49 protein-coding genes and 2 pseudogenes (1 of these 51 only partly in view) are annotated in these 57,671 nt (G+C 57.3%); 27 read left to right on the top strand and 24 right to left on the bottom strand.

Annotated elements, in window-relative coordinates:
• Window positions 1–472: pseudogene (locus HMPREF0577_RS00825) on the bottom strand (ComEC/Rec2 family competence protein); the annotation flags it as partial.
• 148 nt (window positions 473–620) lie between these two features.
• The gene (locus HMPREF0577_RS00830; RefSeq protein WP_004011747.1) at window positions 621–1,832 is read right to left on the bottom strand and encodes a ComEA family DNA-binding protein; all 1,212 of its coding nucleotides are present in this window, start codon (window positions 1,830–1,832) and stop codon (window positions 621–623) included.
• Between the two features lie 138 nt (window positions 1,833–1,970).
• On the opposite strand from HMPREF0577_RS00830, the gene HMPREF0577_RS00835 reads away from it, so the two are divergent.
• Window positions 1,971–3,686, top strand: coding sequence for a hypothetical protein (locus tag HMPREF0577_RS00835; RefSeq protein WP_036342116.1), 1,716 nt, complete (start codon window positions 1,971–1,973; stop codon window positions 3,684–3,686).
• A gap of 322 nt (window positions 3,687–4,008) precedes the next feature.
• On the opposite strand, the gene HMPREF0577_RS00840 is transcribed toward HMPREF0577_RS00835, so the two are convergent.
• From HMPREF0577_RS00840 to HMPREF0577_RS00850, 3 genes and pseudogenes are all read right to left on the bottom strand, one after another.
• Window positions 4,009–4,902, bottom strand: a complete 894-nt coding sequence (locus tag HMPREF0577_RS00840) for a metal ABC transporter permease (RefSeq protein WP_004011749.1) — start codon at window positions 4,900–4,902, stop codon at window positions 4,009–4,011.
• A pseudogene (locus tag HMPREF0577_RS00845) lies at window positions 4,899–5,710 on the bottom strand (metal ABC transporter ATP-binding protein). The gene HMPREF0577_RS00840 and the pseudogene HMPREF0577_RS00845 overlap by 4 nt, the downstream one beginning before the upstream one ends.
• Entirely contained in the window at window positions 5,707–6,648 is a 942-nt protein-coding gene (locus HMPREF0577_RS00850; protein WP_004011751.1) for a metal ABC transporter substrate-binding protein, read from the bottom strand. Before HMPREF0577_RS00850 ends, HMPREF0577_RS00845 begins: the two are co-directional and overlap by 4 nt.
• Before the next feature lie 305 nt (window positions 6,649–6,953).
• Here HMPREF0577_RS00850 and HMPREF0577_RS00855 point away from each other — a divergent pair, with 305 nt between their 5' ends.
• Window positions 6,954–8,084, top strand: coding sequence for a S1 family peptidase (locus HMPREF0577_RS00855; protein WP_004011752.1), 1,131 nt, complete (start codon window positions 6,954–6,956; stop codon window positions 8,082–8,084).
• Window positions 8,081–8,557, top strand: a complete 477-nt coding sequence (locus HMPREF0577_RS11725; RefSeq protein ID WP_244854271.1) for a hypothetical protein — start codon at window positions 8,081–8,083, stop codon at window positions 8,555–8,557. The genes HMPREF0577_RS00855 and HMPREF0577_RS11725 overlap by 4 nt, the downstream gene beginning before the upstream one ends.
• A gap of 115 nt (window positions 8,558–8,672) precedes the next feature.
• Here HMPREF0577_RS11725 and HMPREF0577_RS00865 read toward each other — a convergent pair whose 3' ends face one another.
• The 3 genes from HMPREF0577_RS00865 to rpsT all read right to left on the bottom strand — a co-directional run bounded on the left by HMPREF0577_RS00865 (window position 8,673) and on the right by rpsT (window position 14,159).
• A complete protein-coding gene (locus HMPREF0577_RS00865) occupies window positions 8,673–11,633 on the bottom strand; it encodes a leucine--tRNA ligase (protein ID WP_036342120.1) in 2,961 nt (986 codons plus the stop codon).
• A 110-nt stretch (window positions 11,634–11,743) separates the two neighbouring features.
• Window positions 11,744–13,693, bottom strand: coding sequence for a C39 family peptidase (locus tag HMPREF0577_RS00870; RefSeq protein WP_112664874.1), 1,950 nt, complete (start codon window positions 13,691–13,693; stop codon window positions 11,744–11,746).
• 202 nt (window positions 13,694–13,895) lie between these two features.
• The gene (gene rpsT, locus HMPREF0577_RS00875) at window positions 13,896–14,159 is read right to left on the bottom strand and encodes a 30S ribosomal protein S20 (RefSeq protein ID WP_004011756.1); all 264 of its coding nucleotides are present in this window, start codon (window positions 14,157–14,159) and stop codon (window positions 13,896–13,898) included.
• A gap of 153 nt (window positions 14,160–14,312) precedes the next feature.
• Between rpsT and lepA the strand changes: the two genes are divergently transcribed.
• From lepA to HMPREF0577_RS00890, 3 genes are all read left to right on the top strand, one after another.
• Complete coding sequence (gene lepA, locus HMPREF0577_RS00880) at window positions 14,313–16,163, top strand: translation elongation factor 4 (protein ID WP_004011757.1); 1,851 nt, start codon at window positions 14,313–14,315, stop codon at window positions 16,161–16,163.
• Entirely contained in the window at window positions 16,160–17,458 is a 1,299-nt protein-coding gene (gene trmB, locus HMPREF0577_RS12030; protein ID WP_004011758.1) for a tRNA (guanine(46)-N(7))-methyltransferase TrmB, read from the top strand. Before lepA ends, trmB begins: the two co-directional genes overlap by 4 nt.
• 77 nt (window positions 17,459–17,535) lie before the next feature.
• Entirely contained in the window at window positions 17,536–19,011 is a 1,476-nt protein-coding gene (locus HMPREF0577_RS00890) for a coproporphyrinogen-III oxidase family protein (RefSeq protein WP_036342123.1), read from the top strand.
• A gap of 168 nt (window positions 19,012–19,179) precedes the next feature.
• Here the strand turns inward: HMPREF0577_RS00890 and HMPREF0577_RS00895 are convergent, their stop codons facing one another.
• From HMPREF0577_RS00895 to HMPREF0577_RS00915, 6 genes are all read right to left on the bottom strand, one after another.
• Window positions 19,180–19,455, bottom strand: a complete 276-nt coding sequence (locus HMPREF0577_RS00895; protein ID WP_004011760.1) for a type II toxin-antitoxin system YafQ family toxin — start codon at window positions 19,453–19,455, stop codon at window positions 19,180–19,182.
• Window positions 19,456–19,461: 6 nt separating this feature from the next.
• On the bottom strand, window positions 19,462–19,740 hold the full coding sequence (locus HMPREF0577_RS00900) for a type II toxin-antitoxin system RelB/DinJ family antitoxin (protein WP_036342125.1): 279 nt from the start codon (window positions 19,738–19,740) through the stop codon (window positions 19,462–19,464).
• 650 nt (window positions 19,741–20,390) lie between these two features.
• Window positions 20,391–20,639, bottom strand: coding sequence for a hypothetical protein (locus HMPREF0577_RS00905; RefSeq protein WP_004011763.1), 249 nt, complete (start codon window positions 20,637–20,639; stop codon window positions 20,391–20,393).
• Between the two features lie 11 nt (window positions 20,640–20,650).
• A complete protein-coding gene (locus tag HMPREF0577_RS00910; RefSeq protein ID WP_004011764.1) occupies window positions 20,651–20,911 on the bottom strand; it encodes a hypothetical protein in 261 nt (86 codons plus the stop codon).
• 54 nt (window positions 20,912–20,965) lie between these two features.
• Window positions 20,966–21,112: a PIN domain-containing protein gene (locus HMPREF0577_RS10665; RefSeq protein ID WP_004011765.1), complete on the bottom strand. Its 147-nt coding sequence runs from the start codon at window positions 21,110–21,112 to the stop codon at window positions 20,966–20,968.
• Window positions 21,099–21,302, bottom strand: a complete 204-nt coding sequence (locus HMPREF0577_RS00915; protein WP_004011766.1) for a type II toxin-antitoxin system VapB family antitoxin — start codon at window positions 21,300–21,302, stop codon at window positions 21,099–21,101. Before HMPREF0577_RS00915 ends, HMPREF0577_RS10665 begins: the two co-directional genes overlap by 14 nt.
• A 471-nt stretch (window positions 21,303–21,773) precedes the next feature.
• Here HMPREF0577_RS00915 and HMPREF0577_RS11625 point away from each other — a divergent pair, with 471 nt between their 5' ends.
• The 5 genes from HMPREF0577_RS11625 to HMPREF0577_RS12035 all read left to right on the top strand — a co-directional run bounded on the left by HMPREF0577_RS11625 (window position 21,774) and on the right by HMPREF0577_RS12035 (window position 23,260).
• Entirely contained in the window at window positions 21,774–22,313 is a 540-nt protein-coding gene (locus tag HMPREF0577_RS11625) for a type II toxin-antitoxin system Phd/YefM family antitoxin (RefSeq protein ID WP_004011768.1), read from the top strand.
• A complete protein-coding gene (locus HMPREF0577_RS00925) occupies window positions 22,300–22,608 on the top strand; it encodes a type II toxin-antitoxin system RelE/ParE family toxin (protein WP_004011769.1) in 309 nt (102 codons plus the stop codon). Before HMPREF0577_RS11625 ends, HMPREF0577_RS00925 begins: the two co-directional genes overlap by 14 nt.
• Window positions 22,609–22,708: 100 nt before the next feature.
• Window positions 22,709–22,999: a type II toxin-antitoxin system RelB/DinJ family antitoxin gene (locus HMPREF0577_RS00930; protein ID WP_004011770.1), complete on the top strand. Its 291-nt coding sequence runs from the start codon at window positions 22,709–22,711 to the stop codon at window positions 22,997–22,999.
• On the top strand, window positions 22,996–23,217 hold the full coding sequence (locus tag HMPREF0577_RS00935; RefSeq protein ID WP_004011771.1) for a type II toxin-antitoxin system YoeB family toxin: 222 nt from the start codon (window positions 22,996–22,998) through the stop codon (window positions 23,215–23,217). Before HMPREF0577_RS00930 ends, HMPREF0577_RS00935 begins: the two co-directional genes overlap by 4 nt.
• Window positions 23,195–23,260, top strand: a complete 66-nt coding sequence (locus HMPREF0577_RS12035) for a hypothetical protein (protein ID WP_428829126.1) — start codon at window positions 23,195–23,197, stop codon at window positions 23,258–23,260. Before HMPREF0577_RS00935 ends, HMPREF0577_RS12035 begins: the two co-directional genes overlap by 23 nt.
• Before the next feature lie 144 nt (window positions 23,261–23,404).
• On the opposite strand, the gene HMPREF0577_RS00940 is transcribed toward HMPREF0577_RS12035, so the two are convergent.
• Both HMPREF0577_RS00940 and HMPREF0577_RS00945 read right to left on the bottom strand, forming a co-directional pair.
• Complete coding sequence (locus HMPREF0577_RS00940; RefSeq protein ID WP_004011772.1) at window positions 23,405–23,668, bottom strand: type II toxin-antitoxin system RelE family toxin; 264 nt, start codon at window positions 23,666–23,668, stop codon at window positions 23,405–23,407.
• On the bottom strand, window positions 23,655–23,888 hold the full coding sequence (locus HMPREF0577_RS00945; RefSeq protein WP_004011773.1) for a ribbon-helix-helix domain-containing protein: 234 nt from the start codon (window positions 23,886–23,888) through the stop codon (window positions 23,655–23,657). The genes HMPREF0577_RS00940 and HMPREF0577_RS00945 overlap by 14 nt, the downstream gene beginning before the upstream one ends.
• Window positions 23,889–24,418: 530 nt before the next feature.
• Here HMPREF0577_RS00945 and HMPREF0577_RS00955 point away from each other — a divergent pair.
• Both HMPREF0577_RS00955 and HMPREF0577_RS00960 read left to right on the top strand, forming a co-directional pair.
• Complete coding sequence (locus tag HMPREF0577_RS00955) at window positions 24,419–28,684, top strand: cell wall-binding repeat-containing protein (protein ID WP_036342128.1); 4,266 nt, start codon at window positions 24,419–24,421, stop codon at window positions 28,682–28,684.
• Between the two features lie 305 nt (window positions 28,685–28,989).
• On the top strand, window positions 28,990–30,051 hold the full coding sequence (locus tag HMPREF0577_RS00960) for a methyl-accepting chemotaxis protein (protein ID WP_004011777.1): 1,062 nt from the start codon (window positions 28,990–28,992) through the stop codon (window positions 30,049–30,051).
• Between the two features lie 113 nt (window positions 30,052–30,164).
• Here HMPREF0577_RS00960 and HMPREF0577_RS00965 read toward each other — a convergent pair whose 3' ends face one another.
• A complete protein-coding gene (locus HMPREF0577_RS00965) occupies window positions 30,165–31,325 on the bottom strand; it encodes a hypothetical protein (RefSeq protein ID WP_004011778.1) in 1,161 nt (386 codons plus the stop codon).
• Window positions 31,325–32,131: a hypothetical protein gene (locus HMPREF0577_RS00970; protein WP_004011779.1), complete on the bottom strand. Its 807-nt coding sequence runs from the start codon at window positions 32,129–32,131 to the stop codon at window positions 31,325–31,327. The genes HMPREF0577_RS00965 and HMPREF0577_RS00970 overlap by 1 nt, the downstream gene beginning before the upstream one ends.
• Before the next feature lie 206 nt (window positions 32,132–32,337).
• On the opposite strand from HMPREF0577_RS00970, the gene HMPREF0577_RS00975 reads away from it, so the two are divergent.
• The 12 genes from HMPREF0577_RS00975 (at window position 32,338) to HMPREF0577_RS01025 (ending at window position 45,406) form a co-directional block, all read left to right on the top strand.
• Window positions 32,338–33,483: an HrcA family transcriptional regulator gene (locus HMPREF0577_RS00975; RefSeq protein ID WP_004011780.1), complete on the top strand. Its 1,146-nt coding sequence runs from the start codon at window positions 32,338–32,340 to the stop codon at window positions 33,481–33,483.
• Between the two features lie 109 nt (window positions 33,484–33,592).
• Entirely contained in the window at window positions 33,593–34,807 is a 1,215-nt protein-coding gene (gene dnaJ / locus HMPREF0577_RS00980) for a molecular chaperone DnaJ (protein ID WP_231282757.1), read from the top strand.
• Entirely contained in the window at window positions 34,808–35,821 is a 1,014-nt protein-coding gene (locus tag HMPREF0577_RS00985; RefSeq protein ID WP_004011782.1) for an RsmE family RNA methyltransferase, read from the top strand. It begins immediately after the preceding gene.
• A 145-nt stretch (window positions 35,822–35,966) separates the two neighbouring features.
• Window positions 35,967–37,181 (top strand): DNA cytosine methyltransferase, encoded by a 1,215-nt coding sequence (locus HMPREF0577_RS00990; protein WP_036342133.1) that lies wholly within the window; start codon window positions 35,967–35,969, stop codon window positions 37,179–37,181.
• A complete protein-coding gene (locus HMPREF0577_RS00995; RefSeq protein WP_004011784.1) occupies window positions 37,178–37,789 on the top strand; it encodes an Eco29kI family restriction endonuclease in 612 nt (203 codons plus the stop codon). The genes HMPREF0577_RS00990 and HMPREF0577_RS00995 overlap by 4 nt, the downstream gene beginning before the upstream one ends.
• Before the next feature lie 46 nt (window positions 37,790–37,835).
• The gene (locus tag HMPREF0577_RS01000; protein WP_004011785.1) at window positions 37,836–38,987 is read left to right on the top strand and encodes a PhoH family protein; all 1,152 of its coding nucleotides are present in this window, start codon (window positions 37,836–37,838) and stop codon (window positions 38,985–38,987) included.
• Window positions 38,988–39,081: 94 nt separating this feature from the next.
• Window positions 39,082–39,534 (top strand): rRNA maturation RNase YbeY, encoded by a 453-nt coding sequence (gene ybeY / locus HMPREF0577_RS01005; RefSeq protein ID WP_004011786.1) that lies wholly within the window; start codon window positions 39,082–39,084, stop codon window positions 39,532–39,534.
• Between the two features lie 8 nt (window positions 39,535–39,542).
• Complete coding sequence (locus HMPREF0577_RS11955) at window positions 39,543–39,677, top strand: hypothetical protein (RefSeq protein WP_256585288.1); 135 nt, start codon at window positions 39,543–39,545, stop codon at window positions 39,675–39,677.
• 4 nt (window positions 39,678–39,681) lie between these two features.
• Window positions 39,682–40,947, top strand: a complete 1,266-nt coding sequence (locus HMPREF0577_RS01010; protein ID WP_004011787.1) for a hemolysin family protein — start codon at window positions 39,682–39,684, stop codon at window positions 40,945–40,947.
• 39 nt (window positions 40,948–40,986) lie between these two features.
• Complete coding sequence (gene era, locus HMPREF0577_RS01015; RefSeq protein WP_004011788.1) at window positions 40,987–41,898, top strand: GTPase Era; 912 nt, start codon at window positions 40,987–40,989, stop codon at window positions 41,896–41,898.
• 183 nt (window positions 41,899–42,081) lie between these two features.
• Complete coding sequence (locus HMPREF0577_RS01020) at window positions 42,082–43,701, top strand: methyl-accepting chemotaxis protein (RefSeq protein ID WP_004011789.1); 1,620 nt, start codon at window positions 42,082–42,084, stop codon at window positions 43,699–43,701.
• Window positions 43,694–45,406, top strand: a complete 1,713-nt coding sequence (locus HMPREF0577_RS01025; RefSeq protein ID WP_004011790.1) for a methyl-accepting chemotaxis protein — start codon at window positions 43,694–43,696, stop codon at window positions 45,404–45,406. The genes HMPREF0577_RS01020 and HMPREF0577_RS01025 overlap by 8 nt, the downstream gene beginning before the upstream one ends.
• A gap of 199 nt (window positions 45,407–45,605) precedes the next feature.
• Here HMPREF0577_RS01025 and HMPREF0577_RS01030 read toward each other — a convergent pair whose 3' ends face one another.
• The gene (locus HMPREF0577_RS01030) at window positions 45,606–46,166 is read right to left on the bottom strand and encodes a ribose-5-phosphate isomerase (RefSeq protein WP_004011792.1); all 561 of its coding nucleotides are present in this window, start codon (window positions 46,164–46,166) and stop codon (window positions 45,606–45,608) included.
• A gap of 124 nt (window positions 46,167–46,290) precedes the next feature.
• Here HMPREF0577_RS01030 and HMPREF0577_RS01035 point away from each other — a divergent pair, with 124 nt between their 5' ends.
• Window positions 46,291–49,683: a DivIVA domain-containing protein gene (locus HMPREF0577_RS01035; RefSeq protein WP_004011793.1), complete on the top strand. Its 3,393-nt coding sequence runs from the start codon at window positions 46,291–46,293 to the stop codon at window positions 49,681–49,683.
• A 14-nt stretch (window positions 49,684–49,697) separates the two neighbouring features.
• Window positions 49,698–51,056: a serine hydrolase gene (locus HMPREF0577_RS01040; protein WP_004011794.1), complete on the top strand. Its 1,359-nt coding sequence runs from the start codon at window positions 49,698–49,700 to the stop codon at window positions 51,054–51,056.
• Between the two features lie 146 nt (window positions 51,057–51,202).
• Here the strand turns inward: HMPREF0577_RS01040 and HMPREF0577_RS01045 are convergent, their stop codons facing one another.
• The 5 genes from HMPREF0577_RS01045 to HMPREF0577_RS01065 form a co-directional block, all read right to left on the bottom strand.
• Complete coding sequence (locus HMPREF0577_RS01045; RefSeq protein WP_004011795.1) at window positions 51,203–53,965, bottom strand: DEAD/DEAH box helicase; 2,763 nt, start codon at window positions 53,963–53,965, stop codon at window positions 51,203–51,205.
• 96 nt (window positions 53,966–54,061) lie between these two features.
• Window positions 54,062–54,841 (bottom strand): fumarylacetoacetate hydrolase family protein, encoded by a 780-nt coding sequence (locus HMPREF0577_RS01050; protein WP_004011796.1) that lies wholly within the window; start codon window positions 54,839–54,841, stop codon window positions 54,062–54,064.
• Window positions 54,842–54,974: 133 nt separating this feature from the next.
• Window positions 54,975–56,036: an NAD(P)H-dependent glycerol-3-phosphate dehydrogenase gene (locus HMPREF0577_RS01055; RefSeq protein WP_004011797.1), complete on the bottom strand. Its 1,062-nt coding sequence runs from the start codon at window positions 56,034–56,036 to the stop codon at window positions 54,975–54,977.
• A 72-nt stretch (window positions 56,037–56,108) separates the two neighbouring features.
• Window positions 56,109–56,825 (bottom strand): L-ribulose-5-phosphate 4-epimerase, encoded by a 717-nt coding sequence (locus HMPREF0577_RS01060; RefSeq protein WP_004011798.1) that lies wholly within the window; start codon window positions 56,823–56,825, stop codon window positions 56,109–56,111.
• Window positions 56,822–57,671, bottom strand: partial view of a ribulokinase gene (locus tag HMPREF0577_RS01065; RefSeq protein ID WP_004011799.1) — the 3' portion only. The gene runs 821 nt beyond the window's last position; the window shows 850 of its 1,671 coding nt (coding positions 822–1,671); its start codon lies off the right edge, out of view — the gene reads right to left on this strand; it ends in the stop codon at window positions 56,822–56,824. Before HMPREF0577_RS01065 ends, HMPREF0577_RS01060 begins: the two co-directional genes overlap by 4 nt.

Raw genomic sequence — 57,671 nt, forward strand, 5'->3', positions numbered from 1 at the left:
GGTTTCGTGTCCGTGTGACCCCGGCCGCGACCAGGGAAATCCCCAGCGCCACCCCGGCAATCCAGCTGCTGGGAACCAAACCCAAAGCCCCACACCATTGCGCTACCAGCAGCGAAACCCACAGGGCACCCGCCGGTATCGCCAGGCGAAAATCTAGCGGCCGGGGAACCCGATCCGTGTCCTGGCGGACGCGCCGCGCTAAATATCCCTGGGCATTTAGTTCGTTCGTGAATTCGTCCGCATTAGCGTTGAGGTGGGTTACAGTCTGGGGCGCTTTGTCCGCATCTGAGTCCAAGCCCGTTAAATGCTTCCAAGCATTTAACGCTGGGGATGGGATTTCCCGATTAGTAAGCCCCCTGGTCGCGGTTTCGCTTGGGTTAGTGACTTCCCATTGAGTATCTGCTAAGTGCCCATGGTTTTCGTCAAGCCCAAAACCCAGGCCATAGTTTCGCCAAAATCCACGCTTAATCACCTCGTTTCCTCCTGATTTCGCCCGCGTATTTTCGCCTTTTCATGAACAGGCCTTGCATGGACTCGTTTCCTCCTGATTTCTCGTGCTTGCTATCTCTCGTGCTTGCCATCCCGGGTGTTCACCATTCCGCGCTCGCCCATTCACAGACTCACAAAATCACGTGGTCACGCAGTCGTTCCATCATGGCCGGCCCAATCCCGCTGACTTCGTCGAGCTGCTCGATGGAATGAAACTGACCGTTCTTTTTCCGATAATCCAAAATCCGTTGCGCCAAAGCCGGCCCGATTCCGCTCAAAGTCTGCAGGTCAGTGGCATCAGCCGTGTTCAAGTTCACCTTGTCGCCTTTTCCTCCTGACCCTCCTGACCCGCCTGAACCTCCTGAACCTCCTGACCCTCCTGAACCACCCGCGCTGCCGCTCCCGCCAGAACTCCCCGCATCCGCCCCCGGTGGGGGAGCCTCGCCCGGCAGAGGCACGTTAATCTGTTCCCCATCCGCCACCAAGCGCGCCAGGTTCAAAGCCCGCAGGTCAGCCCCGGGTTTCGCCCCACCGGCGGCCTCTAAAGCATCCGTTACTCGCGCCGGATCCGCCAAACGCACCACCCCGGGACGCTCGACTTGTCCGGAAACATACACCACCAGTTCCGCGCCATTCGCCCCCGGCAGTAATAATCTGGGGGACTGGCCAGCCACCTTCGGATCCTTGGCATAAGCCCCGCTAGCGCCGTCGCCACCGTCGCCACCGCCACCTCCGTCACCACCGCCAGCCCCGCCCTCACCGTTTGCGCCGGAATTTCCATTGGCACCTCGTGAACCCGTGCCCGCCGCCTGCAAAGCTGAGCCCTGCCCCACGCCCGTTTCCACCGTTCCGGGCACCGGCTGGCTAGGTGGGGCGGACAAAACCTGCCACCCCACCACCAAACCGCCGATAGCCAGCAGGAATACTGCCACCAGCGTCGCCACGCGCGGCGTGGGTGCCAGGCGGGCTCGCTGCGGCGTGCGACCGGGGGGAGAAACCTTCATTCCCCGCGTGACCTTGGCTTTTGCTTCATCAAATGTGTTTTGCAGCCGATCAGTTGCCGGGTTCATGAGTTGCGTGTCGAAATCTGGGTCGTCGTATCCCAATCCACCAGCCGCGGTTTCATATTCCCCGGCCACCGGAGCATCGTAGCCAACCCCTTGGGCACGCGCGCGGGCAAAGACCCCGGCGGTCAGCTTGTCAACCGGGGTGTTGCCCGGATTCCCACCCAGTCTTGACCCGGATCCGACCCTGGAAACCCCCGGGGAGTCGGATTCGTATCCGCTAGGATCCCTGGTTTCCGCGCTGTAATCCAGGCGCTCATTCGGTGTAAAAATCGTCATAGGCTCACCCTAGAACCGGGCTAGCGGTGGAAACCAGACCCAGGTTTTCTCCCTGTGGAAAACCCCAAAAATCCGTGCCTGTGGAAAACTCGCGACGAAGGTGATTTTTCGTTGTCTCGCTCGGGTTAGACTGGGGTAGTGAAGGAAGAAAACCCGGAGCTAACGCCCCTAGGAAGCCGTGCCGAAACAGTAGTGTCTCCCGCGATGCCCGCGCCCATTGCGCCTCATGGAGTCGCGCCTGCCGCGTTTGCTGCGCCTGCCGCCACCGGTGCGCCTCATGGAGCTGCGCCCGCCGCGTTTGCCGCGCCCGCCGCCACCGGTGCGCCGCATGAAGCCGCGCCCAAACCGCCCAAACCAGCCAAACCAACCAAACCGCCCAAACCTGCCCCTCGCGCGGGGCGCAAACCGACGCTGCCGGAACGAATTTTCGGGGTTTTCATCCTCGTTGCGGCGGTTATAGTCCTGGTCACCGCCACCACCCAGTGGCTCAGTGACACCGCCAAAATCCGCCACAAGGCCACAGTAAAAATTGTCAAAACGGTGGCACCGTTGCAAGACGGTTGGCAGCTGGATTTCCCCAAGGAAATCAAGGATCCGCGCCGCCTCCAAGTCTGGGACGCGCGAGCCGCCCAACTTTCGGTGGCCTCCCAGGATGCGGCTAGCGGCTTCACCGGCCAAGTTCTGTCTGAAAACCAAATTCTCACCCTGGTCAAGGGCACGGACGGCACCAAAGAAACCCAGGCCTTAGCCCTGATAGACACCGCCACCGGCCGAGCCGTGTGGGAAAAAACCTACGGCGACCTGCCGCTGGATTACTGTTTGCCCGAAATGTGGCAAAGCCAGGTGGTGTGCGAATCGAAACAGGCCAAGAAAATCGTGAAAATCGACCCGGCCGGCAATATTGTCGTGGGGGATTTGCCCGGGGGAATCTGGGATTTAGCTACCGGCGAACACGTTATTGCTACGGTTTTCGACCGTTTCTTGGTGGTGCCAATCGGCATCTCGCAGGGCGCCGCAGCGGGGGTTGAAGTCCAGTTCATCAACCCGGATTTCACCTATCACACCAGATACCAGGTACTTTCCCCGAATGCCTCGGCCGCAAAGCCCCTGCATGTCCAGTCTCGCGGTTCCATCACCCTGGTGGGATCCTTGACCGCCAACGCTGATGGTTCGAATCGCCAGTACACCTGGGGATTCTCGCAGATGTTGAATATGAAAACCGGGAAGCTTGACCTTGCTAATCTGGGCGAGGCTCCCCAGGCTTCCCTGCTAGAGGCCGGGTTTTTCGCCTCTTCCGACCCGGACGGCGCCGTAGCCGATGCGACCACCGGCAATGCCACCGCCACCGGAACGTGGCGTCTGTACCAGCCCGACGGCAGCCTCAGCGCCGAAGGGCAGGCTCCCGTGGCGGCCTTGCAGGCCATGCACTCCCAGCTGCGCTCCGGGCTGACCTTGGATCTCGCCACTGCGACGACCGCACTGCAATCCGGGAAAGTGCCCGTCATCATGCCGGACAAGACCTATTTATTGGCTCCAACCGGCGAAACCTGTGGGGCGTGGTCGACTTGCGCGGCGACCACCTGGACAACAGGAGACGGCGTTGAAATTAAGCTGAAAACCCCGGGCAAGCCCCTCATGAACCACGCCGCCACCGTCGTATTCACTGTCGCGAACGGGTTGGAAGCCTTTGGCCTGGCCGACGGCAAACAACTGTGGGAGGGCCTCACGCCGCCCATCAAGGACGCGGTTCTAACCGGCGATCCACTCGCGTTTTCCGGCGGTATCGCGCGTCTCGCCCAAATCGGCGATGCCGGTGCCGCTCGCGGCAGCCTCACCTTTTGGCGCCTCCCGTAGTTTTCTTCCGGTTTCCATGAGGTGCCATCTCAAATCCCGCCCATTCTTCCGGTTTCCATGAGTCGCCATCCAACGTACGCCTACATTTCCCTGCCCGGATTCCCCTCCTCGGGTTGCGCTCCGGTCGAGCGAGGGAAGGGGGACGTCGCGTAACGACGAAGCGTTGGGAGCGCGCGTACGCGAGACTGAGGGGGGAGACTTTTGCTATAATTTATAGCAAAAGTCGGGGGGAAACTTCCCCCGTTGTCTCGCGAGCGCGTTCCCCGCGAGTCGTAGCGCCGTGAGGTAGAAACCATGCAGCCGAGCGTTTCAGGCTAGCGCCTCATGAAACCGAGCGCCGCCGCAACAAATCCACACCCCAGACAACCAAAAACAGCACGCCTTCCAAGGCCACCACGGTCGCCCCGGAAGCGGTATCGAACCAATACGAAATATACGCTCCCAAAACAACGCAGCCCACCGACACCAGCGGCGCCACCCACAGCATTCGGTTGAAACTGCTGGTCAGCAGCCGGGCGGTGGCTCCGGGGGTTATCACCAACGCAACAATCAGAATCGCGCCCACGGCCTGCATCGCGACCACTACGGTCAGCGACAGACAGACCAGCAAAATGGCCGCCAAGCGCCGGGTCGACAGGCCGATGGTATGCGCGTGAGTCTTGTCGAAGGCGTATAACACCAGGTCTTGGCGTTTAACCAACAGCACCACCAGCGCTATCGGGCTCAAAATCAGTACTTGCCACATGTCGGCGCGGGTGATTCCCAGCATGTCGCCGAACAGGATGTGATGCAAGTCGATATGCGAGGGGAACAGGCTGATCAGTACCAGCCCGGAGGCGAACATGGTGGTGAACACCACGCCAATCGCGGTGTCTTCTTTCACTCGCCCGCGTCCGCGTACCGCGCCAATCAAGCCCACGACCACCAGCGCGGCTATCAGCGCGCCAATCGCGAAAGGGGCTCCCAACAGGTATGACACCACGATGCCGGGCAGAATCGCGTGGGACAGGGCGTCGCCCAACAGCGACCAGCCGATCAGGATTAGCCAGCAGGACAGCACCGCGCACACGGCCGCTGCGACCCCGGTTACCAGAATGCCGCGTACCATAAATCCTTGGTGCCACATATCGGTTATGGCCTCGAGCCAGTCGGTGGTTTTCGTGGTGGTGGCGGGGTTCATGAGGTGCCACTCGGGAACATATGCTAAAACATTCATTTCTGGCCTCCCTGGGTAACGGGGGTTTCGCCTGGATCAGAGGCGTTTTCCGCTGTGTCCTCGCTGTCGCTTAACCCGAAGGCCTTGGCCAGGTTTTCGGGTCGCAGCGCTCCGTCGACATCCCCGTGGTACACGACCCGGCGATACAGCAACACGGCTTCGTCGCACAGTTTCCCCATCGAGGCTAAATCATGCGTGGACACTACCAGCCCGGTGCCTTGCGCCGCGAGCCGACGCAAGAGTTCCACTATCGCGGCCTCGGAATACTTGTCAACTCCCGCGAAAGGCTCGTCCAGCAGCATCAGGGGGGCGCCTTGGGCAATAGCGCGGGCAATAAATACCCGCTTTTTTTGCCCGCCACTCAGCGCCCCGATTTGCCGGTGGCGCAGGTCAGCCAGTTCCACCAGTTCCAATGCCTTATTCACGGCTTCCCGGTCGGCGGCGCGGGGGCGGCGCAGCGGTCCCATGAAACCGTAGCGTCCCATCATCACGACTTGGTTGACACTGACAGGGAAATCCCAGTCGATTTCTTCGCTTTGCGCCACATAGCCAATCAGGCCGCGTTTCCGGGCGACATTCGCGTCCATCCCGGCGACTTCCACCGTGCCCGCCAGCCGGGGCACACTGTTCATAATGGATTTGAACAAGGTGGATTTTCCAGAACCATTCATTCCCGCCAGCCCGCAATTCGACCCGCAGATACGGCGAGTGTCGCCCCCGTAAGGGCGACATTCGTTCCGTAACTAACATGCAGGTTGGTGACTTGCAGCAGGGGCGGGTTTTTTTCTAACTCCGCCGTATGGTTCACTTGCCTGTCAACCCGTCGGTAATCAGTTTCGCGTCGTATTTCAGCAAATCCAGATAGGTCGGCACGTCACCGTCGGCTTCGGACAGGGAGTCCACATAGAGTTCACCGCCAAATTTCACCCCGGTGGATTCCACAATGGGCTTCATTTTTTCTCCTACGGTGGATTCGCAGAACACGGCCGGGACTTTGCTTTCCTTGACGTAGTTTTCGACTTCCGCCACGCGCGACGGGGTCAGGGCGCCTTCGGCGTTCACACCCCACAGGTATTTTTCGTTCAGGTTATAATCGCGGGTCAGATACGAGAACGCGCCTTCGCAGCTGACTAGGGTGCGCTGTTTGGGATCCAGGCTGGACAGAGTGGTGTTGATGTCTTCACCGACTTTTTCGATGTCGGCGGCGTACTTGTCGGCATTAGCCTTGTAGTCGTTGCAGTTCGTGGCGTCGAGGTCACAAAAGGCCTTGGCTATATTGTGTACATAGAGGGCGCCGTTCTTGGGGCTCATCCAGGCGTGTGGGTTGGGTTTGCCTTCATAGTCGCCTTCCGCGATTGGGATCGGTTTGACTCCTTCGGACACGTTGGCGGTTTTGGCATCTAAATCGGCGGTGAATTTCTCGAACCAGCGTTCCAAGCCTAGGCCGTTGTTGAGGATTAGCTTGGCGTCCTTGGCGGACTTGAGATCCGAGGGCGTGGGCTGGTAGTCGTGGATTTCGGCGCCGGGTTTGGTAATCGAGCGCACGTCGAGGTGGTCTCCGGCTACGTTCTTTGCCATGTCTTGTAACACGGTAAAGGTGGTCAGTACGATGGGTTTTCCTTCCGTTTCATGAGGTGTTTGCCCGGCAGCTGTCTTTTCGCCTGCATTCGCGCCACATCCGGTTAAACCGATGGCGACCAGGGACAACACCGCAGGAACGGTAATAATCTTGCTTCTCAAATTCATGATTCTAACCTAGGGGTGCCATCCCTTAGAGTCAAATATGACCGGACATATGTCCCTCTACACCGATATCCTTGGTTCAGAGGCGCCGCTGTGCGCTCACCTTTTGTCACTGTTAGTAACGAGGGAAGTTTGCCGAAGCGGAACTATATCTTCACGGTTCGGCCAAATGGGTGTTCACGTGCTTAAATACAAGCTGTGGGGAGATGGAACTCGCATCTATTGACTGCTGGTGGGATGTGTGTTAACATGAGCGCACGGCTGCTGTGATTTCAGGGTTCACGGCATGGTTTCAGAGAGGAAATGCCATGAAGAGAAGAATATTAGCAATATTAGGGTCATTTATTATCGCTGTTGGTCTGTCTGCTGAAGCATATGCGATGCCAAAGTCAGATTTTAGTGATGATGACCTAAACGGAGTATTACCGGAAGAATCTGAAACTCCAAGCTGGGAAGACGAATTTGGTGATATAGTAACAGAGGCCACTTTGGAGTACTCTGACAGCTATGCTGGAGCTGGGATTGCTGAAGACAGGAAGTCCGCTTGGATTTGGTTTACTAGAACAATTCCACAAAAGATTCAGCAAAGGGCGCAGAAATTGCCAGTACCTGTAAAACTGCGAGACGATTTACCAATAAGTAACCAGGAATTGTCAAATAAGCAATGGGATGTCTATAGTAAAGTAATTCAGGTCTATCCCAAAGAGTATGTTGTTTCTACTAGCTCTGTAGATAATAATCAAATAAATATTTACTACAGACCTTCAATATCCGCGCGAGTAGCGGTAGAGCAGAAGCACCAGATTGAAGACCTCTTGAACATGCCAGAACAAGACGATGAAGGTACCAGAGTCGTCCTGGAGGCGGATTCTTCTACAGAGGCAGTGGGGGAAGCCTTGTATGGAGGTGGCTATCTGAGTACGTGTACTGCTGGTTTCTCTATTCGTAAGTCTGGGGTTACAGAAAATGGTTTAGTGACTGCAGGACACTGTACAAGTCCGCAGCGGTATGGTGCTAGTGGGCAAGTTTCATTAACCCGAAAGGGAACATATATAGGTGATTCTGGAGATGTAGCTATTTATCATGCAGATAGGGGGTGGACAGCTCCTAAATTCTATTACGCTCCAGGAAAATTTCGCGATATAAATGCGGTAAAGAACACGTACAATGGACAGAAAATATGTGTGAATGGCCAATATAGCGCCAATAAGTGCACGACTGTTCTTTCTGTGAATAATTGTGGAGATGGAGCTTGTGGATTGACAGCCACAACAGATTATGTTACACAAGGTGGAGATTCAGGTGCTCCTTGGTTCTGGAGAAATACTGGATACGGTATACACCAAGGCAGGATAATAGTTGGAGGTCGTGCCAGATCTGGATTCACACCGGTTCTGCGAGCTCAACAACTACTAAATTTTCAGGTGAAGCTTTCGTGACTTCTATAAACAGTAGTATTACAGTCACATGCGCCGTCGTTGTTGCAAGTTCGGTTTTAGTGGCTTGCGCCACTAGTAATCCTAAAGATTCGACTCAAGACACTGCTGCAGCGAAGGCGCGAGTAAGTACACCAACACCCGTAGGGGTTCACGGGGATGACTACTTTGCGATTTCTGATACCGTGGACACGGATGCTTGCATGGAGGCGTTATTTACAGGTACCTTAGAAATTGATGACCAAGGTTGTCTGATACTGCGCGCTGAGGGCGAAAGAGCAGATAAGACCGTTCCCTTGTGGCCAAAAGGTACTGTTTTATCAAGTGACTCTGTTACGCTGCCTGACAATACTGTCCTTAAAATTGGCAACAAAGTTAGTCTTGGTGGTGGGTCTACAAAGTCCGAAATCTTATTAAGCAAGGCCAAGGAAAGATGCCAGATAAACGACGTGTACGTAGTGTGCAAACACCAGTAGCGCGATGGCTTCAGTTTCACGGATTCCTTCCCGATATGAACATCTTTCCGGGGACACATCGTTTAGAGATACGGGAGTCCGGTTAGCTAAATGCTAACAGGACTCCCGTAAATTCCTACAGCACTAAAGAAACCAGCTTCGGGGCGCGCACAATCACCCGCTTCGGTTCGCGCCCGTCCAGCAAGCGAACCACGGCCGGGTCGGCCAAGACTGCCGCCTCCAGGTCGGCCTCGGAAATCCCCGGGTCTACCGAGAGTTTCGCCCGTACTTTCCCGGCGACCTGCACCACGCAGGTGACCTCGTCGGCGGCCAACAGCGACTGGTCGGTAACCACGGGGAAGGGCACGCGGGTGATGCCGCCCTCGTGACCTAAAAGCTGCCACAATTCTTCGGCGATATGCGGGGCAACCGGGGCGACCATCAGCACCAGAGCCTCGGCAGCCGCACGCGGGACGGACTTCAGTCCTGTCAAATGATTATTCAGGACAATCATTTTCGCAATCGCAGTATTCACCCGCATGTTATCGTATTCTACGGTGACGTCGTGAATCGTGCGTGCCAGCAGCCTGGCACATTCCTTGTCGGGCGCATCGTCGGTGACTGTCACCGCCCCGGTTTCCTCGTCGACGATATTGCGCCATAAACGCTGCAAGAAACGCTGGGAGCCGACCACCGCGCGGGTATCCCACGGGCGGGACATGTCCAGTGGTCCCATGGACATCTCGTAGACCCGGAAAGTGTCCGCCCCGTAATCGGCGCACATCTGGTCGGGGGTGACGATGTTTTTAAGCGACTTGCCCATCTTGCCATATTCACGGTTCACGGGCTGGCCGTGCCAGGTAAACCCGGCTTCCTCGTCACCCGAGACTTCTTCGGCGGGCACATACTGGCCGCGCGAATCGGTATAAGCATAGGCTTCAATCATGCCCTGGTTGAACAGTTTATGGAAGGGCTCGGAACTGGAGACATACCCCAGGTCGAACAGGACCTTGTGCCAAAAACGCGCGTACAACAGGTGCAACACGGCGTGCTCCACCCCACCCACGTACAAGTCTGTCCCGCCGGAGGTGTTGCCCTGTGCGGGGCGCGGCCCCATCCAATACTTCTCGTTCTCACCGGACGCGAACTCGGTGGCGTTGTGCGGGTCAGTGTAGCGCAGTTCATACCAGCAAGACCCCGCCCAGTTCGGCATGGTGTTCGAGTCGCGGGTATAGGTTTGCTTGCCCTCGCCCAAGTCCAGTTCGACTTTCATCCAGTCGGTGGCGCGTCCCAGCGGGGATTCGGGCTTCGAAGTGGCGTCGTCTGGATCGAAAGTCCTAGGGCGGAAATCAGAAACCTCCGGGAGTTCCACCGGCAGCATTTCTTCCGGCAGGGCGTGTACCCGCCCATCCTCGCCATAGACCACCGGGAAAGGCTCGCCCCAGTAGCGTTGGCGGCTAAACAGCCAATCGCGCAGCCGGTAGGTCACCGTGCGCTCGCCCAGGCCAGCCTCGCCCAACCAATCGGTAATCTTTCGGATAGCCTCGGTTTTACCCAGGCCGTTCAGGCTGACCTCGCTGTTAGCGGAGTTTTCAATCACCCCGTCGCCCGTCCAAGGCTGCGCCTGTACGTCGTGGCCTTCCGGGCCAGAAATCGTCTGGATGATGTCCAGGTTGAATTTTTTGGCGAAAGCATGGTCGCGCTCGTCATGGGCAGGCACGGCCATAATCGCGCCAGTCCCGTAGCCCATCAGGACATAGTCCGCCATGAACACTGGTATTTTCACCCCGTTGACCGGATTCGTAGCGAAAATCCCGGTAAACACACCGGTTTTCTCGGTGAAATCCGTGTCAGCGCTGCGCTCGGTCTCCGTTTTGGCTGCGGCCTGCGCCCGATAGGCGGCCACGGCCTCGGCGGGCGTCCGATGGCCCCCGGTCCACTCTGGGCGGGTGCCTTCCGGCCACGCGGCGGGCACGAGGAGCCCCTCATGAACCCCGCTAGACCCGACCGAACCGCTAGCACCGCTGTCACCAGCGGTACCATCAACCGCCCCCACCAGCGGATGTTCCGGGGAAATCACCATAAAAGTCGCCCCGAACAGGGTATCCGGGCGGGTGGTGAACACCCGCAAGGTCTGAGCCGGAACCTGTCCCTGGCCGGCCTCTACCTGGAAATTCACGGTCGCGCCGGTGGACTTGCCAATCCAGTTGTGCTGCATTGTGCGCACCTTGTCCGGCCAGTCAATCGTGCTCAAATCCGCATCTAGACGGTCGGCATACTTGGTGATCCGCATCATCCACTGGCGCAGTTTCGTCTTGAACACGGGGAAGTTGCCGCGCTCCGAGCGCCCTTCGGCGGTGACCTCTTCGTCAGCCAACACGGTTCCCAAGCCGGGCGCCCAGTTCACCGGCGCGTATGCCACGTAGGCCAGGCGCTCGGCGTCTATCAACTCTGCCTGTTCGGTTGCCGACAGTGAATCCCAGGCGCGCCCGTCCGGGGTTTTGCGCTGACCAGAGGCGTAGCGTTGCACCAGGGTGTCAATAGGCCTGGCCGCGCCCTTGCCCGAGCCATCACGCCGCGTGGCCTCGGGGTCATACCAGGAATTGAAAATCTGTAAGAAAATCCACTGTGTCCAGCGGAAATAGTCCGGGTCAGTGGTCGAAAAAGACCGGCGTCGGTCGTGTGACAGGCCGATGCGCGCCAGTTGGCGGCTCATGTTGTCGACGTTTTCATGAGTGGTTATCCGGGGATGCTGGCCAGTTTGCAAAGCATACTGTTCCGCAGGTAAACCGAAAGCATCGTAGCCCATGGTATAGAGCACGTTTTTGCCCTGGGCGCGCTGATAGCGCGCCACCACATCGGTGGCGATATAGCCCAAGGGGTGTCCCACATGCAGCCCCTTGCCGGAAGGATAGGGGAACATATCCAAGATGAAGTACTTGTCGCGTTTTGCCAGATCACCCGCTAAATCACCCGCCGGGTTATCGGCGGCGAAAGCATTGGTTTCATCCCACAATCGCTGCCACTTCGCCTCTATGTCGCCCGCCAGTTTGGCGGTGTAACGGTGAGCGGGAATGGCATTGGCTTCGGTTGACATAGTTTTCACCCCTATTGCTTGTTGTACAGGTTTTAATTTCCAGTTTCTAGTCTAGACCGATAGAGCCCGAGGCTTAAAAGCCTCGGGCTCTAAACGGAGAAAATACTGGCCTAGAACACGCCTACCGCATGGCGGCGCAGATTGTACAAGGGTTCAATCACAGCGCGGCGCTTCCAGTAAATAAAGGGATTCTGTCCGCCCTGGTTCCACGGGTCAGCCACTAGGAATTGCTGGGTATTCGCGTCGTACCCGGTCAAAAGCACCGCGTGGTTATTGCGCAACAGACGCTGGCGTCGCCCATCGATATTAAACCACCTATAGTAAGCCGGCCGATAGTACAAGGTCAGATAGACCACCACCGGGTTGCCATGGCGAATCGTGTCAATGACTTGATCCATAGAGGCACCCGCCATGTTCCGCACATCACCGAAGCGGCGGCCATAAGCAGCTAGGGGAGCGGGGTAAATCGTGGTGCGCAGCGTTTCCGAGGGCTGATAGGGGCTGCCCACAAAACCACGTGCCGGGTTAGTCGCTGCCCGGGGCATAGCCGCGAGGAAACTGCGCAAGTTAACCCCTCTAGCATAGCCTTTGCCTTGCAAGCCCATCAACAGCGCGGTCGGTTCACACCCTACATAGGCGTGGTAAGGCCAAATTTGGGAAATATAGGGCACTGGAATCTCCACGTGGCGGGATGGATCCGACGGAGCTGGCTGTTTCGGCTGAGCTGGCTGTTTCGGTGGGGTCGGCGGTGGTGGCGGTGGCAACAGCGACTCGTCAAGGAACACAAAACCCTTACCTTCGATTCCACCAATGGGAATAACGGACCACACGTTAAACTGTTTCGCCATCGGCATGGTGAAACCGCCTGTAAGCGGCATATTGGGAGGTAAATACAGAAAAAACCCGTCTGGCAACACCCCTGCGGTAACCGCATCCACGGGGCGATCTGCACGAGCCAGGTAAATGTGGGAGTTTTGTCCCCCGTGATACGCACGACCCGCCGCCACAATCATGGCGGTTTCCTGGCGGTTTTTCCCGCCCCAACGCGATACCTGCGGTGGAGTTTGCAAGGATTTCAGCTGCGTCTCTATATTGGTCGAGAGCGCGGCCGTACCACCAATCAAAACTACTTCCTTTGGAGAGAGACGGTTAATCTCAGCTAGCGTAGCCTCACTTAGTCCCTCGGGGGCGCTTATCAAAATCGGTCCGCCGAACAGGGTAGATGCCGGGGCAGCATCGGGAGACACCCCAGCGCCTGTACCCTGGTTGACGAGGTACACACTCTGAGGAGGGGTAGCTGGCTTGGCTGTTGATCGAGCCTTAGGTGTGGGGGTCTGGTTGGTTTCTTTTTGCCCGGCAGCAGTGTTGTCATCGGGTTTGGTACCGGTTTCTTTTTGCCCGGCAGCAGTGTTGTCATCGGGTTTCGTTCCGGCCTCTTTTTGCTCAGAAGCATCTGTGGTATTTGTGGTATCCGGGGCAGCCGCTTTGCCGTCAGCAGTAGCTTTATCGCCGGGTTGAGCGCTGTCTTCTAGCCCGGGATATTGGTAGTGTGAAAACTCGATAGCGGTTTCAATCCGGTTCGCCCCTGCTACCCGTTTGGCTTCGTATCCGGCGCTAATCTGGGCAAATTCCGCATCGGTCAGGACAGACTGACCTCCCAGGAGGGTCAGTTTCTTTGGTGCCAGGGTATCAATCTGGGAGCGAATCGAAGCGGCTGTGATTTTGCCTCCAAAATGATCCACATACAACACCGGTCCGGGAGCCGTGCCGCAAGTAATCCCGTCCACCTGCGACTTGCCAGAAACTAAGAACAGTTCCGCCGCTCCTTTACCCAAACGGGAGGATGCCTTGAACATAGTTTCATAGCGATCTGCGCCGCTGATACGCTCGGTAATGCTTAGCTGGGGAGCGGGCGGACTAGTGGGTCCCGCTAAGGCAGGGCTAACTTGCGTGCTAGAGACCAAGGCTACAACAGCCAGGGAAGCGGTCAGCACAGCACTGCGTCTTTTAGAGAAATTAGACACTACTAACTGTGAAGGTTCCGTTTGTATCCGCATCATAGGTAAGAGCCTCCTAAGAAAAAACTATGAAAATACTGTTTGCTGTGTTGAGAGCAAACAGAGCCAGTGTATAACTCACAGGACACTTTTGTATAGGATTTCTTTAAAATTTCTGAATCAAGGACTGACTCACGTCGTGGTGTGAGTATACACAAACCCCAGCACCGTGGTGCTGGGGTGAAAGTCTGCGTCAAACCGAGGGCTAGTTCATCGCCGCCACGCTGGTTGCCAGTTTGGACTTGCGTTGGGCGGCCTGGTTCTTGTGAATAATCCCTTTAGATGCCGCCACATCGAGTTTACGGGTGGCGACACGCAAAGCGGATTCCGCTGCTGTCTTGTCCCCGGCCACCACGGCCTCGCGGGTCTTACGCACGAAGGTTTTGAGTTCGGATTTCACCGACTGGTTACGCAGACGCGCCTTCTCGTTCGTGCGAATCCGCTTCATCTGAGACTTAATATTTGCCATTTCTTCCTCAAAATTTTGGTGGGTATTTTGTCACGCTAGCGACACAACATTCTAGCGCCTCGACCCGGTTGCCTCCAAATTTTGGCCAGGCGATTCGCCGCGAAAACTGGCAATCCGGAAAAATATGCGAAAATGGTCACAGAAAGGAGACCGATGTCTATACCCCACGACGACCTGCTGGAAACGATTCAACCGGCGGCAACCAGCCCGCACCTGATTCGCAACTTCAGTATTATCGCTCATATTGACCACGGCAAATCCACGCTGGCCGACCGGATGCTGCAACTGACCGGGGTGGTCAGCGCCCGCGAGATGCGCGCCCAATACCTCGACCGGATGGACATCGAACGCGAGCGCGGCATTACGATTAAATCCCAGGCGGTGCGGATGCCGTGGGAAGTCGATGGCGTGGCCTACGCTCTGAACATGATTGACACGCCGGGACACGTGGACTTTAGCTACGAGGTATCGCGGTCGCTGGCGGCCTGCGAGGGGGCGCTGCTGCTGGTGGATGCCTCGCAGGGGATAGAAGCCCAGACCCTGGCGAACCTGTATCTAGCATTGGAAAGTGATTTGACGATTATCCCGGTGTTGAACAAAATCGATCTGCCGGGGGCTATGCCGGAAAAACATGCCGAGGAAGTCGCGGGGCTGCTGGGATGCGAACCGACGGATTGTGTGATGGTTTCCGGGAAAACCGGGGAAGGTGTCGCGGGACTCTTGGATCGTATCGTGCATGAGGTGCCAGCCCCGGGCGGCGATCCCACCGCCCCGACTCGTGCTATGATTTTTGATTCGGTGTATGACACCTATCGTGGCGTCGTTACCTATGTGCGCGTGGTCGATGGATCCCTCAAGGCGCGACAAAAAATTAACATGATGTCCACGGGGACAACTCATGAACTGTTGGAACTGGGCGTTATCAGCCCCGAACCCGTAGCGACCGCCGGCATCAGCGCTGGCGAGGTCGGCTACCTTATTACCGGAGTGAAAGACGTGCGCCAATCCCGCGTGGGCGACACCGTGACCGGCGCGGATCGACCCGCCACCGAGCCGCTGGAAGGATACCGCGACCCGATGCCAATGGTGTATTCCGGGCTGTATCCCATCGAGGGCACTGATTTCCCGGTGCTGCGCGATGCCCTGGACAAACTGCGACTAAACGACGCCTCGCTGACTTTCGAGCCAGAGACCTCCGCCGCGTTGGGCTCCGGCTTCCGTTGTGGTTTCCTGGGGCTGCTGCACCTGGAGATTATCCGCGAACGGCTGGAACGAGAATTTGACCTGGCGCTGATTTCCACCGCCCCCAACGTGGAATACCACGTGGTACGCGAGGATGGCACCGAGGTGCACGTGCACAACCCCTCGGAATTCCCCGACGGCAAGTTACAAAAAGTCTTGGAACCCGTGGTGGCGGCCACGATTTTGACACCCTCCGATTTTGTCGGTCCGGTCATGGAGCTCTGTCAAGATCGGCGCGGTGCCATGAAGAATATGCAGTACCTGTCCGCCGACCGGGTGGAGTTGCACTACACCTTGCCCCTGGCGGAGATTGTCTATGACTTTTTCGACCAGCTAAAGTCGCGCACCAGGGGATATGCGTCGCTGGACTACCACCTGGATGGCGAGGCCGAGGCCGACCTGGTTAGGGTGGATATTTTGCTCAACGGGGAACAGGTCGACGCGTTTTCTGCGATTGTGCATCGCGATGCGGCGTATTCTTACGGCACGACGATGGCTCAGAAGTTGCGGAAGTTGATTCCCCGCCAACAGTTCGAGGTTCCCATCCAGGCTGCCATCGGCACCCGGGTTATCGCGCGGGAAAACATTAGGGCGCTGCGCAAAGACATGCTCGCCAAATGCTATGGTGGCGATATTACCCGCAAGCGCAAACTGTTAGAAAAGCAGAAGGCCGGCAAGAAACGCATGAAGGCCATTGGCCGGGTCGAGGTTCCGCAAGAGGCGTTTATCGCGGCGCTCAGTTCCGAGGAGCCCAAGAAATGACGCGCGACCATAGATTCGGCTCAAGTGAAGCCGGCTTCGGACGTTTTGACAGCTCGGTACCGTGGGACGATGCGGAGCTGGACGCGGATGGTTCCGGTTTTGCCGGGGTTCATGAGGTGCCAGCCGGAACCGGCGCTAGAGGGGAAACCACCCCTGGTTTTGGACATGAACGCGGCTTGCGGCAGGGGCGTGGCAATCCGGACGTGGCACCTCATGAAACGGAATACCCAAGCCACGGCCACGCGGCGCACGAACGCGGCAATCCGGACGTGGCACCCTATCCGCGAGTGCGGACTTTCGCGCGGCGCGGCGACCGCATGAGCGACACCCTGGAACGGACTTTCGAAAAATACAAGCACGCTTATCTGTTGGATTTGGCGCGCGGTGCCGGCGTGACTATGGTCGCGGATACGGCGCGCCTGGATCCCCGGATTGTGTTTGGTCGCGAGGCTCCGTTGATTGTCGAGGTCGGGTGCGGTAACGGGGAACAGATTACGGCGGCAGCGGCGGCGAACCCGGATATTAATTACCTGGGATTCGAGGTGTGGATGCCCGGCGTGGCCAAGGCTGTGTCCTCGGCGGTGCGCAACTACGGCGGGCTGGCGAATCTGCGTTTGGCGGATGTGGACGCGCTACAGGCCTTGCCGATTCTGTTCGCGGACTTTGCGGCTTCGGGGGGGCGTGACGCGGCCGCGGTAGTGGTTGACGACGATATCGACGCAGTTCGCGCCGCATTTGCTCGGTCTCGCGGGGTTCATGAGGTGCCAATGGGGATGCCGGCGGATTCTGAATTGGCCGTGGTTCCTGGTTCTGAAAGCGCGGACAGCCCGGAAGAGGGCGCGGGATTCGGGTTAGCGCCTCATGAAACCGGCGCAAACCCGCGCGGCACAAACCCGCGCGGCACAAACCGGAAAACTTCCGCGCAAGCCGTGGGGATTATCAGCGAACTGTGGACATTTTTCGCCGACCCCTGGCCGAAAACCCGGCATCGGAAACGCCGGCTGGTGGCCCCCGAATTCGCGGGTATCGCCGCCGCGCTGTTGGTGGACGGGGGAGTGTGGCGACTCGCGACCGACTGGGCGGACTACGCCTGGCAGATGCGCGACGTGATAGAGTCCACTCCCGGCCTGGAAAACGTCTATGCCGGTGAGCGCCCAGACGAGGAAGACCCGGCAGGGCCTCGCGGCGGGTTCGCGCCGCGCTTTGAGGGGCGTGTCCGCACGGCTTTCGAGCGGCGTGCCGGGCGGGAAGGCCGGGTGGTGCGCGACCTGTGTGCCCGGCGGGTTTTGCGGTGAACCGCGAAATAAACAATGCGGCGAGCCACAAAATGAACGATATGCTATATCAAAAAAAGTGTGGGGGGGAGTGAGCGGTGAGCTTTTCCGCCTACGTGCACGTCCCCTACTGTTTGCGGCGTTGCGGGTATTGCGACTTTAACACCTATGCCAACCTGGGCTTGGGGCCGGGAGTGGCTGGCTACACCGATGCGGTGGGGCGCGAGATTTTGCTGGTTGCGCGGCTTTTTTCCGGCCGGCTTGGGTCGGTTCATGAGGCGCCAGCCGAAATGGCGCCTCATGCCACCGGGGCGACCCCGACCACCCGAGGAATCGACCCGAGCGAAACGTACGAAATCCCCGGCGGTCGGGCAATCGACACCGTGTTCTTTGGCGGGGGCACCCCCACCGTGTTGCCGCCCGAAGACTTGGTACAGATTTTCTATGCCCTGAAGGATGCCTTCGGGGTGTGCCCGGGTGCCGAAGTCACCACCGAGGCTAACCCCGACACCGTGGATGCGGGCTACCTGGAAGAACTCGCGGCCGGCGGTTTCACGCGGGTGTCCTTCGGAATGCAATCCGCCGTGTCCGGCGTATTGCGGGTTTTAGACCGCACTCACACTCAGGCGAACCTGGAGGCGGCGGTGCGGGCGGCGCAGTCGCTGGGCTTGGAATGTTCGGTGGATTTGATTTATGGCACCCCAGGGGAAAGCGTGGCTGATTGGCGGGAATCCTTGGAGGCCGCGCTGGCGTTCGGGGTGTCACACGTTTCGTGTTACGCGCTGAGTATCGAGCCCGCGACCGCCCTGGGCAGAGAATTGCGACAAGGGAAGATAACGCCGGTCGATCCCGATGATCAGGCCGAAAAGTATGAGATTGCTGATGACTTGCTGAGTGCGGCCGGGTTGCAGTGGTATGAAATCTCGAACTGGGCGCGGCCGGGCCACGAGTGTCGGCACAACCTAGCGTATTGGCGCAACCGGGATTACTACGGTTTTGGGCCGGGCGCGCATTCGCATTTGCGCGGTGAACACTGGGGGCGCGGCCGGGTTCCGGCGGGGGATTTTCCCGGCGAAGGCGGCAAGGATTGCGGGCATGACCGGGGTTTGGCGGAGGGCTTCCCCCCGACGGGAAGCCGGCGGTTTTGGAACCTGAAACATCCCGCGCGCTGGGCGGCCGCAGTTGACGCTGGCCGGTTGCCAATCGAGGACGGGGAAACCGTCACCGGCGAGAGCCTGGAGCTAGAAGAGCTGCTGCTGGGATTGCGGTTGCGCGACGGCCTGGATTTGCGGGAATACGCCCGGAAATACGGGTCGGGCATTGCTGCGGATACCAGGAAAGTCCACCGGTCGGCAGCTAGCGAGGGCTCCCGGCTGGCACCTCATGAATTTGAAACAAAACTGCTGGCGGAAGCACAGCGACTGGCCGCCGAAGGATTACTGGAAGCGGAACCTTTAGGATACGACTCGGGTGGAAGCTTGGGCGAAGACCCGCACGAAGACCCGCGCGCGGTGCTGACCCGGCGGGGGCGGCTGCTGGCCGATACCGTCATCCAACGCCTGGCGGGGGTCTGAGCGCCGGAGTGGGGTGCCCAAATGGTGGAGTTTTCGGCCTACCCCTGACCGTATATGGCAGCCTCCCCCCGGTTTTTCCACCATTTGGGTGGTGCTGTTCCCCGGAGCCCCTGGTTTTCAACCATTTGGGTGTCCGCGGGTTTAAAACGCAACTTGTGGGGTTTTGTCTTACTGTCCGAAAAGCTCGGAATGGCTGCCAAGTCTGGTGGCTGTCAGAGTTACTTTGTCCTGGTCAATCCGGTAAATCAACAGCCAATCCGGTGCCAGGTGACATTCGCGGTGGCCTCGGTAATTTCCCACAAGTCCATGATCTCGATAGCGTGCTGGCAAGGTTCCTGGCTGCACCAGCAGCCGCAGTACTTTCTCTAACACTCGCATGTCTCGCCCCTGCCGAAGGCATTTTTTGTAGTCTTTCTTGAATTTTGCGGTGTATTCGAGTTTCATGAGGTGTTAATCTTGGTTCAGAGATTCCATCATTGCCTCGACCGTGTCGAAGGGGCCATAAACCCGCCCGGCTTCGGCATCTGCCATGGCCTGTAGGGTTTCCGGGGAAAACCCGTATGGGTTGGCCGGGTCGAAGGGGAAGCCGCCACGCTTGTTGAAGGCGGCCACGAACATTCGTAGCGCGTTGCTGGGGGATGTCCCGATATCTTCGCAAATCCGCAGGAAAGTGGCTTTTTCATCCGCGCGTAGTTTCGCAGAAATCGGTTCCATAGTATGTGTGGACATCAGTGAACTCCTTGGAAAACCCTGTAATCTTTTGTAATTCTAAGTGTACCTTATGTCCGTTGGGTGTGCTCTTAAACCCGGTAAATCCCGGTCGCCGCCCCACCAAACACAGCAGGGACTATTGTCGGAACACGAAACGGTGACTTGACAGAGCAAAAAGCGCTTTCTTGGTGCTGCACTTAGATTGCGTCAATCAGGTCTCGCACTACTTCGTTGGGAATGGTGTGCTTTGCCTTTGCCAGGGCGATTATCTTTTTGCGCCGGTTATCGTACGGGGATACATTAAGATATTTCATATTTCCGGTGTGTTTTCATGAGGTGCCAACCGAAATCGGTTTTTGCCGGTATCCCCGGTTTGCCGCGAGTGCTGGCTTGGGTGCTGGCCGGGGTGGTGTCTTGGGTGCTGGCCGGGGTGGTGTCTTGGGTGCTGGCCGGGGTGGGGTGCCCAAATGATGGAGTTTTCGGCCTACCCCTGACCGTATATGGCAGCCTCCCCCCGGTTTTTCCACCGTTTGGGTGGTGCTGTTCCCCGAACCCCCGGTTTTCTGCTGGATTTTCCCAAAATCAGCAAACTATGCTGCGTATCCCTGGGCTAAATCTCGGCTTTACTGTGCCGTGGAAAATGAATTCTCGCCCTCTCGGCGCAGCAGCTAGATTGCGTGGGCATATTTGGAGTGAGCGGCTTGCCTGGTGACTCCGAGTATGTCGCCCACTTGCTGCCAGGTGACTCCGTTTTCACGGGCATTTGCCACCGCCTGGCGCATCATTAAATCGGCTTTGGCCTGGGCATTTTTGGCTTCCATAATAGCCAAAAGGTCTGTGGGGTTGATTTGGTGCGGTAAATCGGGGCCTTGCTCGTAGAGTTTGGCCAATTCTTCATCACTGTGCGTAGTTTTCATGGTGGTTCTCCTTATGGCCAGTATTTAGCGCGAGCTTTCATGGCATGAACAATGGCTCCGGTAGTTCCGAATCCGATTTCCAAGACGCTGCCGTCACTGGCCGCCCCGATAAGCAGGTACATATCGTGGTTTCCCCATCGAGCTGCCAAAGGATTGCGTAAAGCGTGGCGAATATCGGACTCGCTGATGCCGTGTTTGTATGCGGAATCTCGAATCTCGAATTCCCCGGCATCCATCTTGTCAAGAATATCAGACAGCGTAGCTTTGGGCAATGCAAATGCTGCGGTGTTTTCCGGGGTTCACGAGTCGCCAACCGAAAATCTGGGCTAAATCGCAGTCAATCGCAATGGAATATGCCTGGTTGCGTACTCAAAATCCCGGTCGGTAGTAAGCAGTGCCAAGCCGTTGTTGATGGTGAGCGCGGCCAGGATTGAATCTACGGTGTCTACCAGAATCCCGTTAGTTACGGTCACGGCGGGCTTTCTTGTAGTCAAAGGATTCGTCCCAATCCACGGTGCCAAACAGCTTCACAATTTGGGCTTGCTTACGCTTGGCAATGAATTCTTGCAGCGCTACGGTGACGGTTTCCTTCTTGGTAGCAAATCCGCCAATTTCCAACGCAGTATCCAGCAGTTCCGGTGAAATCGCAAGGTTAGTGGCCATCACACACCTCCTGTTACACATAATTATACACACACCAGGTACGCGGCGTTGCTCTGTAGTCCAAGGACTGCGGTTTTTTCTTGGGGTTCATGAGGTGCCAGCCGAAATCACGGCTTTTCTCAGTATCGGCGCATCTCTGGCGAAAAACTCACTTTCAAGATAGTGAAAAGCTCACTTTTAGAATAGCGAAAAACTCACTCTCAAAACAGCGAAATTTTCATCTTGTTAGCATATTCCCAGATAAGCCCCTCATGAAAAGAGAAAAAATGCTCAGCCCTAAACCGTACCGTGACCGCCTGATTGATGCCCAGATTGTCGACCTGCTGGAGCAGTTCGACGCGGTGTGCGTGCAAGGGCCGAAATGGTGTGGGAAAACCTGGTCTTCTCTAAACCAAACTGCTTCGGTTACTTATATGCAAGACCCTAGCGGAGGCTTCGCGAACCGCAACTTGGCGCGGATTGACCCCAAATTTGTCCTGGAAGGCGAGTTGCCGCACCGATTGGCAAGATGTCCCCGAACTTTGGGATGCGGTGCGCTTCCAAGTCGACCAAAACCCGGAGAAAGGCCAGTTTCTACTGACTGGTTCTTCCACTCCGACCCGAAAAGGTGTGCTGCACAGTGGGGCGGGGCGCATTGCCACCCTGAACACAGGATTAGCCACAGCGAACCCCGTTTTTGATAAAATCATGATAGATTTACGCATAAGTAAGTATCAAAATAGTTCCAGGAAACGGGGTGTGGTCATGATTACTATCCGTCCAGTTTCGGATTTGCGCAACAAATTCCCGGAGGTAGAACAGGCGGTTTTGCAAAGTAACCAGCCGGTTTTCTTGACCAAGAACGGGTACGGCACCATGGTACTCATGAGCATCGCGCAGTATTCCGCACTGGCTGAAGACGTCGAAACCAGCCTTGACCAGGCCGACGCGGCTGCGGGTAATACGTCTGCGCGTCTGTCCCACGAAGCCGTGTTTTCCTCGGCTCGCCAGGTTATCAATGAAACGCTATAAGCTGCGTTACTTGCCGCTGTTCAGCGAGGATTTGAACAGTATCGTGCACTATATTTCCGTGGTTTTGCGCAATCCTGCGGCTGCCCGGCGCCTGGTGGATGACGTGGAAACGGCTATTCAAGAGCGCTTGAACATGGCCGAGTCTTTCGCGCCTTTTCCTTCCACGCGGACTCGCGAGCATCCGTACTATCCCATCTATGTGCGTAATTTCATTGTTTTTTACGTGGTTTTGGGCGATACGATGGAAGTTCGCCGCATTTTGTACAATCGCCGCAATATCAGCGCCATCCTCTAGTGACGCGGTTTTACTCGGTATCTGTCCGCCAGGTTTTGGGGTTCATGAGGTGCCAGCCGAAATTCTGCCCGCCCTTCTAATGTTGTGCGCTAGGTGTATAATGGTGTGCGAGGTGATGAAAATGGCGACTGCTAATGTGACGATTCGGATGGATGCAGAGTTGAAGGCTGCGATGGAAAAGCTCTGTGCGGAGTTGGGGATGAATCTGACGACGGCTTTCATGATTTTTGCCAAGAAAATGGTGGGGGAACAGGCGATTCCTTTCCAGGTATCCCGTCCCGACCCGTTCTACTCGGAATCCAATATGCAAGCCTTGCGGGAGGCAATTAAACAGGTGGACGAAGGCAAGGTTGTCTACAAGACCCTGGCTGATCTTGAGGCGATGGAATGACGGATATTGCATTTTCAGAAAATGCCTGGGGCGAGTATCTCGTTTGGCAGTCGGGCGACAGGAAAACCCTGCGGCGGATTAATAAATTAATTGCGGATATGCAGCGCCACCCCGACACGGGTCTGGGTAAACCGGAGCGTCTCAAGGGAGACTTGGCGGGGGTGCTACAGTCGGCGTATAGACCAGGAACATCGTCTGGTTTACCGTGTAAACGGTGACACTATCGAAATCCTCCAGTGCCGTGGCCACTACGTGGACTAATCCCTAGATGTTAATGAATCCATAAGCGCTTTGCTAAGATATTGGTCTTGGTAAAACTCCTGGTCACAGGCTTAACCTAATTCGCGTTGTCAAGCGTTCTTGACGCTATGTGTCCATGACGGCTGCATGAGGTGCTTCTTGAATTTATGACTGGTAAATCTTGCTGCGGTGGTCTATGTCGATGATGACTATGGTGATGACGTGGCTCTTTATCTTGGCGGTAATCCGGTAGTCTCCTACCCGCCAGCGCCACATCCCTGCCAGGTTTCCGGTCAGGGCTTTGCCTCGGTCACTGGGATTGTCCAGTTGGCGGATTTCCTCTAGGTAATCCAAAATCCGGTTTCGAGCCCGCTTGTCGAAACCCAGGAATTTTTTTTGAATTTTACGCGAAATCTCAATCTGCCACATCGGAGATTTTCCGTAATTCTTCCAGGCTCATGGTACCGATTCGCCCGGCTTCGATGTCTTCACAGTCTTGGCGGATGCTGTTTTCATAGAGCAGTCGGTCGATGTTTTCCCTTACTAGTCGCTTAATATAGAAACTCTGGGGTTGGTTCGCCTGGCGTGACAGTTCAGCAAGTTTAGCCGACGTTTCCTCGTCGAATTGAACGCTGACAGTGGTGCTCACGATTCCTCCTAGAATGTCCGCGATTTCAATGAGATTATACTGTACCTGCTTTCAGCCCGGTGCTCAAGCATTCTTGACGCTATGCGTACATGACGGCTGCATGAGGTGCCAGCCGGGATTCACGGCGAAGCCGGGGTATCGTAGCGCTACGCAGCAGCCTGGAATTCTGGCCTATTCAAGGGTGGGTGCAGCTGTCACGGGGCGGCGATGGAGGTACGGGGGTGGTGGTCACGGGGGTGGTGGAGCGTGGAAACCCGTGTTTGTCTGGACAAATGGGGGTGGGGGAAGTTGCCGACTCGGATTTTAGGGGGCTTAGGTTACCCTGTCACCTGGGGTTTTACCCTGTGAACTGGGGATATGGGAATTGTCTGAACTTTTTAAGTTTTTTCGCTGAAAACGGGCAAGATGCCTCATAATTAAAAGGTATGTACCGATAGGAAAGCTGAGCGCTGGAAGGCGTTCGGGGGAGCCTTATCCGGATGGCTCCTGGAGGAATCACGAATCCACGGAAGGTATTCGAGGAGGACACAGTGAAACAGCACAACCAGGTTCTAAGTAAATTCGGCCGCGCCGGCCTTGTCGCTCTCTTCGCGACCAGCCTCGCCTTCACCGGCGTCGCCCCCGCCGGTGCGTTAGAAGGCGAACCAGTTCAGCCCGGAACCAGTCCAATTCCTGGAATTAGCTCCGTGGCGCGCGTGGAAATTCCTCGAATGGCGATGTATATGGAAAACGGTGCATCTAAAAATGCTCCGACAGTTGATGTGTGTACTGGTGTACTGCTTGATGAACAGCACATAGCCACTATGAAACGTTGTGTCACCACGGCAGATGGTAAGCCTTATGACTTTGCTCTTTCTGAAAAAGCTGGCAACGAAACGCCTCCTCCCCCTCGGGTAACTTTCGGTTCGGAAGCAGTACCTTCCGGTGGCTTCAATAACGTTTTTTGGATTTCTTCGGTTGCTCTTGACCCCAAGGCGGCTACACAAGTTGTTATCGCACGTTTGGATCGCCCGGTTCCTGCTGAAGTAGCCAGTCCGGTAGCAGTGAAAGATAGTGGTATCAACGGTAACATGAGTGGCCAGGAAGCTGTCATGATTGGTTGGCGTCCGGAGGGCGGTACGCCCCGTTTGTCATACCAGAGCACCAAGCTTCCGATTACTAAGCTTGTGAATAATACGGTTACGCTACCTCGCTCAAAGGTGCAACAGTGGAATCAATGGCGAGAAAATCACCCCAGTTTCAAAGACGACAAGGATTTGGGGACAATCTCTTGGGATGCTGTGCGTAAAGGGTGGGAAGATCCTCAGAAAATCACGGTTATTTCTGAAGATATTGGTGCGCCGGTGCTTAGTAAAGACGGAAAGACTCTGGTTGGTATCCACATTGGTCTGGGAATCATCTTGGATGCTCAACAGACAGATTTTCACTATTTCCTGACGACACGCCCTGCCGCAGCAGATGAAGTTGTTATTCCTAACCCGGAGTCCGAATCAGCCCCGAAAGACGCTTTAGATATAATCCAAGAAGCGTTGTGCCAAAAGGGTGAAAATGGTGAGGGTAAGGACAGCATAGATGGACAGAAGGTATCTATTGAATATAATGAAGCTGCAGACAAGAATGTGGAAGAACGCATTGGCGTGGGAATCAAAAAAGTAATCAATAGTAATCCCGAGTTTAAAGCTGCTGGCGGCGATATTGTCAAAAAATCAGAGTATAATTTCGATGGATACGTGGGTGGTAAAGCTACAGCCGGCGGTGCTACCCAACGAACTCCTATTTACAAAGTTCAGTCTACGATGTGCAAGGCTAGTATTGACAAGTCTATCTCCGCGCTAATGTCTGACATTCTTAAGCAGCAGGGATATATTGATGGAAAAATAAAAAAACTGCAGGAAGATGAGAAGGCCGCTAAGAATGCTAAGAACCGCTATGATGATAAGGTTCGGGAACTCGACGAACTAAACCAGAGAATTGACGAGTTTAACAATCCCACTACTATCGCGGACTTCCAACGCACCCACAACTATGCTGGTCTCCCCACCTGGGTGAGAGAGGGTGTCTCGTACCAGGATCCAGATTCTGAAAAACAATTCTGTAATCGTGACCAGCGTCTTGCCGACACTACAGGTGGCACATGCCGTCCCTTGGTGACTATGGGTACAGTTTTTGCCGATCCTGGTGTAAATGACACCAAAGCGGGGGAGAAACTACATAAATGGCTGAAAGAAGCTAAACGTAATGTTTCTTTTGAACTAGACACCGCACGTAATGACGCTACGGAAAAAAGCACTGAACTTTCCGAAGCTACAAAGGCTCTTAGCCTGGCGCAGATGAATAAGACTGTGGCGGAAAAAGTGAAAGGAATCGCCACTGCAGCTCAGGCTGAAGCCGACAACATTGCAGCGGCAATTCAAGCTGAATGGGCAGAGAAAGTCTACAACAAGAACAAGGCTTTCCTCGACGATTATTACCAGTGGGGAAACGACGCATATAGCCTCAGGCAGGAAATTGCACAGGCAGAGAAAGCGAAAGCCCAGCTGGAAAAAGAACTACGTGAATCCCAAGTGGAACTGGAACATGCTAAGAATGCCTCTCCCTATGACAAGACTAAAGAAGATACTGCTCAAGCTAAAGTAGCTGCGGCTAGACAGAATGTAGACGATAAATCGAAGGAAATTGCGGAGAAGAAAGCATCACTAGCGAAGTTGAAGGCTCCCAGCCCTACTGACGAGAAGTATCAGCCGCAGATTTCTAATCTATCTGCAAAACTGGCGGATGTTGCACAAAAAATGCCGAATCTAGTTTTGAATGTTAACAACGCTAAATGGACAATGCGTGCTCTTGTTAAGAGCATGGATGGCAGCGCGTTGGAAGATCCAACGGAAAAGGACAGTATAGCCGAACAGATTGGTGGATACTACAACCGTGCGGTCGCTGCCAGACCTGACATTATGCGCCGTCAAATCAAGATTGGCGATATGCTGACAGATGCTCGTAATCGATTGGAGACAGCACCGGAAAAAGTGAAGCCCCAGCTAAAAATCCTGGTCAGTGACTTGGAGCGACATGCTGGTCGTGCAGATGAGGCTGCTAACACTGTGGGTGGAGCAGTGGACAAATTGAAAGATTTATGGGACAAGGCGAGACGCACGAACTCAGTGTTAGATGCGAAGAAATACCTGTTGCAAGCACAAACGGAGCTGGGAACGGTGGATGATCCCATCAAGACTTCTGAAGAGGCCTTGAAAGATGCAGTGGGTACAAACGATGCTATTCAGGCTCTGTTATCCGGCAAATCATTTGAAGACATTGTCAATGAAAAAAATATGACTCCGGAGGAAAAAGCCAAGAAGGCTGCTGAGGAGTCTAAGGCCAGAGAAGATGCCTTGCGCAAAAAGCTGGAGGAGGAGCTGAAGAAGAAGTACGGTATCGGTCAAGATGGCAAGCCTGGCGATACCCCGGAAAAGCGTCAGCAAGCCGAGAAGGAAAAGCTTGAGGCTGAAAAGAAACAGGCCGAAGAGGAAAAGAAGAAGGCTGACGATGAAGCCAAAAAGGACGAAGCCCGCCTGGCCAAGGCTCTGTCCAAGAACACCCTGCGAGCCGAAGGCACCGACCGGGTGCTGACCTCTATTGCCGCGTGGAAAATAGGTAAATTCCCCGGGGACTCCCTGGTGCTGGTAGATGGAAACGTGCACGCGGACGGGCTGTCCGCCACCCCCTTCGCGGCCGCACTCAAAGCGCCCGTGCTGCTGACCTGTTGGAATACCGGCCTAGAACCGGCACTCATGGATCAAATCAAGGCCTCCGGCAAAAAGAAACTCTTCCTGGTAGGCGGACAAGTACCGATGACTCCCTATGACGAATTCGAACTGCGTGACGCCGGGCTCGATATCTTCCGTATTGCCGGTCCCGACCGCTACGCCACCTCTGTCGGCGTCAATCAAGCCACTGAACCCCTCATCGGTGCCAAACCCAAGAAACCCATCAACCTCTATATTGGTGACGGGGTAGGCTTCCCCGATGCCCTGGTAGCGGGTGCCGCCGCCGGGCGTGTCGGCGGCCTGATGCTGCTCTCTAAAGGCAAACAGCTCGACCCGCAAACCTACAACTACATCTCTAACCTGGGACAAACCCGACCGCTCAAAATCATCCCGGTCGGCGGCCCCGCAACGGCAGCAGTCAAAAACACGCCCTGGCCCACCACCATGAGCATTAACATCGCCCCGATAGTAGGCAAAGACCGCTATGAAACCGCCGCGAAACTGGCCACCACCCTGCCGGGAACCAGGGCAGCTGTGCTCGCCACCGGGGAAAACTTCGCTGACGCTCTATCCGGCGGCCCCCTAGCTGTTGACCAAAACGCCACCCTCGTTTTGACCCGCTCCCAGGAACTGCCCCCGGCCAGCTACCAGTCCCTGCAACGCTTCGGATCCGAAAAAACCATAGTGATGGGCGGCAAATCCGCCGTGTCCCCGAAAGTCGCGGAACTCATCAACGGAGCTACGCTGAAAAACACCGACACCAAGACCGTGCTGGGCACGCTGCTGGAACGCAAGAAACTGCGTGACGAGAAAGCCAACCAGGAAGCCAAAGAACGCCGCAACGCCCTGAGCACAGTCAGAGGGATGATTAAAGACAGCAATAGCCTCAAAGACGTCATGTCGCAACTCGGCTTCGGTTCCATCGATGACCTGACCAAATTGCTGAATGACTTCAAGGCTCAACAGGACAAAGACAAGAAACCAGATACTGCAAAGCCGGAACTCGACAAAAGCAGCACCACCACCGGGAAGTAACCCAGGTTACGGCTGGTTTTACAATTCAAATCGCGGAAATCCGGGTGGGACATAACCCGGGTTTCCCGTGGTTGGGGGGGGCTGCCCGCAAAAGCGGGAAACCCCCCCAACCGGTATTAGCTGAAATTTCAGGCTGGCACCTCGTGAACCCGACAAAACCACCGCCACCAACACCCAGAAATGTCCTGACAATACATCAAATGTACTGAAAAATTAAAGTATACTGCGGAGCTGTTCCGTTAAATAAAAGCCGAACCTAAGCGCATTTGCTATTAATTGACTGTTATTTTCGTAAACAAGGAATCATGATGAAAAAGACCAAGACCGCAACCACCATTCAAGCATTGGAACAGCAAGTTGTGGAACTGCAAGAACAGCTAGCTCAACTGCAAGCTGAAAAGAAAGCTCAAGCCGAAACCCTCAGCACCCTGGAACACGACAAACAAACTATCGACGACCTGCATCAATCACTGTCGCGGTGCTTCGACTCGGCCGGCAACGCGCGCGATTCCATGGGGAAAATCGTCACGGAACTGGACGCGGATTCCTCGGATTCAGCGGAAACCAAGCGAATCATGTCGGAATCAACTCGTGACCTGTATGACATGGCCAACGGAGCACAGGAAATCGCCACCAAGCTGCAGCAAATGGGGCAAAACATGGCCACCCTGTCGGAATCCTCCGAATCCATCCACAACTTCGTGAAACAAATCGAGGGTATCGCGGCGCAAACCAACCTGCTGGCACTAAACGCCACCATCGAAGCCGCGCGCGCCGGGGAAGCCGGACGCGGTTTCGCCGTAGTCGCCGGGGAAGTCCGCACCCTGGCCGAACGCACCGCCAGCGCCACCAAAGAAATCGGTGCCCTGGTCGACGCCATCACCACCAGTACCTCTAGCGCCCTGGAAAGCATCAACTCGGCCATCGACGACTCTAAAGACTTCGAAGAGAAATCCAGTCAAACCGCCAATAAAGTCAGCGAGAAAGTCACCTCGATGGCGGATTCCATTGCTAATGTCACCACGGATTCCTTCGTGACCGTGGTGAAACTGGATCACTTTATCTTTAAACTGGGGATTTACCGCCAGATTACCGGGATGTCAGCGCCCAACCCCGCCGGGATTTCCTCGTCGCACGGATGCCGACTCGGCAAGTGGTACTATGAAGGACGCGGGCACCTCGACTATGCGCATAACCCGTATTTCCGCCAACTCGAAGCGGTTCACGACGGAACACACGCGGCGGGTAAGGCCGTGGTCGAAGCTTTCATAGCCGGGGATTGCGAAGCACTGCACCAGCACCTAGAAGAGATGGAAAATAACTCTTCCCAGGTGGGGAACCTGCTGGATCGCTTGATGGAATCCTAGTTTCTTTTGCGGCGCTTGCCGCACCTGTGCTTTGGGAAAACACATTCAACAGGAAAACAAGGAAGCGCCCTCAACGGAGCATAAGCCAGCGGGAGCCACAACCACCAGGAAACCTAGTGAAGCGGGGTTACAGTCAGCGGATACGGCTGGTTACGCGGCGGCAATACGCGGGCAATAATCCCGCCAATAACCGCTGATCCCACCAGTAGGCTGGTCAGAATCGCAGAGGCAACCTGCTGGGAAACCTCTGACCCAAAGGGTGCCGAGAGGAACCCTGAAAACACGGTCACTGCCAACACCGCCCCCGCCGTGGAGCCAAACAGTTCACCCAAAACCAGCGCTGTCACCAAAGTAGCCACCAAAACCAGCATGACCGTGTTGCCGTCACGCTCCAGCGTGACGCGCAACACTCCGTTTTGTTCCAGAAACTCGCCCATAACCCAGGCGCCTGCCACCGTGGATCCCAGATAACCCAGCATCCGCCAGGCACGCCACCCCGCCGCCCCCAGCCAAGACAGATCCCCAGCCAAAAGCCCGTCAATCAGGCTGGCACCTAATGAACCCACAAAAACCAAGCCAGACAAGTCGTCCAAGCCCACCGGCAGCCCCAACAGCAGCCCCAAAAACACTACGCAGAACAGCCCCGGCAACACCAGAGCCACCGCCGAATCGCCTTTGGACTGGCTGCGGCGCGTCTCGCCTTCCTCGCTGACCTCTGCCGTGGCCTTTGCCGTAGTCCGCCAAGATTCCCCGTCCGCCGAGCGCATCTTTTTCAAGGTCATCCGGCTGGCCTTTGGAGCGGAAAACACGGTCACGCCCCCGGCAATCAGCCCCACAATCACTACCAACAGAAACATTTGCAACAGCAAGAAATGGTTATCCACCATGCCGCGCAACCCCGCCACCAGCAACAAAGCCACAATCGTCAACGGCAACCCCAGGAAAGAATTGCGCCACGCGGCCTGGCGCTCCGGGGTGACCTGGCGGTCGGCCAGCACATACAGCGCCGTGAACCACCGACACATCAGCCCCGATTCAATCACCAGCGCGCCGGACACCAGCCACAAAATCAGTGCCAGGAAAGAAAAACTATTGAACGCGTTCCCCAGTTTCAGCCCCAGGGTACTCAAGGAGGCAACCACAGCCGATGGTTCGCTCCCCAGTAGCATCCCGACCAGTGCCGGTAGCCCCAGCGCCACCAGGATGGGGGTGCGGGCGGCGAGCAGCGCGAGGGCAATAACGATTACCGCAAAGGTAATGATGATGGTTAGCATTAGTGGCCTCCCCTCGAAGTTCCCGCCCCGGAGCCAGACGCCCCGGGTTTTCGCGGTGCTGAGCCGGCAATCTTACCGGCCGGCGCGGCGGTGACTCGCGCTACTTTGCCCGGCTGGCCGCTGCCCGTGCCGCTGCCCTTTGTTGCGCCTTTGACCCTTGAGGCACCTTGGCTGGGCTTAGCCTTAGCGGCCGGCACCGAAGTCTGGCCAGGTTTCGGGCTGGCGGCAGCGCGTTCGACCTTCCTGGGGGCTTGCGGCTGGGGTGTGGCCGGTAGTGTTTTCAGGGTATTCACGAGGCGCATCGTGCCGACGACCAGCGCACTCACCCCGAAAATCAGCGCGGGTAAAGCCAGCGCCGGCATCGGCACCTCTACCAGCATCATCCGCTCATCACGCAGCAGTATCGCCGAAATCAAACCCAAAATCGCCACCATGAAACCAAACAGAATCATGGCGGTGCCGGTTATGACCTCGCGCCACATCGAACGCACGCGCGGGTTCCCAATATGCCCTAAATCTAAGGTAAACAACGCCAACGTCAGTGCCAGGAACGCCACCCAGGTCGACGTCAAACCCGCGAACTGCTCGGCGCTGAGCATCAAGGTGGCACCTAATGACCCCTGATACCCCATCCAAGTATCCGGGGCGGGCAGTTTCAGCCCCCCCGCCCCCAGGTGCGCCACGCGCCCTCCCAGGTGCAAAAACGCCAATACCGCCCCGATTCCGGCAACGATTATCATTATCCACCCCAGTTGACGCTGCCACGTCGCCAACCCCGGGGTCTTCGTTCCACTGCTTTCTTCCACCCTTCAATTTTACCGGTCTGGCCGCGTTTTGGGGATAACTCGACGAAGTGGCGGTTTTCCCGATGAAAAGAGTAAACTTAGCAATCGGGGATACCGAGTGCTAAGGTGGCCAGGATACGACTGTCGGTTGCGTTCGGTTTGTGGCGGTACTTTTGGGGACGGATTCACGAGGTGCCAGCCCGGGATACAAGCGAAAGGAGACGATAATGTTTGATAAAACCGCTGATAGGCGGCTGGACGTGTTGCGCGCCATCGTCTCTGATTACGTGGAAACCCAGGAACCCGTGGGGTCGAAGTCCCTGGTAGAAAGGTATTCCCTGGGGGTTTCTGCGGCCACTATCCGCAATGACATGGCCGCTTTAGAGGAAGAAGGCCTGATTCGCCAACCCCACACTTCCGCCGGGCGGGTACCCACCGACAAGGGCTACCGGTTCTTTGTCGACCAAATCGACCAGATTAAACCGCTTTCCGCCCCGGAACGCCAGGCCATCACCGAGTTCTTTTCGGCCGCAGTCGGACTCGACGATGTGATGGAACGCACGGTGCGGCTGTTGGCGCATTTGACCCGACAGACGGCGGTGATTGAATTCCCAGCCTTTAAACAGTCCACTTTGCGCCACCTGGAACTGGTGGGGATGGGCGCGGAACCAATCCGCCGGGTACTGGCGGTTGTGATTGCCTCTAGCGGGAGGGTGGATCAAGTCCTGGTGAACCTGCCCTGTGGAACCACGCAAAGCGAGTTGAACAGCTTGGCTCGGCCGCTAGAAAACGTGTTCACCACCCCGGAAACCCCGGGTGGGACACAAAGCGAATTTACGCCCGGTGCCGGGATGGCACCTCGTGAAACCGAGGAAACCCCAAGCCGCCACGCCCCCCAACACGAACCCGCAACCCCCCGCAACCCCCAGCAACAGGCCTCCACCCAGTGGTGCGACCCCCTGTCCGCCCCGGAAACCCGGGAAAACGCCCGTGTCCTGGGCGAGGCTATCGCCGCCACCCTCGCCTCGGGTCAAGCCGAAAGCCGCATCGTCATGGCGGGAATGGCGAACTTGGCGCGATCTGGCGACTTCCAAGAAACCCTGACCCCGCTGGTAGAAGCCCTGGAAGAACAAGTCGTGTTGCTGAAACTGTTCAGCCAGATGCACGAACCCGAACCGGTATCGGTGATTATCGGCCAGGAATCCGGGCATGAAGTGTTGCGCGACACGGCCATCGTGTCCTCTAGCTATGATACTTCCGGGGCAACCCGGGCACATGTCGGGGTGATAGGCCCGACCCGGATGGACTATCCTGGTTCGATGCGGGCGGTACGAGCCGTCGCCAGATACCTGTCGGGGTTCCTGCGTCAGTGAAGCCCGCGAAGGGGCAAAGTGGACGCGAGGCGGCCAGCGCCTCATGAAAACGCCCCCGCCCCCAGCGAAAGAGAATCCGAAAACCACCCATGCAAACGAGAGAGACAAAGTGAGTGACTATTACGAAACCCTAGGGATCAGCCGCGATGCCAGTGCCGAAGAGATAAAGAAGGCCTATCGGCGTCTGGCGCGTAAACTGCACCCCGATGTCGCCGGATTGGAAGCCGAAGAGAAATTCAAAGAGGTCACCGCCGCCTACGAGGTCTTGTCCAACCCCGACAAGCGTGCGCAATACGACCTGGGCGGCTCCGGGTTCAGCGGAATGGGCGGCGCGTCGGCGGCGGGCTTCGGTTTCGCCGACATTATCCAAGAATTCTTTGGGGCAGCCGCCGGAGCCAGCGGACCGACCCCCCGCGGGACTCGCGGCCAGGATATTCTGACCACTATCGAAGTCAGTCTGGAAGATGTCGCTTTTGGGGCAACTAGAGAGATAAAGGTCAACACTTTCGTGCGTTGCAAGGCCTGTAAAGGGACGTGCTGCCAGCCTGGCACCCGCCCGCAAACCTGTAAAACCTGTGGTGGCAGCGGTTCGGTGCAGCGCATGGCCAGATCCTTTCTGGGGCAAGTCATGACCACCACCCCGTGTCAGGCTTGCGGGGGGCACGGTACTGTTATCAGCCACCCTTGCGCGGACTGTTCCGGGGAAGGCCGGGTGCGCGCCACGCGGAAAATCAAGGTGGAAGTGCCTACCGGGGTGGAAACCGGGACGCGAATCCGGCTCAGCGGCGAGGGCGAGGTCGGACGTGCCGGGGGAGTTCCCGGGGACTTGTACGTCGAAATCAAGGAGCTGCCCCACCAGATGTTGCAGCGTCGTGGCGATGACCTGCACACTCGGGTGCGAATTCCGATGACGGGCGCGGCTCTGGGTTTGAAATACGCCTTGGAAACCCTGGATGGGTCACGTGAAATCACGGTCGAACCCGGTTCCCAGCCCGACGGGGTTATCAAGCTTAAAGGCCTGGGAGTGGGGCGTTTGCAGCGACCCGGGCGCGGGGATTTGTATGTTCATCTGGATGTGGAAGTCCCGATGGATTTGGATGCGCGCCAGCGCGAGTTGCTGCTGGAGCTGGCGCGGCTGCGTGGGGAAGATAGCGAAGGTTTCCTGACAGCGGGCGGCGCCGCCGCAGATCTTGCGGGGGACGGTGCTGCGGGCGGTTTTGCTGGTGGTCAGGCTCGGGATGCGGGTCATTCGGGCGGGGGTGCTTCGTCCGGGGCGCCATCCGGTAGTAATCGCGGCGCGGGTGGTTCCCGGCGGTGGCGCTAAGTGACTCGCCAGGTGTTTTTATTGGCCGCGCCGGGCTTGCTGGGGGCGGTTGATGTTTCGGCTTCACGAGGTGCCATCCCGGATTCAGGCGTTGAATCGGGATGGGGAGCTGGCCGGGATTCCGGGGGAAAAGCCGGGGGGATCGGGACGCGCCTCATGAAGCTGGAGGCCGGAACGGAAACCCGGTTGACCGGCGCGGAAGCACACCATGCGAGTGTGAAACGGCTGCGAGCGGGCGAGGTCGTGGATCTGGTGGACGGTCGGGGCTGGCGCGCCGGGGCGGAACTAGTTGGATCGGGGACGGATTTGCGGTTTCGGCTGGTGGAAGCGCCGCGTTTCGAGGCGTGCCCGGCGTTGCGTCTGACTTTGATTCAGGCTTTGGCCAAGGAAAAGCGCGATTTACAGGCTCTGGAGGCCGCCTGTGAGATTGGGGCGTTGCGGGTGGTGCCCTGGGGGGCTGCGCGTTCGGTGTCCCGGTGGGATGGACGCGCCAAGCAAGTCAAGGGGCGTGAAAAGTGGCAGAATCTGGCGGTTTCCGCCTTGAAACAGTCCCGGCAGTCCCGGTTGGCTGAGGTCGGGGAATACGTGGAATCCGGGGCGGGGGGTGCCGATTCTGGAACCGGGGTGCCGCCCAGTTCACGGCGCGGTGCGGGCGATGAAAACAGTGTTTTTGCCGAGACGAGGCGGATTATTGCCGCCGGGGGGCGGGTGTTTGTTCTGCACGAGAGTGCTTCGGAACGGTTGAGTGTGCTGCTGAGGGCGATATCCCGGGAGGCACCTCATGAACCCGGCGGAGAGCTGAGCGGCGCGGGAAATCTTGGCGCGGGAAACCCCGGTGGGACAATGGAAATCGCGGTGGTGGTCGGCCCGGAAGGGGGCATCACCGAGGGGGAACTCGAGGGTTTTCGGGCGATGGGCGCGGAAATCGTCTTGTTGGGATCCAGTGTGCTGCGCTGTTCCACCGCCGGTCCGGTCGCTTTGGCCATTATCCAGGCCACTCTTGGTTCCTGGTAGCGCCAGTGCCCTCTTTGCGTTAGTCGGCAGTGAAACGGCGGTATTTGCGCTGAAAACACACTAAAAACCCTGTTGTCAACTTAGAGAATTTTTGGGGATGGGGGGTGTGAGACACTGGCTGCAATGGTTAATTCTGGGAGGACATATGACAGTTACTGGCATTGAATTATTTGCGGGCGGCGGGGGGCTGCTACTGGGGTCTGCGCTGGCGGGCGTTGAACATTTGGCAGTGGCCGAATGGAATCGGTGGGCGTGTGAAACTATACGCGAAAACGCGCGTCTTGATTATCCCTTGGTGCGCGGAGTGCGAGTGCTGGAAGGCGATGTGCGCTTGGTGGACTGGGGGAGCGAATTATCGAGGCAAAGGATTGACATTATTACGGCCGGCCCACCGTGTCAGCCCTTTTCTTTGGGCGGTGTGGCACGAAGTGCGGATGACCCGCGCGATATGTTCCCCACGACTACGGCGGTTATCGAAAAACTTCGCCCCCGAGCTTTTGTTATCGAAAATGTCAAAGGGCTGACCCGCGCGGCCTTTGCGGACTACTTTGAATACATTAAATTACGTTTGCAGCACCCGGAGCTTAAGGCGCGAAGCAGCGAGTCTTGGGTGGAGCATTTCCGTCGTTTGCAAAGGGAACACACTTCGGTGGTGTCGGATTTGCAATACCGGCTGGTTACCACGGTGGTCGATGCGGCTGACTACGGGGTACCACAGCGGCGGCATCGGGTGTTTATGGTGGGCTTTCGCAGTGATGTTGATGCGGGATGGAATTTCCCGGCTCCGACCCATTCGGCATCAGCTTTACGGGCTGCCCAGGAATCTGGCGAATATTGGGAGCGACACCGAATTGCGATTAAAGGCCGTCATTTTGCTCAGTTGCTCCCGGTGGCGGATTCGCGACTGCCATGGCGCACAGTGCGAGATGCCTTGACAGGGCTGCCCGAGCCGGGCTCTCCTGAAAGTTGGCAGTGGCTGAACCATGAGTTTCAACCTGGGGCTAAAGCATATCCGGGACATACCGGTTCACCTTTAGATGAACCGGCGAAGGCTTTGAAAGCAGGGGTTCATGGGGTTCCCGGGGGCGAGAACATGATCCGATTCCCCGATGGTGCTTTGCGTTATTTCTCTGCCCGCGAAGCGGCTCGGATACAGACGTTCCCTGACCGCTATGTTTTGCACGGTGCCTGGACGGAAACGATGCGTCAACTGGGTAACGCGGTGCCGGTGTTGCTTGCCCAAAAGGTTGTCTCCAGCGTGGTCGAGCATCTGGAACTGGACACAGCCTTACATTGTCTTGCCGCGCGCCAACAACGGATTTACGCCACAGCTCAGGTTTGTGAAGGAGTGCTGGCATGACTGGGTATTTTGATCCTTTGAGCTACGAGAACCTGGGTACTTCGATTGCCCGAGCGCTAGATGACCAGCCAGTGATTTCACTGTTAGACCTAGAGAAATTCGACGGGGCGGGAATTTACGCGTTGTACTATACCGGCGAGCATCCGGCTTACCGACTGCTGGCGGAAAGAAACCGAACAACACCAGGTTCCTGGGCCATATATGTGGGAAAAGCTGAGGCAGAAAACGCGCGAAAAGGTGACCCGGCACAGGTTTATTCGACGGTTGGCTCTAAACTGTATGCCAGAATTCAAAATCATCGTAAATCCATTGAATTAGCTAAAAACCTAGGTGTCGAGGATTTTCAAGTTAGGGTTCTGACGGTGGCTCCCACCTGGATTCCACTGGCGGAAGTGGTAGCGATTCGGATGCACAGTCCCGTGTGGAATGTAATCGCTGATGGGTTGGGTAACCATAATCCTGGTGCCGGACGGTATCAAGGAATGCGTCCCCGCTGGGACACGCTTCATCCTGGGCGGGAATGGGCTGAGAGGCTGCAACCCCGAAACGAATCCGCCTTGGATATCCAACAAGATGTTCTCGAATACCTTGCCACTCATGAAAAGTAAAACGTAGCGGGGAAACGTCAAAGCGTAGGATGTAGAATGGAGGGATATGGAAAACACCAAGCGAATAGCGGTGCCGATACCGCCCGAGGTTGACATTCTCGGCGTGCTCGGGATAGAGGATGCCAATCTGCGGGCGCTAGAAGCGGATTTCCCGCAGCTGAGCTTTTGGTGTAACGGCGAAGCGGTGCTGATTCAAGGGGCGACTCATGAACTCGCCCTCGCCACGCAAGCCGTGCACCGACTGATCGCTGCCGATTCGGCCACCCCGCGATTCGAACACGCTGGGGAACACGGCCAGAACCGGCCTCTCAGCGGACAAAACCACCCAGACACCCGCGCCCCAGAACACAAGCAGTCGCGCAAGCGTCACGCCGGGGAACAAGACTGGACAGAGGTCAACGCGGGGACGTGGAGCCAAACGGGAGCAACTGCGTCGAACCGTAACCGCACCGCCGACCGCCTGAACATCCGTTCGGCCGCTCGCCCGGATGCCCGCGTTGCTTTCAACGACCGGGCAGTGCTGGTGAACCGCGAACGGGTGATTCGCCCCAAAACCCCAGGTCAAGCGGGGTACCTTCGGGATATCGACACGCATACTATTACCTTCGGGATTGGACCGGCCGGCACCGGGAAAACCTATCTGGCGATGGCGCGAGCCGTCCGGGCGCTGCTAGACGGCGAGGTCTCCCGCTTAATCCTGACCCGCCCGGCGGTGGAAGCCGGGGAAACCCTGGGGTTTTTACCCGGGACACTCACCGATAAAATCGACCCGTACCTGCGCCCGCTTTACGACGCTTTGCGGGAAATGCTCGACCCCGGCAGCATCACTAAAATGCTTTCCGATGGCACCATCGAAGTCGCCGCTCTGGCCTATATGCGCGGACGCACCCTGAACGGTGCCTTTGTGGTGCTGGACGAAGCCCAAAACACTACCAGTGAACAGATGAAAATGTTCTTGACTCGCCTGGGTTTCGATTCCAAAATGGTTGTGACCGGGGATATTACCCAGATTGACCTGCCGCACCGCCAGCCCTCCGGGCTGCGTCAAGTGCAAAATATCTTGGCCGGGGTTCCAGATATTGCCTTTTCTTATCTCACGGCCGCCGACGTGGTGCGCCATTCTTTGGTGGGGGAAATTATTGGCGCATATCAAGACTTTGAGGCCACCCAGAACCAGCCCGACACCCAGGGATTCTAGCCGGGCGCCACTCCGAGCCCGCCCGGGACACGCGCTAGCACCTCGTGAAAACGGAATACACTAAGAAGCAACCACCAAACCGAAGGGAACCGCCATGTCAGTGGAAGTCAATAATGAAACCGAGTGGGACTTGGATGCCACCGAGTTCGTGGCGTTGATATCGTTTTGTCTCGAGCAACTCTACGTGTCGCCCGCCGCCGAAGTGAACCTGATGATGGTGGATATGGCGACCATGACTGACCTGCATATTCGCTGGATGGATTTGCCTGGACCCACTGATGTGTTGTCTTTCCCGATGGACGAGTTGACCCCCGGTCAGGAAGGCCAGCCCTCCGCTGGCGGGATGCTCGGTGATATCGTGCTGTGTCCGGATGTGGCCGCCGAGCAGGCGCGCGACGCGGGGCACTCTGCGGTAGAGGAAATGTTGCTGTTGACGGTGCATGGCCTGCTGCATCTGCTGGGATTCGACCATGTCACCGAGGAGGAAGAAAAAACCATGTTCACCTTGCAGCGGCGCCTGTTGCTCAGTTTCCTCGCGCAAAGGTAGGGTGTGGCGTGTCAGGTTTCACGGTGGCGGGTCGACGTGCGGGGATGTCCCCGGCGGGTCGGCGTGCGGGGATGGTCGCGTTTGGGGGCGGTTGCGTCGGCGGTATCGGTTTCATGAGGTGCCATCCCGGAACCGAAGGGTAAACCTATGATTTTTTCTTCCCTGGCGTATGCGATTCTGGGACTGGTGTCGGCTCTGTCCTTCCTGGTCACAGTGCCCCTGTCCCTGGGTGAGGGAGCGATGACTCGCCTGACCCAGGCCAGTGCCAAAGACCTCGAGGAGGCCGGTGCGAAACACGCCGCCGCGATTCATCATCTGGCCGAACACCGCCGGGAAGTCTTGGCCTATATTCGTTCTACTCGTTCGGTGACTGTCGCGGCCGCCCTGGGGTCGGCTGCCCTGTTGGCTTCGCAAATTCCTTGGTTGTGGTGGGCAGTGGCTCTGGCCTTGACGGCGGCCGGGGGCTTGGCTTTGATGCTGTTGACCCTGCCGGCGAACTGGATGGGGCGGCGCTATCCCGAAACCACGATTCGCTACCTGGCGGGCTTTATTACCCGGGTGTGGCGGTTGGGTAAACCGATAGGGCGAATGTGGAAGGCCGCGCGCGGGCCAGCCGCCCAAACCGACCAGGAAGCCCGCGACGAGGTCGCCAATGATTTGCGAGAAATGGTGGATCAAATGGGCGAACCGGACACGATAGAGGCCGCCGATAGGGAAATGATCTGGTCGGTGTTTGAAATGGGACGTACTTTAGTGCGCGAGGTGATGGTGCCCCGCGTGGATATGGTGACTATCGGGTCGGATGAATCCCTGGATAACGCCCTGACTCTGTTTGTGCGCTCTGGGTTTTCCCGGATTCCGGTGGTGGGCGAGGATTCCGATGATGTGCGCGGGATTCTGTATCTGAAGGATGTCTTGCGCCGGATTCACGAGGATGAAACCGGGGCATCGCGCCTCATGACCGCAGAACAAGCCCAACGCGAGGCACAGTTTATCCCCGAAACGAACCTGGTGGACGATACCCTGCGCGAGATGCAGGCTGGAGCGTATCACATCGCGATTCTGGTCGATGAATACGGAGTGATTGCCGGGCTGGTGACGCTCGAAGACCTGGTGGAAGAGGTTATCGGCGAGGTAGCCGACGAACACGATCACGACGAACGAGAGCCTGAGGCGCAGCCAGACGGGTCGTGGGTGGTGGCGGCGCGGCTGCCGTTGGTGGATTTGAATGACCTGTTGGGAACCGAAATCGAGGATGAGGACGTGGATACGGTGGGCGGCTTGCTGACCAAGGCGGTGGGAATGGTGCCGCTGGTGGGGGCGGAAGCTGAGATTGCCGGCCTGCGTTTGCGTGCGGTAGAGGCGGGGGGCAGGCGCCGTCAGGTTTCCGTCGTTCAGGTGTGGGTGCTTTAGTTGTGTGTCTATATTCGGGTAAACCGCTAAGCTAAAGGGATGCAAGATACGGGACTGTTAACCGAGTGGCCCGAGGATTTCCGCGCCGGTTTCGTCGCGGTGCTGGGGCGGCCAAACGTAGGCAAATCCACGCTGATAAACGAAATGGTGGGGCGGAAAATCGCGATTACTTCCGCGCGACCGGAAACCACGCGCCACGTGTCGCGTGGCATCGTGCATCGCCCGGGTTTTCAACTGGTTTTGGTGGATACTCCAGGAATTCACCGCCCGCGCACGCTGTTGGGGCAGCGCCTCAACGACCGGGTCGAGGAAGCCCAGGCGGATGTGGATTTGCTGGTATTCTGTGTTCCCGCCGACCAAGAGATAGGCCCGGGTGACCGACGAATCGTGGAAAAACAACTGCGAGCCAACCGGATTCCTGCCCTGGCAGTGGTTACCAAAACCGATGTGGCCACCCCCAATCAGATTGCCGCGCAGCTGCTGGCGTTAAACGAACTCTATGATTTCCGCGAGATTGTCCCAGTTTCGGCGGTGCAAGGCAAACAGGTGGAACTGTTGATTGACCTGCTGGGAGGGCTGATGCCGCTGTCCGCGCCGTTGTACCCGGCCGGGCAAGACAGTGACGAAGACGACGAGGTTATGATTGCGGAGCTAATCCGCGAGGCCGCCTTGGAGGGACTGGGACAAGAGCTGCCACATTCCCTGGCGGTACAAGTCGAGGAAATTATTCGTGATAAGACCTGGCGAATCGTGGTTAATCTCTTCGTTGAGAGAGACTCTCAAAAGTCAATTATTATTGGGCGTAAAGGGGGGCGTCTGAAGGAAATCGGAATGCGAGCCCGGCCGCAAATAGAGGCTTTGTTAAACCGCCATGTATATCTAGATTTACATGTGCGAACCGCCAAGGACTGGCAGAAAGACCCTAAAATGCTGAATCGACTGGGTTTTTAACTGGCGGTATTTAGGATAACTGTTGGTTGATTTATGGCAATTTATTTACTGATTTAGGGCTTTAAAATGCTACTGCCAAGCCCTTGGGGGAGGTATGCTTAACGGGATGTACCGGTTCTATCAAAGGGAGTTGAAACGTTGAAACAGCGTAGGTTATCAGGGGTAGGCCTGAAAATCGGCATAATGTCGGTGGTAAGCCTGATTCTTTTGTTGGTAATGCTAGTGGCCATGCTTTTGTCTGTGGGCAAGCTTATCGGGATGGGGAATGAACAACTGTTAGAAACCGGTCAACGGAGACTGGTTCACGAAACCCGGGTGGCCTGGCTGGATACCATGATTGATGCTACTATGATTGGGAGCAGCAGCACGGATAAATCCATTGAATCTGCTGCCCAGAACCTGGATTTAGTGGCGGCCGGTATGGAAAAACTCAAGACCGAGAAGCTGCCGGTGAAAATAGTTAATCCCGGGGATGGCCAAACCTATAACATTGCGGATCTCTTCACTCGTTTGGAAGCGTCCTATACCGATTTCCGCACCAAGTTTGATGCCTTCAAGAGCCAATATCCCTCGGCTGGGGAAAGCGAAAAGGCTAACTTGATTAAGGACTTCGCACAATTCGTGGCGCAGCGCAGCGGGGAAGCAGACGGCACCTTCCTGAACACGGCTCGCGCCATGCTGGACGGATACACGGTAGCAGCCAAAGCCGGTAGCCAGGCCACCGCGGATGCTAATCGCACCACCATTATTGTTGGCATCGTTATTTTGGTGGTAACTGGGGTAATTGTTTTGTCCCTGCCGTTGCCACTGGGTCGACCCGTAGAACGCGGTATCCGCGCCTTGCAATGGAATATCCGCCACTATGGCCGTAATGATTTCACAGATACCTTCGGGCCGCGTTCCAATGATGAAATTGGGGATATGTCGCGCAACATCGAAACCGTTTTGGTACAGGTTTCCAAGTCTATGGGTGAAACCCGCGATAACCTGCAAAGCACCTTGGATGCCATGGATGAAGTCCTCGAACACGCTAAAACCGGCTCCGAACAAATCGACAAGAGCCTGGACTTCATCAATAACGGTGCCGCTGCCGCCGAACAAGTGTCTTCCAATATTTCTACTGTTGCCGCTGGGGCCGAGGAAATGGGCGCTTCCATCCGCGAGATTTCCTCTAATGCCAACGAAGCCGCCAAGATAGCGGCCGAAGCCACCGAAGTTGCCCAGCGCACCAACGAAACCGTGGCGAAACTGGGGGTTTCCTCGCAAGAAATCGGGGAAGTCATCGAGACCATTACCGCTGTGGCCGAGCAAACCAACCTGCTGGCACTAAACGCCACCATCGAAGCCGCGCGCGCCGGGGAAGCCGGTAAAGGCTTCGCCGTGGTGGCCTCGGAAGTGAAAGACCTCGCGGCCGAAACCTCTGCCGCCACCCAAGACGTGGCTGCGCGTATCGAACAGATTCAAAAAGACACAGATTCGGCGGTCGCAGCCATTGAGGAGATTTCGGGGATTATTGCTTCGATTAATGATTATCAAACGACGATTGCGGCGGCGGTAGAGGAACAGACCGCCACCACCGCCGAGATGGCGCGATCCGTCCAGGAAGCCTCGGATTCTTCGGTTACCATCGCGGAAAATGTCGCGGATATCGCACGCAACACCCAAGGCCTGGCGGATATCTATTCCCAAGGCAACCAAGTCGTTTCGGGAATGCGCGAAGAAACCACCCAGATTCTCGAGTATTTTGCGGATTTGAAACTAAGACAGGTGACCGCGAGTGAAGGGGGCGCGAACAATGAGTGAAAACCAGGTTGCAACGCTAGAAAACGACACCATTGAAATGGCACCTCGTGAAACCGAAGCCACCCCAACCAACGCGCGCAAAGGCGGAAAACGCGCCAAAGGGCAACCCCTAGAGGTCGACACCTATGCCAAAGCCCGTCCCCCGTTTATCCTGCAGATAGCCTATATCGGCATCGCCGCCCTGGCCTGTATGCTGATTATGCTGGTGCAGTTCGTGATTGGCATCCAGGTGTACAACACCAAACAGGGCGCCTACGAGGTGGCACGGGAACGTACCAACGATGCCTGGGTGCTGCGCTACGAAATCAACTATCTGACCGAGCTGCAGAGTCGTTTGGCCTCTGAAATCTTCAATGGCAGCGGAAACGCTGTTGCCACTCTCTCCGAGATCGGCTCCACCTTCAACCAGGTCAACACCCAGATTGCCCTGTTGGACAAGATTGACGACCCGCAACTGGTGGCACTGGCCAAAGACCTCAAGGGCAAAGCCACTGATTTGGTGGGCGAGATTAACCAAACCCAACAGGTAACCCAGTCTCGTGACCGGGCGAAAGCCGCCGCGCAGTTCGAGAAGCTGTTCGCCAGCTTCAAAGACTTCGACGCGACCAACGACCAGTTCCGTGATTTGCAACGCCAAGAGCTGAAGACTGACAGTGAACAAGCCGGTGCGGTGCTGCCCTTCTTGCGGGTGCTGTGCATAGTCGAATTCCTGGTGGTGCTGGGGATTGTCGCCTTTATCACCTACCAGCTGACCTCTAAGATTCGTCGGCGGGTAAACTCCATCACCTATGCTATGAGCGAACTGGCACAGGGCAACACCACGGCACGAGCCGAGGTGACCTCGCGCGACGAATTCGGCCAGTTGGCGACCTCTTTGAACCACGCCCAAGAAACCAGTCAAGCCAATTTCCAAAAGATTGGCGGCGGGGCGGATTCCCTCGACAGTAACATCACTACGGTAGTCGGCGCGATTCACGCGGCTATGGACAATATCAACGAGCTGGTTGCGCAAACCGAGGTGGTTTCCGGGGCGGCTGGGGACGTATCCCAGTCTATCCAGACCGTGGCGGCCGGAGCCGAAGAAATGGGGGCATCCATCCGCGAGATTTCCTCTAACGCCAACGAGGCTTCGCGTGTGGCCAATGAGGCCACCGAAACCGCCGCGCGCACCAAGGAAACCGTGGCGGCCTTGGCGGTGTCCTCTAAAGAAATCGGAGAGGTCGTCAAGACCATTACCGGGATTTCCGAGCAAACCAACCTGTTGGCTCTAAACGCCACCATTGAGGCCGCCCGCGCTGGGGATGCCGGCAAGGGCTTCGCGGTGGTTGCCGGGGAAGTCAAAGACCTCGCCGGGGAAACCGGAAAAGCTACCGATGTGATTTCCACCAAGATAGCGGCGATTCAAGAAGACACTGCCGGGGCGGTGGCTGCGATTGAGCGCATCTCGGAAATCATCAATCAAATCAACGACTACCAGTCCACGATTGCGGCCGCCGTAGAGCAACAATCCGCGACCACCAGCGAAATGTCACATTCCGTGTCAGAGGCCGCGACGGGAGCCAGCTCCATTGCGGACACCACTGGGCAGTTCGTGGAAATGGCGGAAGGCGTGCGGCAAACCACGCAGGGAATCAACACTGCTACCGAAAAGATGCATAAACTTGGCACCGAGATGCGCCACAGTGTGAACCAGTTCAAATACTGATTCCCGGGTGAACCGGGGGAACCGGGTTGGATGGTGTCGGCCGGTTGACCCGGTTCGCTAAATATCTCGGTTCATGAGGTGCCTTTCGGAAACCAAGTGGTGTGGTCACCCCCCAGGGGTGACCACACCACTTTAAGCGCTGAATAACTTCCAGGCCGTCCCTAATCCCGGCAATCCCGGCAATCCCGGCAATCCCGGCTTACTTCCGGGCGGCCTCGAAGTCTCGCATCTGGGCGATGCGCCGAGCGTGGCGCGCTTCGCCGGAAAACTTCGTTTCCAAAAACACCTTGGTCAGCTCCTGCATTTCGGCTATGGAATGCTGGCGTGCCCCCAAGGAAATCACGTTCGCATCGTTGTGCAGCCGCGCCAAGCTGGCCACCTCTGGGTTCCACACCAAGGCGGCACGAATCCCGTCAACCAGGTTTGCCGCCATCTGTTCCCCGTTGCCTGAACCCCCAATCACAATCCCCAAGGAGCCTGGATCTTCCACGACGCCTTGGGCACAAGCGATACAAAACCCGGGATAGTCGTCTTCGCTGTCAAAGGTCAAAGCCCCGTGGTCGACAACCTCGTAGCCCTGGGATTTCAGCCACTTTACTAGTTCTTCTTTTTCCGCAAATCCGGCGTGATCTGTGCCGATATGTACGCGCATGTTCCTGTCTTTCTCTCGTGTCTCAACAGCCTCACTAAAGGTGTCTGTCCCCGTCAGGATAAGAAACACCCCGGATTTATCATAGTAACAGTGGTTCCGGGAGTGCATTATTTGTAAAAACCGACAGCTTCGGGCAATTATTAAGCAATACTCGGCGTATTGTTAGGAAAATGCCCGCAAAATTCGGTAAATTTCTCTTAGCTGCGTTTTTACGGGGAAAGGACCGTTTTCTATGAGCGAGGAATACACCCCTCAACTGTTGACCAGTGAAGATGTTTTCACGGTACAGTTTCCGGCAACGAAATTCCGGGATGGTTACGATCAAAACCAGATTGACGACTATCTTGATGAAGTCGTGCGGGTTCTTTCCTATTACGAGGCGTTGAGTGCCGCTCCCGAGGCCGAAGTGGATTTGACCTATATCACGGTGCGGGGCGTGGATGTGCGCGAGGTTGACTTTGACTATACCCGGATGCGGGTGGGTTATGACCAGGACGCGGTGGATGATTATCTGGATCAGGTCGCGGCCACGTTGGAAGCCTACGAAAATGCCTATGGAATTCCGCCGTCTGACCAGCGCTATCAGGTGCTACAGGTCGACGGTCCGGCTTTGGAAGCGGAGGCTGCCCAGCAGGCGGCGGCGGCTGGCGAGTTGCCCGCCGAGGTTTCCGCGCCGGTGGCTTTGGGTGACTCGGCGGCGGGCGGTGCCCCGGTGACGGCGGGGAATATGCTTTCATTAGGCGCTAGCGTGGGTGGCGCGGTTCCGTTGGATGCCGCCCCGAGCGCGGCGGATAAGGCGGCTTCATTAGGTGCCAGCGAAACGGCGCCTAATTCGCCAGGATACTCGTCTGTTTTAGGAACCCCGCCGGCGCGGCAACCTGGCGTTGGCGAATTTAATGAGGCTCCCCAGTACCCCGGGGACAGCCTGGACTGGATGCAAGCTCCGGGACAATCCCCGGCTTCCTCACCCCAAAATTATCCGGATTATCCGCCGCTCTATCCCCAGCCAGATGCGGATTCCACGACCTTCGGGGCATCCTCGGGATATGGCTTCTCGCCGGTAGCGCCGGGCGAATATGCCTCGGATTACAATGATGAGGAAGGCGAATACGCTGATTACAACGGAGGAAACCCGAATCAAGACGAGTCCGCTGCGATTCCAGCAGAAACTACGGCTCCGTCCGGGCAAGCGAACCAGGGCGGCGCGATTCCCGGATATGGTTTTCCGGCGGGCTCGCCAACCGAGTCGATGGCAGCGGATACGCCAGATGTTGATTTGACTGAAGATGACGGGGAAACCGAGGCGGAACTGCCTGGGGAAATCGGGTTAATCGAGACAGAAGAAGCGACCGGATTCGATGATTTCGGCGAAACGCCCGCAGCGGAAATGGCGCCTCATGAAGACGCCTTCCCTCCCCCCACCGACACCCCGACCCCCAACCCATACCCGATGGAATCCGGCGGCTACGGGAACGCTCCCGACCCGGGATTCGAAGCCTATGGGCAACCCGAAGCCTGGGGCAATGACGGCTCGGCTGCGGACACCACTCCCGGCGGGTATCCCGAGGTGCCCCGTGACCCGAACTTTGCCTACGGCTATGCCCAGCCGGGAGCGCCTGCCGGGGACTATGGATACCAAGAGCAAGACGGGGTTTACGCCGAAAATTCGGGCGAGACGAACTGGGAAGCAATGCCCCAGCCGGGGAACGATACCCCGATGCCCCAGGGCAATAACCCCTACGATGCCCCGGGTAGTGCCCAGTTTGAAGCGGCCGGTTATGGCGATGCTTACGCGAACGAAGCTGCAACCGGCTACGAGGCCAACTTCGGGGAAGACGGCTATACCGAGACCGAAATGGCGGCAGCGGGCGGGGAAACCAACGGCGAAACCTACAATCCGAGCGAAGCCGGTCAGTACCCGGAATACGCGGATTACCCCGAAACCCCGGGCACAAACCCGGATGTGTCCGAATTCGCGGTGGAAACCCCATTTGCTCCCACCGATATGTCGAATGGTTATCAACAATACGACGCGTATCCCGAACAAGTCAGCCCGGAAAATGGGGGAACCGGTGAATTCGCAGCGGGATTTGGTGGGGGCGAAGGCTACAGTGACGCGACTGGGTATAACGACGATAATGCTTACCCCACCGAAACGGCAGCGGGGATGGGCGACGCGGGCGGCGGCGATTTTGAGGCGACTGGATACCCCGAAACTAACGCGGAATTCACGGAAGATACCGGCGGTTTCGCGACTCCTGGCTGGGGAACCGAGACTTATCCCGGGGTGGAACCCGATACGCTAGCTGCTGGCAGCGACGCTGTTGGCGGCGCGGATGGCTTGGATAGCCCGGCAGGGGGCACAACCCCAACAGCGGCGGTTCCCGCTACAACCCCAGCCTTCAATCTTCCCGGCGAGGCTCCGGCTGTTCCCCCCGTCGACACGCCGGTTGAGCCCATCCGCAATCCCTTTACCCCTGCCACAGGCAATGCGGCGGGGGCTGTGGAATCAAGCGGCATCGCGACGCCGCCCCACGAACCCTTGACGGAAGTAGTGACCCCGGATCTTCCCACCCCGGGAGTGGGCTTGGATTTGTCCAGCCTCAAAACCACTGATTCTAAGACCGAGCCGTATTCTGCGGGCGAAGCGCCATCCGGACAGGCACCTCATGAACCCGGCGAAACCAACGCGACCGGCAAATTTAGCGCCGCAGCGCTCGAAGCCCTCGACCAGGCCAGAAACGACCCTGACCTCGGCAAAGCCAGTTTGACCAACTCGGTGGCGGCCGCAAATCAAGTCGCCAGCACCGCGAGCCCCAACCACAAACGCTTCGCCGAGGTAACCAGTCGTGCCACCGAAACCGCTGCGGAAACTGCCACTGTAGAAAACGGAAGACCAGACGCAACGCAGCCCCCCAAGAATCTCGCGCGCAACAGGGGGGACAAGCCCGGCGGGGGCGACACCGTGACAACAGCATACCCGGCGGGACTGGCTGGCATTCCCGGACTAGAACCGCTTAATCCCGCCGAATTACTGACCCCGGCCACCGGGATTGAGACGGTGACTGGACCCACCTTTACCGAGGTGCCCATTGACCACGAGGCCGCATCGCGTTTAGCGGAAACCACAGATATCGACACGGCGGATGAAACCGCGTCGACACCTCGTGAAACTGAGGAGCCCTCCACCCCCAAAGAGATTCCCGAACCCATCCCCGAAGAGACCGAAACATCCACGTTTTCCGGCACTAAGCTGCCGGAAAACGCCAACCCCCGACCCCTGCTGCAAGGCGAAGAACCCTTCGGAGAGGTCACCGAGGAAGGCCGATTCGTGCCGCACTTCCTGGCGGGATACCGTACGAATCTGGACACATTTACTTCCGCGTACGGCTCGCTGGAAGAACACTCGCAGCCGCACGCCAAGAAACCCGAGTCCATCGCGAAACTGGAGGCCGAACAACCCCGGAAGTCAATTACCACCGCGTATTTGGTTACCGTCACGACATCCCGGCCGCTAGGTTCTGACGACGCGGTGTTTGTTCGGTTCCCCGATGGACGCGAGCTCCCGGTAACATCGGCGTATTCTGATTTCAACGGGGTACATTTGAATATCCCGCGTCTGTGAGGTCACCACCGATTATGGGTCGACATCAATCCTGGCAGCCTTCTGAACTGGGGCAGGCCGCGCGCGATGCTGCTTCCGGACAGATGAGTTCCTATCCCCGGCAGGCTGCGGGGCAGCAGCCCAGCCAGCTGGGGCAAATAGGCCAGGTTCCCCCCCAAACGGCAGTCGGCCAATACCCTCCCGGGGGTTCGACAGCGTCGAAGTACTCCCAATATCCCCAACACGCTGCGGCCTCGGCGCATAGTCAAATGTTTTGGTTGGTTATCGGTTTCGTGATGTCATTAGTTGCTGCCCTGATTTTAGCCGGAGTCATCTTGGCGTTCACCCACCTGAACGGTGGTAACACCTTGGCGGATACCCCGAAGGCGGCCAGCACGCAGCGAATGGCGCCTGGTGATTCCGTAGGCACCAAAACCGGAATCCCGTCCGGTTCAGATTCCCTGACTTCGACGCCATCCACGCATGCAACTCATGCAGCCAAAAAACCCCGCACCTGCGGAATCAACGGGGTGGGGGACGCGGCTCATCCGTGCCCCACCACCCCCGCGAACCTGCCGGAAGCCGGCGACCCGGAGGCCGGGCAGGCCACGTCGCCAGCCCCGGAAGGTAGCGCTGCGACAACCGGAACCGCCGCGTTACCGCCCGTGAAAGCCTGTGACGGAGCCACTGTGGTGGCACCTGGCAATGGCAGACTCAACGCCGCCCAGTTACGTCTTAGATTTGAAACCATCGCGTCCAACACCGGTGCGAAAATCGCCGTGGCCTGGTACGACCCCCAATACGGCTTGGTAACCGCCGGGGCGGAGGGCGGCTGGCCCGCCTGGTCTACTTCCAAAGTCCCGCTGGCCGTGGCGGTGAGCCAAGCCGGGAAAGCCGCCGAATTCAAAGACAGCATCCGCCAGGCTATAACCGTTTCAGACAATGACGCGGCTGACCGTTTGTGGCGCGGCGTGGCCGACACCGACGCGCAACGTGCCGAGGCTGTAACCAAGGTGATACGCCAGTCGGGGGATCGAAATACCGTGGTTCCCTCCACGCGCCGCGCGGCCGGATTCTCGATTTTCGGGCAAACCGAGTGGACCCCTTTGAACCAGGTGCGTTTCGCGGCTACTTTGCCGTGCCAGGCGCAAGCCGGTGGGGTAATAGAACAGATGCGCTACATTTCTCCCTCGCAGCGTTGGGGGATGGGGCGGCTGCCCGGGGCGACGTTTAAAGGCGGCTGGGGGCCAAGTGGGGGGATATACACTGTGCGCCAGTTCGGTTGGTATCAAGACCGCAGCGGCAATCGGGTTTTCATTGCGATGGCCGCGCAGGCCGGATCGATGGGGGCGGGGACAACGGTTCTGGACGAGTTAAGCCAGATTTTGCAGTAATTCGGTCGTTCGGCGTTTGGCTGTTTGGTGTTTGGTGTTCGGCGTTTGGCTGTTTGGTCGTTCGGCGTTTGGCTGTTTGGCTGTTTGGCGTTCGGCCACGGGGTGTTGTCGCGCCCGCCGTTACGCGCCGTTACTTCGTTGCGCCGTCACAGTCGGCTCCACAACCCCAAAGGCACCCACGCTGGGCATGCCGGAGTGGTGGACAGGGTCGCCATCGGGTCTATGGCCATATAAAACGCGAAATCCAGATACTTGTTGCCGTCAACTATAGCCAATTCCGCCACCCACAGTTTACGGTTTTCAATCTGGTCTACGATTTTCATCACCTCGGGGGTGAACTGGAACACCTCGTCGCTGATGGTGTAGAGCTCAAAGTTTCTCTTGTTGCGTCCCTCCGCCCCGGCGTCCATAAAGTCATGAACTTGCCAAAACTCCCCGAGCATCGTGTCCCAGTGTTTCTCACCTAACGGGGGGAATTGCCGCAGGGTCTCGCTGCGCTCTAGGCTGGCTTCCCGGAGGTCTTTTTCCATGCGGGTCAACAGTTCAAATTCGTCGCCTGCCATCGCGTCGAGCCAGGTCATAGCGGCGCGGCGCAAGCCCCGCACGGCGGCTTCGGGATTGGCTGGCCAGTCAAAGCTGCCGTCTGCACGTTGCCCGAAAGCAAGTTCGGGTGCGTCCGTAATCGTGGTATCCGCCGTGGGGGCGCGGCGCAAATCCGGGTTCTCTAGGTATTTCCACTCGTCTAGCAGCGAGGAATCCACTTCGCGAATCAGCTGCTGGAGCCACTCCATCACATCCAAGAAACGCGGCACCCGCAGCTGCTCGGGCACGATTTGGTTCAGAGTACGCCACGCGTCGGAAAGGTAACGCAGCAGCTGCCCTTCGGCATAAGCCGAAGCTAGCGAGGCAATATATGAAGAGAATGTCGCCCCGGTTTCTATCATGTCGCGCAGCACCGATTTAGCCCGGGGCTGAAAGTATTTTGCCCAGGGGTTTTCCTCGCAATACACCTCGAAGGTGGCATTCAGTTGGTCTTCAAGCGGGCGCGGGTAGGTGATTTTCTCCAGGGCAGCCTGGCGTTGTTCATAGTCGGCTCCGGCGGCTTTCAGTTCGGCGAACACGCGGTCTTTTTCGCTGCGTTCCTGGGCGCGCAGCAGAGCCGGCGGGTCGTCAAGCACCGCTTCGATTACCGAGATTACGTCCAAGACCTCGTTAAACAGCACCGATACGGGGAAGTGTTCCTCTTCTTCTGGTTCGGGTTCATTAGGTGATGGCCGCAAATCCGGTTTTTCGAAACAGTGGAAGCTGTGCAAAAAATCCAGGGCAAAAGGCGCGAGAGATTGATTCAGAGCAAAGTTCTCGGGTAAATCCCCTACCAGTTCGTAGCCGGTGGGAGTGCCTAGTTTGAGTACTCCCGAGAGTACCAGGGAATCCAGGATTTCGTTCAGGGTTTGGGTCAGACGTTGCGCAGCGGTGGCACCGAAACGCAGCACATTGTGGTTGTCTTTTGCGAGTGCGGCGAGGTTTTTTTCTTGATCCCCGGGGCGTTGCAGGGTAGACAGCACCATAGCATGTGTAATTTGCCACCGGGGCGAGAGCGCCCCGGGTTCACTGTCTACCAGGCGTTTAAAAGTGCCTTCACTCCAGGTGGCGCGCCCCTCGGGGGCTTGCTTCTTTTTCACCCGCGCCTGGCGTTTCGGGTCATCCCCCGCCTTGGCCAAGGCCACCGCGTTTTCAACTTCCCATTCGGGAGCAAGGACAAACACGTACCCCGCCGTGTCGAAACCGGCGCGCCCGGCGCGCCCCGCCACCTGGTGGAATTCCCGGGCGTTCAAGTGTCGTTCTTTGGCGCCGTCGAATTTCACCAGGCTGGTCATAACCACCGTGCGAATCGGCACATTGATGCCTACGCCCAGGGTGTCAGTGCCACTAATGAGCTTTAGTAAACCCAATCCAGCTAGACGTTCCACTAACCGGCGGTAACGCGGCAGCATTCCGGCGTGGTGAATCCCGATACCTTTAAGCAACAGGGGGCGCAAGGTCTTACCGAAAGCCGAGTTGAACCCTACGGTTTTGATTTCAGTTTTCAAGCGCTGTATCTGGGTTGCATCCAATCCCAAATCCAGGTCGAGCGCCGCCAAGCGGCTGGCTTCTTCGACGGCCGCGCGTTGCGAGGGATGCACTAGATAAGCGGGGAGCTGATTGTGATGTGCCAGTTCCACCAGCAGTTTTTCAATCAGCTCGACGCGGTATTCCATTTCGAGGGGCACGGGGCGTTTCGCGGAATCCAAAACCGCCACTTCGCGTCCGGTGCGTTGCTGCAAGTCGGACTGGAGAAAAGTGGTATCACCCAGGGTGGCACTCATGAGAATGAAACGCGTGTTGGGCAGCAGCAACAGGGGAGCTTGCCACGCCCAGCCGCGCTCGGCATCCCCGTAGTAGTGAAATTCGTCCATTACTACGGTGTCCACGTCCAGCGTGTCACCCCACCGCAGGGCAAGGTTGGCCAGGATTTCGGCGGTGGCACAGATAATTGGCGCTGCGGCGTTTACCGAGCCATCCCCAGTAATCATCCCCACATTCGCGGCACCAAACAAATCCACCAGGTCAAAGAATTTCTCGGAAACCAGAGCCTTCAGCGGCGCCGTGTAGTAGGCCACGCCGCCGCGCGCCAAGGCCCACAAGATACCCGCCACCCCAATCAGGGATTTGCCTGAACCCGTAGGGGTGGGGGCAATTAAATGGCGGTCTTCAAGGATAATGTGTTCGGCGGCCTCCAGCTGGTGGGGGTACAGGGGTCTCCCGGTGCTTTCCGCCCAGGCTTCGAAACCAGAGAGCACCTCGAGGGAGTCGCCGAGTTTCCCCGCGTCTTCCAACCGGTCAAGCAGCGCATTCAAGGATTCAGACATGTCTCCAGTTTAGCGAAACCGCCACCCCCAAAAATCGGTTAACTCGAAGGCTGCTGGCCGGGCATCCCCCTAGGCGACAATTCCGGGGGAAACGCCCTATCTGCGTACCGGATTCGTCAAAGTGCCGATACCCTCCACCTCGCAGGTCATGGTCTGGCCATCTTCCAAAGTCCCCGACCCGGCGGGGGTGCCAGTCAAAATCACGTCCCCGGGCAGCAGGGTAGTAACCCGGGAAATATAGGCCACCAATTTGGCAACCGAATGAATCATATTCGCGCTGGTGTCGTCTTGGCGCAATTCGCTATCCACCCAGGAGCGAATCCGCAGGTTTTGTGGATCCAAATCCGGGTCGACCACAATCCACGGCCCAATCGGGCAGGCTGTGTCGAAACTCTTGCCTCGCATCCAGGTCTTGTCCACGGCCATCGCGTCGCGCGCCGTCAAATCGTTAACGACAGTGTAGCCAAAGACATAGTCCTTCCAGTGTGCCGGGTCGATATCCTTGGCAGGATGTTTAATCACCACCCCAATCTCGGCTTCGTGCACGATTTCCTTCGCCCATTTCGGCAGCATAATCGGGGCGCCCGGCCCAATCACCGTGGTATTGGGTTTCAAGAACAGGATTGGGTCACTCTCGGGGGGAGTATGTTCCGCGCCGGGAGCATAGAAGTTCGCCCCGACTCCTACCAGTTTCGAGGCTGGTATCACCGGTGCCACCAGTCGCACGTCTTCTAGCTGCAGAATCTGGCCGGTGGCATTAATCTTGCCTGGGGAATACAGCGGATTTTCTGCCAGCACCATCACGCGCGTCGAATCGTCCTCCAGTACGCCGAATCCGTAAGTACCATCGCCTTTGTCAAACCGTATTACTCGCATATTAAAAGTCTAACGCTTCGGTTGTGAAATCGCCTGGGGAATTCGGCGGCCAATTCATGAGGGGCAAGCCGAAAATCCCGGCAAAATGCCGAAAATCCCGGCTCGCCCCTCATGAATCAGAAGCACCAGAAAACTACCGCAAGTCAGCAAAGAACTTGTCCCACGGCATCTTTAGCGGCGCGTCCTCTTCTACCACCGAATACAAAAAGCGACACAGGGGGAAGTCGGATTCCTGGATGACCCCTCGTGAAGTCAAAGCACGCAAGGCCTTGCCGATAACTGAAATCGCGGCGACGCCCTCCAAGGTCACCCCCTTCATGTGTACACTACGTACCTGCGAAAAAGGAATCCCCTGGCCGACGAAAGTTCCGGCTTTTACGTTGCGTCCGCCCATCGAGGTGACGAACATGTCGCCCACCCCACCCAGACCATCCGCAGTTTCGGGGATGCCCCCCATGAAAGTCACGAATTGGCGCACTTCCTTTTGGCCCTGAGCGAAAATCGCGGAACCATAGTTATACATGACGTAGCGGTCGTTTTCCTTGCCCTGGGCTTTCAACAGTCCGGCCGCGAATCCGGCCGCGAAAGCGTAGATATTCTTGGTGGCCGCCCCGGTTTCGTGACCCACGAAATCCAGGGATGTCCACACGTGATAGTAATCGGTGCGGAACAAGTCGGCCAGGTATTCCAAGTCGTCTTTGTTGTGCCCACAGAACACCACGGCGGTGTCGTGGTGTACCGCGACTTCCCCGGCGATAGACGGGCCAACCACCGCATTCCACGAAACCTGTTCCACCAGCTCCTTGGGCAGCGCGTTTTGGATAATTTCTGGCAACAGATGCAGGGTGCCATCCGCATCGGCACGCATCCCCTTGGTGATGCACAACAATTTCTGTCCCGGTCGCAACAGGGTTTTGAACTGTTCGGCAATCCACTCGATACCAAAAGAATTCACCCCACACATCACCACGTCGGCTCCCGCAAAGGCTGTTGGCGCATCTTCTAGCTGATAGGCGCTGACCCCGGGATTGACTTTCAATCCCAGATGGGGATGAACCCCGGTTTTCTGGATGGAATCAATGATTTCGCGATCCAAATGCGTGCCCACCAGGCGCACTTCGTGGCCATTCTCGCTCATAGGGAAAGACAGGGCGGTGGCCATGATACCGCTGCCTAAAACTGCCATTATTGCCATTTATTTATCTTTCTGTCGGGCGGCTGGCGCCGCAGTTTATTGATTGCTATGTTGTTTTCAGTTGGGGTCGGGCTAGTTTTCGGGTTGACCGTAAACATTTTGGTACCGTTGCCACAGGGCATCCACGGCCGCAGGGTCGATGGGGCGCGGGGTTCCCAATGATTTCGCGAATGTCACGGTTTTCGCGATTTCTTCCACCATCACCGCTGCTTTCACCGCCGCTTTCGCATCTTTACCCACGGTGAACGGTCCGTGATTGCCCATCAGCACCGCTGGGGAGCGTGATTCCCGCAGGGTTTCCACGATACCCCGGCCGATGGAATCATCACCGATGATAGCGAAGGGTCCGACGGGAATCTCCCCGCCGAACTCGTCGGCAATCATCGTCAACACGCAGGGAATCGGCTGGTAGATGGCCGCGAAGGCCGTGGCATAGGGAGAATGCGTGTGCACCACCCCGCCGACCTGGGGCAGATGCCGATACACATAGGCGTGAGCCGCCGTGTCCGAGGAAGGCCGGAGTGTCTCAGCGGTGCCATCTGCGATTTTGTTCCCCTCAAGGTCGCACACCACCATATTGTCGGCCGCTAGTTCGTCATAGCGCACCCCGGAAGGTTTAATCACGAACAGTTCGGTGCCGGCAACCCGCTGGGACACGTTTCCAGCCGTCCACACCACCAGGTTATTGGCGGGCAGCTCGGCGTGCCATCGGGCCACGGTTTCCCGGGTTTTCGCCACGGCGGCTTGGGTGGTTGCGTCCAGTTCCCTTAGGGATATTTTCGGGTTCACGAGTTGCCAGCCTTTTGCTGGGCTTGAAATGCTTTCAGTCGCGGCATAATTTCGGATTCCCCGCGACCGAAATGGTCATGTAATTCTTGATAGAACCCAAAGAGCACATCGTAAAGGCGGGCGGCCTCTAGATTCGGGGTGTAAGCATGATGCTGTACCTGTGCCATCGCGGCGGCGGCTTCCTTGGCGGTGGGATAAATCCCGGCCGCGACCGCCGCAAATACCGCAGCCCCAAGCGCTCCGGTTTGCGGCGCCAAGGAAATCGTGATGGGTTTGCGGGTAATATCGGCCAGCATCTGCATGTACATCTGGTTTTTCAACAGTCCCCCGGCGGCGACGATTTCATCGACCGCAACCCCGTGTTTCTCGAGGTTCTCAATAATCACCCGTGCCCCGAAACAGGTGGATTCCAACAGGGCACGGTAAATATCTTCGGCCTTGGTGGTTAAGGTCAGCCCCAGAATCATGCCTGACAGGCGTGAATCGGCTAGAATCGAACGGTTACCGTTGTGCCAGTCCAAGGCAATCAGCCCGTGGGCACCAATCGTTTGCTTGGCTGCGAGTTCTTCGAGAATCTCGTGCACGGTTTTCCCGGCTGTTTCGGCCATTTTTTCGTACTTAGAGGGCACACAGTTGTCCAGGAACCAGGCGAAAATATCGCCTACGGCGGTTTGCCCGCTTTCGTATCCCCAAGCTCCGTCAACCCCGCCACCCCAGACTACGCCGAAGGTTCCTGGCACCTCATGCAGCTCCGGGGAATTTACCACGTAGCAGTTAGAAGTACCCATAATCGCGGTCAGCTGGCCGGGGTTAACCGCATTAGCCCCGGCGACCACCACGTGAGCG

Origin of the sequence: Mobiluncus mulieris ATCC 35243, from assembly GCF_000160615.1 — a bacterium.
Classification (GTDB): Bacteria; Actinomycetota; Actinomycetes; order Actinomycetales; family Actinomycetaceae; genus Mobiluncus; species Mobiluncus mulieris.

Coding starts and splice junctions, on each gene's coding strand:
- HMPREF0577_RS00830 (WP_004011747.1), bottom strand. CDS start 1,832: ATGACGATTTTTACACCGAATGAGCGCCTGGATTACAGCGCGGAAACC.
- HMPREF0577_RS00840 (WP_004011749.1), bottom strand. CDS start 4,902: ATGAATGTTTTAGCATATGTTCCCGAGTGGCACCTCATGAACCCCGCC.
- HMPREF0577_RS00850 (WP_004011751.1), bottom strand. CDS start 6,648: ATGAATTTGAGAAGCAAGATTATTACCGTTCCTGCGGTGTTGTCCCTG.
- HMPREF0577_RS00855 (WP_004011752.1), top strand. CDS start 6,954: ATGAAGAGAAGAATATTAGCAATATTAGGGTCATTTATTATCGCTGTT.
- HMPREF0577_RS00865 (WP_036342120.1), bottom strand. CDS start 11,633: ATGTCAACCGAAGCCAATGCCATTCCCGCTCACCGTTACACCGCCAAA.
- HMPREF0577_RS00870 (WP_112664874.1), bottom strand. CDS start 13,693: ATGATGCGGATACAAACGGAACCTTCACAGTTAGTAGTGTCTAATTTC.
- rpsT (WP_004011756.1), bottom strand. CDS start 14,159: ATGGCAAATATTAAGTCTCAGATGAAGCGGATTCGCACGAACGAGAAG.
- lepA (WP_004011757.1), top strand. CDS start 14,313: ATGTCTATACCCCACGACGACCTGCTGGAAACGATTCAACCGGCGGCA.
- trmB (WP_004011758.1), top strand. CDS start 16,160: ATGACGCGCGACCATAGATTCGGCTCAAGTGAAGCCGGCTTCGGACGT.
- HMPREF0577_RS00895 (WP_004011760.1), bottom strand. CDS start 19,455: ATGAAACTCGAATACACCGCAAAATTCAAGAAAGACTACAAAAAATGC.
- HMPREF0577_RS00900 (WP_036342125.1), bottom strand. CDS start 19,740: ATGTCCACACATACTATGGAACCGATTTCTGCGAAACTACGCGCGGAT.
- HMPREF0577_RS00905 (WP_004011763.1), bottom strand. CDS start 20,639: ATGAAAACTACGCACAGTGATGAAGAATTGGCCAAACTCTACGAGCAA.
- HMPREF0577_RS00915 (WP_004011766.1), bottom strand. CDS start 21,302: ATGGCCACTAACCTTGCGATTTCACCGGAACTGCTGGATACTGCGTTG.
- HMPREF0577_RS00925 (WP_004011769.1), top strand. CDS start 22,300: ATGAAACGCTATAAGCTGCGTTACTTGCCGCTGTTCAGCGAGGATTTG.
- HMPREF0577_RS00930 (WP_004011770.1), top strand. CDS start 22,709: ATGGTGTGCGAGGTGATGAAAATGGCGACTGCTAATGTGACGATTCGG.
- HMPREF0577_RS00935 (WP_004011771.1), top strand. CDS start 22,996: ATGACGGATATTGCATTTTCAGAAAATGCCTGGGGCGAGTATCTCGTT.
- HMPREF0577_RS00940 (WP_004011772.1), bottom strand. CDS start 23,668: ATGTGGCAGATTGAGATTTCGCGTAAAATTCAAAAAAAATTCCTGGGT.
- HMPREF0577_RS00960 (WP_004011777.1), top strand. CDS start 28,990: ATGATGAAAAAGACCAAGACCGCAACCACCATTCAAGCATTGGAACAG.
- HMPREF0577_RS00965 (WP_004011778.1), bottom strand. CDS start 31,325: ATGCTAACCATCATCATTACCTTTGCGGTAATCGTTATTGCCCTCGCG.
- HMPREF0577_RS00975 (WP_004011780.1), top strand. CDS start 32,338: ATGTTTGATAAAACCGCTGATAGGCGGCTGGACGTGTTGCGCGCCATC.
- HMPREF0577_RS00990 (WP_036342133.1), top strand. CDS start 35,967: ATGACAGTTACTGGCATTGAATTATTTGCGGGCGGCGGGGGGCTGCTA.
- HMPREF0577_RS00995 (WP_004011784.1), top strand. CDS start 37,178: ATGACTGGGTATTTTGATCCTTTGAGCTACGAGAACCTGGGTACTTCG.
- HMPREF0577_RS01000 (WP_004011785.1), top strand. CDS start 37,836: ATGGAAAACACCAAGCGAATAGCGGTGCCGATACCGCCCGAGGTTGAC.
- ybeY (WP_004011786.1), top strand. CDS start 39,082: ATGTCAGTGGAAGTCAATAATGAAACCGAGTGGGACTTGGATGCCACC.
- HMPREF0577_RS01010 (WP_004011787.1), top strand. CDS start 39,682: ATGATTTTTTCTTCCCTGGCGTATGCGATTCTGGGACTGGTGTCGGCT.
- era (WP_004011788.1), top strand. CDS start 40,987: ATGCAAGATACGGGACTGTTAACCGAGTGGCCCGAGGATTTCCGCGCC.
- HMPREF0577_RS01020 (WP_004011789.1), top strand. CDS start 42,082: ATGTCGGTGGTAAGCCTGATTCTTTTGTTGGTAATGCTAGTGGCCATG.
- HMPREF0577_RS01025 (WP_004011790.1), top strand. CDS start 43,694: ATGAGTGAAAACCAGGTTGCAACGCTAGAAAACGACACCATTGAAATG.
- HMPREF0577_RS01030 (WP_004011792.1), bottom strand. CDS start 46,166: ATGCACTCCCGGAACCACTGTTACTATGATAAATCCGGGGTGTTTCTT.
- HMPREF0577_RS01035 (WP_004011793.1), top strand. CDS start 46,291: ATGAGCGAGGAATACACCCCTCAACTGTTGACCAGTGAAGATGTTTTC.
- HMPREF0577_RS01040 (WP_004011794.1), top strand. CDS start 49,698: ATGGGTCGACATCAATCCTGGCAGCCTTCTGAACTGGGGCAGGCCGCG.
- HMPREF0577_RS01045 (WP_004011795.1), bottom strand. CDS start 53,965: ATGTCTGAATCCTTGAATGCGCTGCTTGACCGGTTGGAAGACGCGGGG.
- HMPREF0577_RS01050 (WP_004011796.1), bottom strand. CDS start 54,841: ATGCGAGTAATACGGTTTGACAAAGGCGATGGTACTTACGGATTCGGC.
- HMPREF0577_RS01055 (WP_004011797.1), bottom strand. CDS start 56,036: ATGGCAATAATGGCAGTTTTAGGCAGCGGTATCATGGCCACCGCCCTG.